The sequence below is a fragment of the Dactylosporangium sp. NPDC050688 genome, from assembly GCF_040654515.1.
In the GTDB taxonomy this organism is placed as follows: Bacteria; Actinomycetota; Actinomycetes; order Mycobacteriales; family Micromonosporaceae; genus Dactylosporangium.
The window spans coordinates 48,532-103,972 of record NZ_JBFAIC010000009.1 but is presented as its reverse complement, the minus strand read 5'-3'; the positions used below and the strand labels follow the sequence as shown (position 1 = coordinate 103,972).

Below are 55,441 nucleotides of genomic sequence, written 5' to 3'. Positions count from 1 at the left end.
GCCTGGCCTGCGCGTCCAGTCGGCCCCGCGTGCGCGCTCAGCTGGCTCGCCTGGCCAGGCTTGCTCCACCGTCAGCTTGCCTCGCCCGGCCGGCGCGCCCGCCTGGCCCGCGCGTCCAGCGCCGGCCTGGCCCGCGTGTCCAGCCGGCCCGCGTGCGCGCTCAGCTGGCTCACCCGGTCAGGCCTGCTCCACCGGTCAGCTTGCCTCGCCCGGCCGGCGTCGGTCATCCCGCTCCCGTCAGGCGCCTGCACCACCCTCCGCGACTCGACCCCCGGCTACGGGGCGAGGACGTCGTCAGCGTCAGCGATGGTGTACGCGTAGCCCTGCTCGGCCAGGAAGCGTTGCCGGTGGGCGGCATACTCGGTGTCGATCGTGTCGCGGGCCACGACCGTGTAGAAGTGGGCCTGGCGCTTGTCGGCCTTCGGGCGCAGGACCCGGCCGAGGCGTTGCGCCTCCTCCTGGCGGGAGCCGAAGCTGCCCGACACCTGGATGGCCACGGCGGCCTCGGGCAGGTCGATCGAGAAGTTGCCGACGCGGGAGATGACCAGGGTCTTGAGCTCGCCGGCGCGGAACGCGTCGAACAGGCGCTCGCGCTCCTTGTTGGTGGTCGAGCCCTGCACGATCGGCGCGTCGAGGAACTCCCCGAGCTGGTGCAGCTGGTCGATGTAGCCGCCGATGACGAGGATCTGCTCGTCCTTGTGCCGCTCGATCAGGGCCTTGACCACGGGCAGCTTCGTGCGGGCGGTCGAGGCGACCCGGTAACGCTCCTCGGGCTCGGCGACCGCATACGCCATCCGCTCGGTCTCGGTCAGGGTGACGCGGACCTCGACGCACTCGGCGGGCGCGATCCAGCCCTGCGCCTCGATGTCCTTCCACGGCGCGTCGTAGCGCTTCGGGCCGATCAGGGAGAACACGTCGCCCTCCCGGCCGTCCTCGCGGACCAGGGTCGCGGTCAGGCCGAGCCGGCGTCTGGCCTGCAGGTCGGCGGTGAACCGGAAGATCGGGGCGGGCAGCAGGTGGACCTCGTCGTAGACGATGAGGCCCCAGTCGCGGGCGCCGAACAGGTCCAGATGCGGGAACACGCCACCGCGGCGGGTGGTCAGCACCTGATACGTCGCGATCGTGACCGGGCGGATCTCCTTGCGCTCGCCGGAATACTCGCCGATCTCCTCCTCGGTCAGACTGGTCCGGGCGATCAGCTCGCGCTTCCACTGCCGCCCGGCGACCGTGTTGGTGACCAGGATCAGGGTGGTCGCGTTGGCCTCGGCCATCGCGGCCGCGCCGACGAGGGTCTTGCCGGCGCCGCAGGGCAGGACGACGACGCCGGAGCCGCCTGCCCAGAACGAGTCGACCGCCTCGCGCTGATACGACCGCAGGACCCAGCCGTCCTCCGCGAGGTCGATTTGGTGCGCCTCACCGTCCACGTAACCCGCGAGGTCCTCGGCCGGCCAGCCCAGCTTGAGCAGCGCCTGCTTCAGCCGCCCGCGCTCGGACGCGTGCACGATGACGGTGTCGGCGTCGATGTTGGCGCCGAGCATGCCCGCGAGCTTCTTGCTCTTGGCGACCTCGATCAGCACCGCACGGTCCAGCCCGCGCAGGACCAGCCCGTGCACGGGGTCGTTGAGCAGCTGCAGCCGCCCGTAGCGGTCCATCGTCTCGGCGATGTCGACGAGCAGCGCGTGGGGCACCGGATACCGCGAGAACCGCAGCAGCGCGTCGACGACACCCTCGGCGTCGTGCCCGGCGGCGCGTGCGTTCCACAGGCCGAGCGGCGTCAGGCGATAGGTGTGCACGTGCTCCGGCGAGCGTTCCAGCTCGGCGAACGGCGCGATCGCCATCCGGCACGCGAGCGCGTCGGGATGGTCGACCTCGAGCAGCAGGGTCTTGTCGGACTGGACGATCAATGGACCTTCGGGCACGCAGCCAGTGTCGCACGCACCTGTGACAGTTCCCGGAATGTGGGAGGCTTCGGAGTCCCTGCAACCTTTCGGGGGTCGGATCGCGTCTGAGGTAGTGACTGCCGTGCGATGGAGGCGACCAGCTTCGCCTCCATCGCTTGTTGTGTCGCTGCTGGGCCAGCACGGCGGTGGTGGGAGCCGGACGCTCGCGTTCGGACCGGGAGATGACGGTGTGGTCGCGGGGGCCGGCTACCGCTCGACCGGTCGACGCAACGGGGGTGGGCGCGTCGTCCGCTCCACCTCCGTAGACTGGTCGGCGTGGGTCGGCGGTTCGGCGACAGGGCGGCCTTGACGTTCGGCGGGATCGCCGCGGTGGCGGTGGCCGTCGGCTGGTTCCTGCTGTCCTCGCAGGTGGCGCACACCGACGTGCAGACGGCCGTGAGCGAGTCACTCGGTGCGATCCTCGTGCTCATGCTGGTGGTGTCCGTGATCGGATCCATCCGCCGAGGGTGATGAAGAACCGTGACAGTGGGCGATGAGTCGGTACGCTGTGGAAGGTGACCGACCTGGAGGGCGCTCCGGCATCGGCTGTGGACGATGACGCCACGGTCGGCTTCTCGCCGCTGGCCATGGTCGGCGTCGGCGCGGTCGGCGTCCTGGGCCTGGCCTGGTTCCTGGTGTCGTGGCTGGTGCTCGGCAGCCCGCTCACCGACGCGATCGGCGAGACGGTCGGCAGCCTCGCCGCGATCCTGCTCATCGTCTCGATCATCGGCGCCGCCCGAGCCAGCACCCGCTGACGACGCCAACGCCCAACTGACAAAGACCGACAAAGCCAGCACGCCGCTGAGAAACCAGCACCCCGTCGACAAAAGACAGCGCCTAGCCAGGTGTCTCCTCCAGTGCCGCCGCCGTGATGCGGTGCAGCGCGAACGTGTGCAGCATCTCCGTCCGCTCGTCCTCGGCGCGCAGATACCCGCCCCCCATCGACACCGGCCTGACCAGCCGCGACGCCGTCGCCCCGTGCGAGTCGACATAACCGACCCAGACCCGGGTCTTGTCGCGAAGCGCCTGCTGGAGCACCTCGAGCGCTTCGGTGTGCGAGGAGGTGGACGTACCGTTGGCGCGCACCGTCACTGGAGCACGGCGGGCGATTCGGGCGGCCGCGTCGCCCCTGCGGATCTGCTCGATGACGCCGGCGAGGCGTGGGGTGGACAACCGGGCGGCCGCCGCCGGGTCCTCGATGCCGCGGTGCGCCCAGCTGGGACGGGGCGGGCCGCGCCGGGCCTTCGGACGCGTCAGCACGGCGGCGCCGGTGGCGTCCTCCTGCACCGGCGGATACCCGGCCTCGCGCAGCGCCTCCAGCAGCCTCGCGGGCGTGTGGCGGCTGGCGAGGACCGTCGGCGCCAGGCGGCGCAGGGTGAGCCCTTGGAGGCGGCGGTCGGCGAGCACCTCGGCGATCAGGGACTCGTCGTCGCTGCGGACATAGGAGTTGGCCGAGCCGACGCGCATGCCGCCGTGCCGGCGGGCCATGTCGTCGATCAGGTACGTGAGCGTCTGCGGCACCGGGGTGCGCGACCGGCGGGCCAGCAGGGCGTGCAGGTCGGCGGCGGTGTAACCGGCGTCGAGGCTGCGGCGGACCGACTCGGCGGTGATGCGGTGAGCGCTGGCCGACTCCTGCACGGTGAGCAGCTCGAGCTCGCCGGCGAGGGTCGGCTCGGGCGGGCCGGGCACGATGACCGACAGGTCGGCCTGCAGCAGGACGTGGTCGACTGGGGCTGGCAGCATCGTGTCGAGCAGGGCCGCCGAGCCGGTGAGGGCGGCGCCGTCGGGCGCGTTGAGGCCGAGCGGGTCGTCGGTGTCGACGCTGCCTGAGACGATCTCGTCCAGCAGGAGCCGCCCGAAGCCGGTGAGCCCGCCGAACCCGGTCATGCCGATGAGGGCGGCCTCGGCGAGGTTGGCCTCGACGACCGCGGCGGCGCTGCGGGAGACCCGGCGCGGCGTGCGCCACGACAGCAGGTCGACCACGTCGGACGGGGCGATGGTGGCGCCGGGCGGGAGTTCGGCCAGGACCTGCAGCGCGGCGCGGCGCTGGGCCGGCACGCCGGGGCGGGACAGCTCCGGGGCGAGCGCGTTGATCGGGCGGTCGCGGTCGTCGCGCTGGCCGATCAGCGCCGGCGCGCGGGTCATCGTCAGCCAGGTCACGGCGAGGCGGTGCCAGCGGGCGGCGATCCCCAGGGCCCGCCACACGTCATAGGCGATGGTCGGCAGGAAGACGCTTTCGACCCGCTTGTTGTCGATGATCTCCTCGCCGAGCAGGCCCGCGGCGGCGGCGAGCTCGACCAGCAGCGCGGCGGCCGGCTCCTCGACGCCGATGAGCTTGGCGAAGCGGCGCAGGTCGCGCACGCCCATGCCGCCGGAGCGCAGCACCGACGGCGGCTCGGCGTTGACCGCCTCGACCAGCGTCTCCAGGTTGCGCACCAGCTCCAGCACCTGGCCGGCGCCGGCCCGGTCGAGCTGGGCGGCGTCGCGGGTCGGGGTCGGCACCTGCGGCGGGTCGGGGTGCAGCTGGCCGAGCGGGCCGGCGTCGCGGCGCAGGACCAGGGACACCTCGACGGGCAGCTCGACGGCGTCGCGGCTGACGGCGACCAGCAGATGCTGCTCGACCAGCCAGCGGACGGGCGAGTCGGGGTCGGAGCGCAGGCTGGCCGGGGTGACGGTGCCGACCGGCGGCCCGGCGGCGAGCCGGTCGAGCACGGCACGGGCGGCGGGCGGCGCGGCCAGCAGCGTGCGGCGCAGCTTCGCGGGGTCGGCGACCAGTGCCCCGGCGAGCGGGTCGAGCTCTGCGGCGGGCCGGCCCAGCCCGGCGGGATACGGCGAGCAGACCTCGTCGACGGCGCCGACGATGCGCAGCGCGCTCTCGTGCCCGTAGGCGATCCCGTGCTGCACGAGCAGGTCGATGGCGCCCCGCACCCTGGCGGCCTCGACCCCGGACGCGGCGGTGAGCGTCAGCACGGCCTCGGTGGACGTGGTGTGGCCGATGCGCGTATACCGCAGCGCGTCGAGGATCTCGAGGGTGAACGTGTCGAGCCCGTCCAGCGCGCGGGCCACCGCCACGCGGGACTGCGCCCGGTGCGCGAGCGCCGAGAAGTCCGACGGGGGCGGGATGACCAGGTCCGGGCGCAGCCGGATGAGCGCCATCAGCCCGTCGTCGGGCAGGGCGCGGAAATGGTCTGCGAGTGAGGTCGTCATCTCACCTCATACGCTAACCGGCCCGTATGACAAAAGAGGGCGGGGCCGACGGCCCCGCCCTCTTCCGAAGGGGTTGTTACTTCAGTCCGTTGCTCACCGAGGTGATCAGTTCACCGTTGGTGGTGTCACCGGAGAGCTCCCAGAAGAACGCGCCGCCGAGGCTCTGCGTCTTGGCGTAGCTCATCTTGCCGGTGATCGTCGCCGGGGTGTCGTAGCTCCACCAGTTGCTGCCGCACTTGGCGTACGCGGTGCCGCCGACGGTGCCGGTGGCCGGGCAGGTGTTCTTGAGGACCTTGTAGTCCTCGATGCCCGCCTCGTACGTGCCGGGGGCCGCACCGGTCGCGGTGCCGCCGGGCGCGGACTGGGTGACACCGGTCCAGCCGCGGCCGTAGAAGCCGACGCCGAGCAGCAGCTTGCTGGACGGCACGCCCTTGGCCTTGAGCTTGCTGATCGCGGCCTCGGAGCAGAAGCCCGCCTGCGGGATGCCCGAGTAGCAGCTCAGCGGCGAGTGCGGGGCGGTCGGGCCCTGTGCGTTGAAGGCGCCGAAGTAGTCGTACGTCATCGGCATCAGCCAGTCGAGGTTGCCCGCGGCACCGGCGTAGTCCGTCGCGTCGATCTTGCCGCCGTTGCTGCCGTCGGCCGTGATGGCGGCGGTGATCAGCTTGCTGGTGCCGAACTTGGCGCGCAGCGCGGCGATCACGTTCTTGAACGCGTTCGGGCCGCTGGCGTCGCAGCTGAGGCCGCAGGCGTTCGGGTACTCCCAGTCGATGTCGATGCCGTCGAAGACGCCGGCCCACCGCGGGTCGTTGACCAGGTTGTAGCAGGAGTTCGCGAAGGCGGTCGGGTTGGCGGCGGCCTGGGTGAAGCCGGCCGACCAGGTCCAACCACCGAAGGACCAGATCACCTTCAGGTGCGGGTACTTCGCCTTGAGCTTCTTGAGCTGGTTGAAGCTGCCGCGCAGCGGCTGGTCCCAGGTGTCCGCGACGCCGTCGACCGAGTCGGCCGCCGTGTACGCCTTGTCGTAGTCGGCGTAGCTGTCACCGATCGAGCACTGGCCGCCGGTCGTGTTGCCGAACGCGTACAGGATGTGGGTCAGCTTCGCGGCCGAGCCGCTCGTGTCGATGTTCTTCACGTGGTAGTTGCGGCCGTAGACGCCCCACTCGGCGAAGTAGCCGACGACCTTCTTGCCGCTCGGGGGGTTCGAGGTCGGCGGGTTGGAGGTCGGGGGATTCGACGTGGGCGGGTTGGACGTGGGCGGGTTGGAGGTCGGGGGGTTCGACGTGGGCGGGTTCGTGGTGGGGGTACCACCGCTACAGGCCACGCCGTTGATCTTGCAGTTGATCGGGGGCTTGGCGCCGCTACCGTTCATGCCCCAGCTGAAGCTGGCACCGGCGGCGAGCGTCGGGGCCCACGACTTGTTCTTCGCCACGTAATGCTGACCGGTGCGCACGACGTCGGCGTCCCAGAAACTGGTGATCTGACCGCCCGCGGGCAGGTCGAACTCGAGAGTCCACCCGTTGATGGTGCTTGAGGTGCCGTTGGTGACCTTGTACGTGGCGCCCCAGCCGCTGCCCCAGTCCTGGTCGACCGTGAACGTTGCGCTGAGGTTGCCGGCGGCGTTGGCGGAAGTGGTGACAATTGGGACGACGGCCCCGGCCACTGCCAGCGCGGCGGCGACGATGAGGCCGTTGCGGACGGATCGTTTCATCGCGTCTCCTGGATGATCCTTTAGGAAACTTTCCTAAAAGTGTTGGTGACGCTAGTGGCCAGAGTCTCACCTCGTCAATACATGATCGGCGAGTATTTCGATGGCGCACCTATCGTGACCTGGGCATCCTTAAAGGTGTCTCAACAATCGGTTGTCATTGGCTTTGACCTTGACATGACGCTCCTCGACACCAGGCCAGGCATTGCTGCGACGTACCGAGCGCTCACTGTGCGTACCGGTGTGCACGTCGACGCGGAGCTCGCCGTTTCGCGCCTCGGACCGCCGCTTCGCGCGGAGATATCCGAATGGTTCCCGCCCGAGTCGGTTGAGGAGGCTGTCAGGGTTTATCGCCTGCTGTACCCGGAGCACGCGATCACCCCCGCCGTCGCGCTGCCCGGTGCCCTGGCGGCCCTGGCGGCGGTCCGCGCGGCGGGTGGCCGGATCGTGGTGATCACGTCGAAGCTCGGGCGGCTCGCCTCGCTTCATCTCGCACATCTGGACATTCCGGTCGATGAGGTGCACGGCGACGTCTTCGCCGAAGAGAAGGCCTCGGTACTGCGATCCGTTGGCGCGACCGCGTACGTCGGCGACCACGTGGCGGACATGCAGGCCGGCGTGCTGGCCAGGGTGCCCGTCCTCGGTGTCACCACCGGACCGTGCTCCGCCGATGAGCTGCGGGCCGCCGGCGCCTCGGCCGTGAGCGCCGATCTGCACGCGTTCCCGGCGTTTCTCAGGGGCGTGATCTCGGTTGGCCGTCCGGGAAGCGATGACTAGCCTTGAGGCGTTGTGGGTGGGACGGGTCAAAGACACTGGGGAGCAGGACAGCGTGCCGACGGGTCGAGTGAAGTGGTACGACCAGGAGAAGGGTTTCGGGTTCCTCACCAGCGACGACGGTGGCGACGTCTTCGTGCACAAGGCGGCGCTGCCGGCTGGCGCGGGTGAGTTGAAGACCGGCCAGCGGGTCGAGTTCGGGGTGGTCGAGAGCCGCAAGGGCAGCCAGGCGATGCACGTCAAGCTTCTCGACGCGCCGCCATCGGTGACCGAGGCCCGCGCGGTCGCCAGCCGCCGCCAGCCCGACGAGCTGCACGGGCTGATCGAGGACATGATCAGGGTCCTCGAGGCCAAGATCCAGCCTGACCTGCAGCGGGGCCGTTTCCCCGACCGCAAGACCGCCAAGACCGTCGCGGAGGCGGTCCACCTGGTGGCCCGCGAGCTGGAGGTCTAGCCCGCCGGTCCTGTCTTCCTGGGTTGTCAGGCGCCGACGAGGGGTGTGGCTGGGACCAGCCCCTCGGCGGCGGCCCTGGTCAGCAGGGCGTCGACCGCCGCGTGACCGTCCGGGCCGAGTGACGAGGTGAACTCGTTGACGTACAGGGCGATGTGCTGATCGACGACCGGCTGCTCCATCTCCTGGGCGTGCGCCAGCACGTAGTCCCGGCTGCGGGCCGGATCGGCCCACGCCTGCCGTACCGACTCCTTGATCCACGCGGTCGCCTGCTCCGGGTCGACCCGGTCGCGGTGCGCGATGATCGCGCCGAGCGGGATCGGCAGGCCCGTGTCACCCTCCCACCACTCGCCGAGGTCGGCGAGCGCGTGCAACCCGTGCCGCTGGAACGTGAACCGCGCCTCGTGGATGACCAGCCCCGCGTCGAACCGCCCGGCCGCCACCGCCGGCATGATCTCCGCGAACGGCACGATCTCCACGCGCTTCGGCGGCGCACCGGCCGACCAGAGGCGCATCAGCAGGTACGCGGTCGTCCGATCACCCGGCACCGCCACCGTCCTGCCCTCCAGGCTGGTGATCGCCTGGTCCTTGACGAGGACCAGCGGCCCGCACCCGCGCCCGAGCGCCCCGCCGCACGGCAGCAGCGTGTACTTGTCCAGCAACCACGGCAGCGCCGCGTAGCTGACCTTCACCAGGTCGAACTCGCCCCGCTCGGCCGCGGTGTTGGTCACGTCGACATCGGCGTACGTCACGTCGAACGCCGGCGCCCCCGGCACCAGCCCGTGCGCGAGCGCGTGGAACACGAAGGTGTCGTTGGGGCACGGCGAGAAGGCCAGCGAGAGCGTCACGAGTCCGAATCTAACGCCGTCCGTCCCCGCCGCATGACGAGTCACGAAACGCCTGCTGTGACCCTTGCTACAGGCCAGCGCCCACCCCGGCCTCAGGGCTCATCCCAGCTTCAGCGAACGCCCGCCCTCAGCGCGCACCTGGCCTCAGCGGACGCCCCCTCCAACGGACGCCCGGCCCAGCGCCCGTCCAGCCTCAGCGAACGCCCAACCTCAGCGCCCACCCGGCCCCAGCGGACGCCCGGCCTCAGCGGAAGTCCGCCCCAGCGGACACCCGAAGCAGGCAGCCGCCCAGGTCAGCGGCCGCCTAGGGTGGCGAAGGCTTCGCGCAACGTCTCGAGGGCCTGGGGGATGCGCCAGGCGGCCCGGTCGCGGGGGCCGACGGCGTTGGAGACGGTGCGGATCTCGCCGAACGCGGTGCCCGGCCACAGCCGCGCGGCGGTGGCGACGCCGAAGCCCTCCATGGCCTCGGCGACGGCGTCGGGGTGGCGCTTCTGGACCAGTTCCTTGGTCTCGGCGGTGCCGGTGACCGTGGAGACGGTGAGGACGGGACCGCCGACGGCCTCGGGGAGGGCCTGGCGCAGGGTGCGCAGCAGGGCGGGGTCGGCGTCGTGGCGGGCGGTGCCGAAGCCGAGGTCGTCGACGCTCTCGAAGCCGTCGGGGCCGGCGGCGCCGAGGTCGGCGGCGATGCTCTCGGTGGCGACGACGAGCCCGCCGATCTCGACCCGGCCGGCGAAGCCACCCGCGATGCCGGCGGACAGGACCACCCCGAACGGGCGGCCGTCGTTGACGGCGGTCGTGGTGAACTGCGCGGTCACGGCGGCCGCGGCGGCGGGACCGACGCCCGCGGCGACCACGACGACGGGCGCGCCGGCCTCTAGGTCGTCGGGGTGCGGGTCGGCGATGCCGAGCCCGGCGAGGACCGTGGTCCGCTCGATCTCGACGGCGGTCACGATCAGTGCGCGCTCATATCCCAGAAACGGTCTCATCGCTCGTCATCCTCCAGGCGTCGGGTCGAGTCCATGCCCGAAGGGCGGTACAGCGTGTAGCCGGGCGGTGCAAGAGGTGCCGTCTCGTCCACGTCGACGGCGGGCATCTGCCGGGTCTCGCCGACGGCCTGCCCGCCCGCCGGCCCGCCGGACGCGCCGCGCCCGCCGGACCCGGACCCGGACGTGCCGCGCCCGCCGGGCCCGGACGGCCCGCCGGACGTGGCCCGGCCCGCCGACCCGCCGCCGGTGGCGGCCGGACCGGCGGAAGCGGCCGACACGGTGGCCGGACGGCGGCGCAGCCATCCGAACCGGCGCCGCGAGCCGTCATCCCCGGCGCCCTGATCGACCGTCGGCGACTCGCCGGTGCGGGACTGGAACGGCATCCGCCGGGTCGCGCCAGCGCCCCCAGCGCCAGCGCCCCCAGCGGCGGCACCCGTCCCGGCGGCACCGGCAGCGCTCCTGGCACCCGTCTTCGGGCCGGCACTCCCACCCGCCGGCCGCGGCACGGTCGTAGCGTCAGCACTCCCGCGCCCGCCGAAGCCACCGCCCGCGGAGCCGCCGGCAGAGCTGCCCGGCCCGCTCGCGGCGGAGCCGGTCGACGCCCCGGCGGCCGAGGTCGCCGCGACCGGATCGGTCGGCTGCTCGCCCTCGTCGAGCGGCGCGCCGCGCAGGCGCTCCCTTCGCAGGGTGACCGCCGACCAGACCGCGCGCACCGCGCCGAGCGCCATGAACACGGCGGCGACGATCAGCCCCCAGCCGGTGCCGAACGGGATCAGGCCGACGGCGCCGCCGAGCACCCAGGCGACCATGAGCAGCGTCTCGGAGTGGGCGAACGCGCTGGCCCGGACCTGCTCGTCGGCGCGCTCCTGGATCGAGGCGTCGACGGCGAGCTTCGCCAGGCCGCTGGCGATGGCGGTGACCAGGCACAGCAGGGCGACCGCGCCCAGGGAGCCGCGGTCGGCGGCGATGAGCGCCACGAACGCGACCACGACGATGCCGACCGCCTGCAGCAGCGCCGGGCGGTGGATGCGCAGGCGGGTGCCGATCGCGGTGGCCAGGAACGAGCCGACGCCGAGCGCCGCGGCCACCACCACGACCGCCACCTGCTCGGTCAGCCGCCACGGGCCGAGGCCGACGGGGAGCGCCTTCTCCTTGATCGCGAATGCCAGGAACAGGGTCAGGAAGCCATACAGCGCCCGCAGGGTCGCGCTGCCGATGAGGGCGCCGACGACGAGCCGGCCCGACAGAACCTTGGCGCCGCGGTGGCTCGGCCGCTGCAGCACCCGGGGGACCTGCTCGGGCGGGTCGGAGTCGGCGCGCGGCGGCAGCCGCAGCGAGGTGACCATGCCGTAGAAGAAGACGACGACGGACAGCCGCAGCGGCCACTGCGGGCCGAACTGGGCCGCGGCCAGGCCGATCGGCAGCACGATGGCGCCGGCGAACGTGCCGAAGACGGAGGCGCGGGCCCCGGCCTCGGACAGGCCGAGCCCCTTGGGCAGCACGCGGGGCACGGCCGCGCTGCGGGCCACGCCATAGGCGCGGGAGAGCACCAGCATGCCGAACGCGGCCGGATAGAGCGCCCACCCGGTCAGGTGCTCGGAGATGAGGACCGCCAGGAACGCCCGGCCGAGCATCGTCGTGGCGAGCGCATAGCGGCGGCCGTGCCGGAACCGGTCGAGGACCGGCCCCACGATCGGGGCCAGCAGCGCGAACGGCAGCATCGTCACGATCAGGTAGAGCGCGACCCGGTCGCGGGCCTCACCGGCCGGCACCGAGAAGAAGATCGTGCCGGCGAGGCCGAGCGCGACCAGGGTGTCGCCGGCGCAGGACGCCGCGTGCAGGTCGAGCAGGCGCAGCATGCCGGTCTCGCCGCCGGCGCCGCGCTCGCGGACCCGCAGCAGGTTGCGCCCCACGAAGCGGCCGGCGCGGGCACCGCCGACGGTGGCGACCCGCGCTGCTCGCACGGTGGTCACCACGGTCTGCGCGACGCCTCGTATCACCGACATGCCCCCCATCCTGAACCATGGGTGCGACAGTTTCCGGCCATGCCGGGGCCGCCGTGCTCATCGGGCGTGGCGATGAGGAACAATGGAGGGGTGACAGCCTCGACTGCCCCGACCCGCTCCAGCGGCCGCGCGGGGAAGCCTGACCAGGTCTGCGCGGACGCCGTGGAGGTCGCCCGCCTTGGGCTCGACGTGGTCGACCCCGACCACGTCGGTGAGCATCTGGGCGTGGTGGCCGAAGGCGACCGGCTCGTCACCCACTTCTTCGCCTGTGGCCTGCCCGGCTACCGGGGCTGGCGCTGGGCAGTGAGCGTCACCCGGATCCCGCGCAGCAAGCAGGTCACGATCTGCGAGTCGACGCTGCTGCCGGGGCCCGACGCGCTGCGCGCACCCGAGTGGGTGCCGTGGCAGGAGCGCCTGCAGCCCGGTGACCTGGGCGTGGGCGATCTGCTGCCGACGCCGCCGGACGACCCGAGGCTGGCGCCGGGTTACGTACAGTCGGATGATCCGGCAGTCGAGGAGACCAACTGGGAGCTCGGTCTCGGCCGCGTGCGGGTGCTGTCGCGCGAAGGCCGCCTCGACGCCGCGCAGCGCTGGTATGACGGCGACCGGGGCCCGAACGCACCGATCTCCGTCGCCGCGCCGTCGGCCGCCCGGTGCGGCTCGTGCGGGTTCTACCTGCAGTTGGCCGGGGCGTTGCGGCAGTCGTTCGGGGTGTGCGGCAACGAGTACGCGCCCGACGACGCCCAGGTCGTCTCGGTCGACCACGGCTGCGGCGCGCACTCCGAGGTGCTGGTCGAGCAGGTCCAGACGGTCGACGAGCTGCCGACGGTGTTCGACGACAGCGAGGTCGAGTCGGTGTCGGTGAGCCGGGCGCACGGGTCGGTCGACGAGACCGAGCCCGCCGAGCCCTATGGTCACGGCTGAGTCCGGTTACCGGGAGCGGCCGTCGCGGATTCCAGGCGCGACGGTGTGGCGGCGTCGCACCGGCGTGAGCGAGCAGGTCAGGGTCCTGCCCGACGGCTGCATGGACGTGATCCACTACGGCGGCCGGCTGCTCGTCGCCGGTCCGGACACCTTCGCTCAGCTGGGCGTCAGTCCGGTCGGTCGCACGTACACGGCGATCCGTTTCGGCCCGGGCACCGCACCGGGCGTGCTCGGTGTCCCCGCCGACGAGCTGCGGGACCAGCGGGTGCCGCTGTCGGCGCTGTGGCCGCAGGCGCGGGTCAGGCGGCTCACCGAGCAGCTCGACGAGGCCGATGACCCCGCTGCCCTGCTTGAGGCGGCATTCGCCAGGAACGACAAACCGGACGAGCCGTGGGTGCGCGCGGTGGTCGGGCGGGTCAGGGCGGGCTGCTCGATCGCGGAGATCGCCGCCGATGTCGGTCTCAGCGAGCGGCAGCTGCACCGCCGTGGTCTGATCCTGTTCGGGTACGGGCTGAAGACCCTCTCCCGCATCCTCCGCCTCAACGCGGCACTCGAGCTGGCCCGCGGCGGGATGCCGTTCGGCGCGGTGGCGGCCGGCACCGGCTACGCCGACCAGGCCCACCTCTCCCGTGAGGTGAAGGCGCTGGCCGGCGCGCCGTTGCGCGAGGTCATCGGATAGTGCTGTAGAGATCGACCCCGTTGCCGTCGGGGTCGTGCAGGACGGCGTAGCGCATGCCCCAGAAGGCGTCCCAGGGTGCGAGGTGGCCGTCGTACCCCGCGGAGATCATCATGTCGTAGACCTTGTCGACCTCGGCGGGCGTGTCGCACTCGAAGCCGACGGCCGAGCGCCCACCGCCGGCCGGCGGCGACCATTCGGGGTCGAACGAGCGGATGGTGTCCTCGGTGTCCCAGCAGATCCGCATGCCGCTGGGCAGCGTGCACTCGGCGTGCGGCGCGGCGTCCTGCTCGGCCGGGATGTCCAGCCCGAGCAGCCGGTAGAAGGCCAGTGACCTGGGCATGTCGGCCACCACGAGGCCGATGTAGTTGAGTGTGGGTGCCATGCCCGAAGGTTAGGCGCCGCCGGCCGCTCCGGTCTTGAAGGAATCGGACGCCGCCCGCCGCCGCCTGCGGTTGCGGTCGTGCACGACCATCGTCAGCCCGCCCGGGATGCCCCACAGCACGCCCGCCACGGCGATGCCGAACCAGTTGCCGTGGCCCGCCTCGGCCAGCTCGTCGCGGAACGGCAGCATCACGAGCGCCGCGATGATCCACAGACCGATCCCGGCGAGGGCGAAGGGCACCATCGGCGGGTCGAGCGGCTTCGGCTGGCTGGTCACGCCGCACACGGTACTCCCGTGATCACCGACACAAGTCGTTAGCCAAGCTTATTAGATAAGCTAACGATTGTGATGATGGTCCGCACCCCCAAGATCACCGGCGCCCAGCTCGCGGCGGCGCTGCGCGACAGCATCACCAGACTCAACCGCCGCCTGCGTCAGGCCCGGCCCATCGGCGACCTGACCATCACCCAGCTGTCCGCATTGACCAGCCTCGAACTCCACGGCGCGCTCACCCCGCGCGAGCTGGCCGACGCCGAGCGGGTGCAACCCCCCACGTTGACCAAGATCGTGGCGAAGCTGGAGGAGCGCGGCCTGGTCCAGCGCACCCCGCACCCGACCGACGGCCGGCAGGTCATCCTGGCCGCGACCGAGTCCGGCCGGGCCGTGATCGTCGAGCACCGCCGCGCCCGCGACGAGTGGCTGGCCAGGCAGCTCGCCGCGCTCACCCCCGAGGAGCGCGAGACGCTCGGAAAGGCGGCCGAGATCCTCGGCCGAATAGGCCGCAACGCATGACCGTCTTCGGTTCGCTGAAGGTCCGCAACTACCGGTTGTTCACCACCGGACAGCTCGTCAAACTCCTCGGCACCTGGATGATGGTCGTCGCGCAGGACTGGCTCGTGCTGCAGCTGTCCGACAACTCGCCGACCGCGCTGGGCATCGTGACCGCCCTGCAGTTCACGCCCGTGCTGTTGTTGACATTGTACGGCGGGCAGCTCGCCGACCGGTTCGACAAGCGCCGGCTCCTGCTGATCGCCAACTTCGCGTCCGCCCTGGTCGCGGGCCTGCTCGGCGGGCTGGTCGTGGCGGGCGTCGTGACCCTGTGGTGGGTGTTCGTCACGGCGGCGCTCTTCGGCGTGGTCAGCGCGATCGAGACGCCGGTGCGGCAGGCGTTCGTCTCCGAGCTCGTCGGCCCGGAGCTGCTGCCCAACGCGCTGTCGCTGTCCGCCGCCACGTTCAACTCCGCGCGGATCGTCGGGCCGGCGATCGCCGGGCTGATCATCGCGCTGCTGCACGACCGTACCGGCCCGATCTTCCTCATCACCGCTGGGCTGTGCCTGGCGCCGCTGGTGGGACTGTCACGGATGCGCACGTCGGAGCTGTTCCGCGTGGACCGGCCGCCCGTCGCGGCGAGCGATGCCCGTACCATCGACGGACTGCGCTACGTGCAGCGCCGCCCTGATCTCAGTCTGGCGATCCTGCTGGTCCTGGTCGTCGGGCTCTTCGGCTTCAACTTCCAGCTCACCCTCGCCGTGCTGGCGAAGGTCGAGTTCAACGCCGACGCGAAGTACTTCGGCCTGCTCACCACCGCGCTCGCCATCGGTGCGCTGGCCGGCGCGCTCGCCAGCTCCCGGCGCCGGGCGCGCCCGTCGGCCTACGCGGTGCTCGCGGCCGCCGTGCTGTTCGGCGGGTTCGAGACGCTCGTCGGGTTCGCACCCACGTTCGTCACGGCGGTAGCACTGCTCCTGCCCACCGGCTTCTTCATGATCTACTTCGCGCAGGCCGCCAACCAGCGCGTCCAACTCGGCACCGACCCGGAGTTCCGCGGCCGGGTCATGGCCATGTACGTCCTGGTCTTCCTCGGCAGCACGCCGCTGGGCGCGCTGATCATCGGGTGGTGCGCCGAGCGGTACGGGCCGCGCTCCGGCATCTGGGTCGGCGGGCTGGTGTCGGTCCTCGCCACGCTGGTCATGGCCGCCCTGCAGCTGCGCAAGGTCGGCGGGAAGGTGAGCGTCCACCTGCGCCCCAGCCCTCACCTGCACGTGTTCGAGCCGGCCCGCAAGGACACCCCGGCGTTCGAGCTGCGGGTGCCCGCCGTTCGCTGATTTTTTGTCGTACCCATGTGGTTAGGTCGCGGGCATGGAGCGATCGCGATTGCTGGAATGTCTTGCGGCCGATCATGCGCGGCTTCGGGAGGTCGGCGCGTCGGACCTGACCGCCGCGGTGCCGAGCTGTCCCGGCTGGACCGTCGCCGACCTGGTCAGACACGTGGCCGAGGTCTACCTGCACAAGGCCGAGTGCATGCGCCTCAACGCCTTCCCGGACCCGTGGCCACCGGCAGGGCTGGAGTCGGTGGGCCCGATCGAGCTGCTCGACCGCGGCTATGCCGAGCTGACCGGCGAGTTCGCCGCCCGTGATGCCGCCGCCCCGTCACGCACCTGGCACGAGCCCGACCAGACGGTCGGCTTCTGGATCCGGCGGATGGCGCAGGAGACGGTGATCCACCGCATCGACGCCGAGCTGGCCCGCGGGGTGCCGATCGCCCCGATCCCCGAGGACCTGGCGATCGACGGGATCGACGAGGTGCTGAAGCTGTTCGTCGGTTACGGGTCGCACGCCTGGCTGGAGGACTTCACCCCGGTCCTGGCGGGCGCGAAGGGCCGCACGGTGATCGTCGGCGTCGACGGCGGGCCGGGCTGGCTGGTCCGCACGGAGACGACCGGCGTCGAGGTCACCGACGCCAACCCGGCGACCGCCGCCTCGACCCCCGTGGACGCCACGGTCAGCGGCAGCGCCACGGGGGTGCTGCGCTGGCTGTGGGCCCGCGAGTCCCCGGGCGTCTCCGAAGCCGTCGTCGAGGGCGACGAGACCACCCTGACGGAGCTGCGCAACCTGCTGACCGCCTCGACCCAGTAGCCGCGGTCGTGGTGGCCGGGGCAGGTCGGTTCATCTCCATCGGCTGGTTGCGTTGGCTGGGCTTCAAGAGGTCGGTGCGGGAAGCGTGCGTTGGATCGGCTGGCCGACGGGGGCGGCCGATCCAACGGGTGACCGCCTGATCCTCTGGAAGCTTTCGAGCGAGGGCAACACGCCGAGACGGCCGGCCGCGGTTCGGGCAGCGGCAGTCGGGGCTGGCGGCGGCACGGGTGGCACCGGCCGTTCGGCGCCTGTTGGGCGGGTGTCTGTTCGGTGTTCTGGCGGGCGGCGCTTACTGGCGCGCCTGCCGGGCGGTGTCTGTTCGGGGCGTCTGCCGGGTGAGTAGCGGCGGGCGGGCACCTCCCGGGGGCTGGTGTGGTGGGGTTGGCGAGGGGCGATCCGGTGGCAGCGAGGGGTGCCACCGGCTCGACCCGGCGCGGCGGCGTTGCAGCCCGGCCATCAGTCGCGCCCGCTCGGGCATCGGCGCTGCTCGTCTGCGTTCGCTCGGCGACGGGCTGCGGCCAGTCCTGCACCGGTGGCGCGGGGCCGTGTCGCGCCTCGACTGACTTGCGTCGCGTCCGCGGCCGGAGCAGCGCTCGACCGTCGGCACCGGCGTCGGTCGAATCCGGTCCGGTGTGGCGGTGCGCCGCTGTCACCTGCAGCTTTGTTCCGCTCGTTGATCCAGTTCGGCCGGTGCAGCCACGCGCCATCGGATCGTGAGGGGGTGGGCGTCGCAGAGGGGTTGGTTGCGAGTCGGTGCCGAAGTTGGGGTGATCGGTGGCGGTCGCTGCGCGTGCGGGCTTAGCCTCAGGGGGTGGGCGTGCTGCACGGCCTGCTGGTCGTCGGCGCCATAGGGCTGATCGCCGTGGCGCCGTGTCTTGTCTGCCTGCTGCTCATCTCGGCGGACGAGGCGGTCGAGCGGGTCGGGCGGGTGATCAGGCGGATCGGCAGGAAGCTGGTCCGGCGCAAGGCGCCCGAGGCCGGGTGGCGCGACGGGCCGGTGCGGCGCTGGTGGCACCTGAGCTGGGCCGGGCGGGCGCTGCACACGGTGGCCGCCGCGCCGCCGCCGGTGCCTAGCGGGCCGCCGATCGAGCAGCTCGCGGGGGACCTGCGCCGGCTCAACCGGCTGCGGATGGGGGTCGCGACCAGGTCGCCGGTCTGGTTCAACGCGGTGCAACGGGCCTATGACGAAGCGTTGCGGGTCGCGTGCGGGCAGCTCGGGATCGACCAGTACCTTGACGAGGTGAGCGGGGTCGACCTGGAGGTTGAGCGGTTGCGGGTCGAGGGTGAGCTGCAGCGGGCGGGGCTGGCGTTGCGCGACACGAAGACCGGGCTGCGGTGAGGTTGTTCATCGCGGCGTACCTGCCGGCGGCGGTCGAGCGGCACTTCGCGCGGATGGTGGACACGCTCGCGGTGGCCAGGCCGATGCCGGAGGGGCGGTCGCTGCGGCTGGCGCCGGTGGAGCAGTGGCACATGACGCTCGCGTTCCTCGGTGAGGTCGACGACGCGCGCAGGGACGACGCGGTCGAGGTCATGGGCGCGTTGCCGGTGGACAGGCCGGTGGTGCGGATCGCCGGGGGCGGGACGTTCGGGCGGGGGAAGTTCACCACGCTGGTCGCGAACGTCGACGGGGACGTGGCGCCGCTCGGCGACGCGGTGCGGAAGCTGCTCAAGCGGCGCCGGCTGCCGTTCGACCGCAAGCCGTTGCAGCCGCACGTCACGATCGCCCGGCCGGGGGACCGGCTGCCGGCGGCGGACGTGGCCGCCGACCTGGAGGTCCTGCGCGCCTATGCGGGACCGGAGTGGGTCGTCGACGACGTGCGGCTGATGAAGAGTGAGCTCGGGCCGCGGCCGACCTACGAGGTCCTGGCCACGGCCCGAGCCGACGAACGAATCGCCGACCGGCACAACCCCGCCGAACACGAGCGCCGCTGATCGGCTTCGGAGCGGCGGGCCGGCCGGAGCCCCGGAGCTTCTCATGCTCGTTGCCGCTGGCACTGCCAGATGTCGGCGTGCGGCACCCTCACGCGCCGCCGGGCAAGGTTCAGATGGTGATCACCGTCGCGCCGGCCGGACCACCGTGGTGATCCAAGTCGCGCCCTGGCCGTCTGGACGACCACGACACGACTTCGATCAACCAGGCAAGATCAACCAGGCAAGATCACAAGCGGGCCCGGCACTGGATCGGCCACGTGCCGCGACCCGCACCGCAGCCGCAGCGGCAGCAGCGGCAGCAGCGGAAACTACCAGGCCCACGCCTCGGGACCCGGGCCGCCGTTGCCCACCGGCGGGAACAGCTCGTCGAGCCGCTGCAGCGTCGCCTCGTCCAGCGACACCTCCAGCGCGCCGAGCGTCGAGTCGAGCTGCTCGATCGTGCGCGGCCCGATGATCGGGGCAGTCACGCCGTCCTGCGCCAGCAGCCAGCCCAGCGCCAGGTTCGACGGGTCGACTGCGATCGAGGCGGCGAGCTTCTCGTACGCCTCGATCGCGGCCCGGTGCTTCTCCAGGCCCTCCGCGGCGCGGCCCTCGCTGGAGCGGCCGGCCGATCCCGCGGCGGCCTTCGCGATGGCGCCGCTGAGCAGGCCGCCGTGCAGGGGCGACCAGGGGATGACGCCCAGCCCGTACTGGCGGGCGGCGGGCAGCACCTCCAGCTCGACGGTGCGGGCCAGCAGGTTGTAGATGCACTGCTCGGCGACGAGGCCGAGGAAGTGCCGCCGGCTCGCGGACTCCTGCGCCTGCGCGATGTGCCAGCCGGCGAAGTTCGACGAGCCGACGTACAGCACCTTGCCCTGCGCGACGAGGACCTCCATCGCCTGCCAGATCTCCTCCCACGGCGTGCTGCGGGAGATGTGGTGCATCTGGTACAGGTCGATGTGGTCGGTCTGCAGCCGCTTCAGCGAGGCGTCGGCCTCGGCGATGATGTGCCGCGCGGAGAGGCCCTGGCCGTTGGGCCACTCCTGCATCTTGCCGTAGACCTTGGTGGCGAGGACGACCTTCTCGCGCCGGCCGCCGCCCTGGGCGATCCAGCGGCCGATGATCTGCTCGGTGACGCCCTCGCCCAGCTTCCAGCCGTAGACGTTGGCGGTGTCGAAGAAGTTGATGCCGTGGTCCAGGGCCCGGTCCATGATCGCGAAGCTGTCGGGCTCGCTGGTCTGCGGCCCGAAGTTCATGGTGCCGAGGCACAAGCGGCTGACCGACAGGCCGGTCCGCCCGAGGTTGGTGTACTCCATGTACCCCAACCTAGCCAGGATCAGCTGGTCTCGCGGGCCGCCGAGGGTGCTCCGCCGAACAGCACGTCGTCCCAGCTCGGCAGGCGCTTGCGCGGCTTGTCGGCCGCGGTCGGCTGGTCGGGGGCGCCACCGGCGGCCGACGGCGTGTTGCGCCGGGGGCGGAGCACCGCCAGCGACGGCACCGCCGGGATCTCCTTGCTCTGGTCGCTGTCGTCGTCGAACGGCGAACGGCCGATCAGCGCGGCGGCGCCGCGGGCCCGGTTCTCACCCTGCGCGACCGGAGCGGGCGCCGGCGCCGGCTCGTCGCCGGGGGCGGCGCCCAGCGGGCGGTCGAGCGAGGCGAGCAGCGCGTCCCGGCCGGCCCGGATCGGGTCGTTGGTCAGCCCGCCCAGGCCGCGGCCGCCGGGGCGGCGCTCCGGCTGGACGTTGGACGGGCGGATCAGATCGTGCCCGCCGCTGCCGTGCCGCAGCGGGTCGGGGCGCGCGCCGAGGTCGCCGCGGCTGGTCTCGCCGCGGCTGGGCAGGGTGCGGTCCGGCGTCGGCGGCTCCTGGCCGAGCACGTGCGGGGCCCGCTCGGTGCACAGGTACTGCGCCATGTCGTCGTGCGGGGCGACCTGCTGGCGGGCCTTGTCGAGCTCCCACACGGCCTGCGCGGTCGCTTTGCCGCTCGGCCACGTCGCGGTGATCCGCCACGTGCCGTCCTCGCGCCGGTACGCATCCCAGGAGATCTTCTCGGTGTCGATACCGTGCTGGCCGAGGCGCGCGTCGACGACCTCCGCCAGGGACGAGCCCTTCTCGGAGGTCTTCAGCCGGGTACGGCGGGCGTGCTGGGCGAGCATGGCCCGCTCCTGCAGGACCGGGCCGGCGTAGCGCAGGACGCGGTCGACGGGGACGCCGGCGACCCGGGCGACCTCCTCGGCGGACTCGCCGGAGCGGATGCGGGCCTGGATGTCGCGCGGCGCGAGCTGCGACGCGGCGGTCTCCATCGTCGCGGCCGGGTGGCTCTGGTCGGGGCGCAGGGCGCTGTGCACCCGCTCGTCGATCGGGAGCGCGAGCAGTCGGCCGACCTCATCGGCGAGGACGAACGCTTGGCCGTCCTCGGAGAGGGCGACGAATCGCACAGGCCGCATAGCGTGCCTCCGTCCCACCCGCATCGGCGCCGACTTTCCCGGCACCACTCGGTCACAGTACGCGTAACCCTAGCTGGAACGAAGCGTGCCGCGCCGACAGAAAAGCAAACAACGGTGCCCGCCACCTGAGCAAACAGGCGGCGGGCGGCCGATGGCACGGATCAGAGACGCTCGATGACGTAGTCGATGCAGGCCGTCAGCGCCTCGATGTCGGCCGGGTCGACGGTCGGGAACATCGCGATGCGCAGCTGGTTGCGGCCGAGCTTGCGGTACGGGTCGGTGTCCACGATCCCGTTGGCGCGCAGCACCTTGGCCAGGGCGGTCGCGTCCACGGAGTCGGCGAAGTCGATCGTGCCGACCACGTTGGAGCGCACCGTGGTGTCGGTCACGAACGGCGTGGCGACCGGCGAGCGCTCGGCCCAGCCGTACAGGACGGACGCCGACTCGGCGCTGCGCTTGGTGGCGAAGGACAGGCCGCCACCGGCGAGCATCCAGTCGACCTGCTCGGCGGTGAGGAAGATCGTCGACAGCGCCGGGGTGTTGTAGGTCTGCTCCAGCCGCGAGTTGTCGATCGCCGTCTGCAGGTCGAAGAAGTCGGGGATGTACCGGCCGGACTCCTTGATCTCCGCGACGCGGGCGATCGCGGCCGGCGACATGATCGCGATCCACAGCCCGCCGTCGGAGCCGAAGCACTTCTGCGGGGCGAAGTAGTAGACGTCGGTCTGCGACACGTCGACGTCCAGGCCACCGGCGCCGGAGGTGGCGTCGGTCAGCACCAGCGCGCCCTCGTCGGCGCCCTCAACCCGCCGGACCGGCACTGAGACGCCGGTCGAGGTCTCGTTCTGCGGGGAGCAGTACGCGTCGACGCCGGCCTCGGCGCGCAGGAACGCGGCGGTGCCGGGGTCGGCCTTGACGATCGTGGGATCGCCGATGAACGGTGCCTTCTTCGCGGCGCTGCCGAACTTCGCGCCGAACTCGCCGAAGCTGGCGAACTGCGCGCGGTCGCGGATCAGGCCGAAGACCGCGATCTCCCAGAACGCGGTGCTGCCGCCGTTGCCGAGGACGACCTCGTAGCCGTCGGGGAGGCTGAACAGCTCGGCGAAGCCGCGCCGCAGCCGGGCGACCTCGTCGCGGACGGTCTTCTGCCGGTGGCTGGTGCCGAGGTAGGAGGTCGCGACACCGGCGAGGGCCTGCACGGCCTCGGGCCGGACCTTGCTCGGGCCTGAGCCGAAGCGGCCGTCGGCGGGCTTCAGCTCATCGGGAATGCGGATGTCGGCCATGGGTACTCCGGGATGCGGCGGCGGGCGGGCAGGTGCGGGTACCCCGCGAATCCTGCCACTTCCGCCGCCGTCATCCGGGACGATTACTCACGCAGGGCGATGAGCGTCACATCAGGGCGGACCAGCCCTCGACGTCCTGCGGCCTGCGGGGGCCGGGACCCACGTACGTGGCGGACGGCCGGACCAGGCGGCCCAGCTGCTTCTGCTCGAGGATGTGCGCGCTCCACCCGGCGACCCGGGCGCAGGTGAACATCGACGTGAACATGTGCGCCGGGACCTCGGCGAAGTCGAGCACGACGGCGGACCAGAACTCGACGTTGGTGGCCAGGACCCGGTCAGGGCGGCGGGCGTGCAGCTCGGCGAGGGCCGCCTTCTCCAGGGCCTCGGCGATCTCGAAGCGCGGCGCGCCGAGATCCTTGGCGGTGCGGCGCAGCACGCGGGCGCGGGGGTCCTCGGCGCGGTAGACGCGGTGGCCGAAGCCCATGAGGCGCTCGCCGCGGTCCAGGACGCCCTTGACGTAGCTCTCGGCGTCGCCGCTGCGCTCCACGGCCTCGATCATGCCCAGCACGCGGGAGGGCGCGCCGCCGTGCAGCGGGCCGGACAGCGCGCCGATGCCGGAGGAGATGCAGGCCGCAGCGTCGGCGCCGGTGGAGGCGACGACCCGGGCGGTGAACGTGGAGGCGTTCATGCCGTGCTCGGCGGCGGAGATGAAGTAGGCGTCGACGGCCTTGACGTGCCGCGGGTCGGGCTCGCCGCGCCAGCGGCGCATGAACCGCTCGACGATCGTGTCCGCCTTGTCGATCTCCTTCTGCGGCACGGCCGGCAGGCCCAGGCCGCGGGCGGCCTGCGCGACGAACGACAGGGCGGTGACGCTGACCCGGGCGAGGTCTTCGCGGGCCTGCGTGGTCTCGATGTCCAGCAGCTGGCCGAGGCCCCAGTAGGGGGCCAGCATGGCCACGGCGGACTGCACGTCCACCCGGATGTCGCCGGAGTGCACCGGTACGGGGAACGGCTCGGCGGGCGGCAGACCGGGGCCGAACTTGCCGTCGACCAGCAACGCCCAAACGTTGCCGAACGACACCTGGCCGATGAGATCCTCGATGTCGACGCCGCGATAGCGCAGCGCGCCGCCTTCTTTGTCGGGCTCCGCAATCTCGGATTCGAAGGCGATGACGCCCTCGAGTCCCGGCTTGAAATCGGACATCTCGCACTCCTGCTGGTTCGGGGGTGTCTGACTAGGTTTGTTACCCGCCAATGGTCCCTTTGACATCTTTTGACATCTTCGCCCCGCCGGGGTGTCGGTACCGACTGAACGGTGACTCAGATGTGTCCTACGTGACACATCTTCACGCATCTGTAATCGCCGCAGGGAGGATGTGAGCGTGAGCCCCAGCACATCACCGCAAGATTTGTCGCGGATGCGCAACGAGTACACCGGGGAACTGAGCGAGCAAGGGCTCGCCGGGACCTGGCTGGAACAGTTCGCCACCTGGTTCGCCGATGCCGTCGAGGCGGGCCTGCCCGAGCCCAACGCGATGCTGCTGGCGACCGCCGACGGCACCGGCCGGCCGAGCGCGCGCACGGTGCTGCTCAAGGGGTACGACCAGCGCGGATTCACGTTCTTCACCAACTACGAGTCCCGCAAGGGGCAGGACCTCGCGGCCAACCCGCGGGCCTCGCTGGTGTTCCCGTGGTACCCGCTGCACCGCCAGGTGATCGTCAACGGCTCGGTGGAGAAGGTGTCCCGCGAGGAGACCGAGGAGTACTTCGCCGTCCGGCCGCACGGCGCGCAGGTCGGCGCGTGGGCGAGCCCGCAGTCGCGGGTCATCGGCTCCCGCGACGAGCTGCGGGCGCGGGTGGCCGAGATCGAAGCCCGCCCCGGTCCCCTGACGGCGCCGCCGCACTGGGGCGGGTTCCGGGTCAGCCCCGACGAGGTCGAGTTCTGGCAGGGCCGGGAGAGCAGGCTGCACGACCGGCTGCGGTACACCGGCGGCCGCGTCGAACGGCTCGCCCCGTGAGCGGTCCGGAGCGTAGCGGAGGGGCCGCGAACCATGGGCTCAGTTTTGGCTCGCGGCGGCGCCGGAGCGTAGCGGAGGTGGCGGCGTGAGCGGTCCGCAGCGTAGCGGAGGGGCCGGTCACCATGAGCACTGCTGTGGCTCGCCCGGCCGGGGCGGGGCGGAGGGCGGGTGAGCCTGCAGGAGAGCCTGCGCAAGCACGTGATCGACGTCCGGCCGCTGCGGCACGTGGCCTACCGGCGCCTCTTCGTGGGCAACGCGGTGTCCTTCTTCGGCGTCCAGTTCACCGCGGTCGCCGTGCCGGTGCAGGTGTACGACATCACCAGGTCGGCGCTGTGGGTCGGCGTCGCCAGCTTCGTCGGCCTGGTGCCGCTCATCGTGTTCTCGATCTGGGGCGGCGCGATCGCCGACGCGTTCGACCGGCGCAAGGTCCTGCTCACCAGCTCGACGCTGATGTGGCTGACCACGATCGCGCTGCTCGCGCAGGCCGTCCTGCATGTGGACGACCCGTACCTGATGCTCGCCCTGATCGCGGCGCAGTCGGCGGCGTTCGGCGTCAACAGCCCGGTCCGGCAGGCGATCATCCCGGCGCTGATCGGCGACGGCGAGGTCGCCGCGGCCAACACGCTGAGCTTCACCGCCTCCAGCGTCTCGACGATCTTCGGGCCGGTCGGCGCCGGCCTGGTCATCGCCTCGGCCGATTTCTCCGTCGCGTACGCCGTCGACGCGGTGCTCTTCACGATCGTGTTGTGGGCGGCGATGCGGCTGCCGGCGCTGCCGCCCGCGGGGGTGGCCAAGACGACCGGCGGGCTCCGCGACATCCGCGCCGGCCTGCGGTTCCTCGCCGGCTCCAAGCTGATCCTGCTGACCTTCGCCATCGACATCGCCGCGATGGTCCTGGCGATGCCGAAGGCGCTGTTCCCGGTCGTCGCCGACCAGCGCTACGGTCCGGCGTCGCTGGGCTGGCTGTACGCGTCGATCGCCATCGGCTCGACCCTCGCCGGTCTCACGTCCGGGTGGATCGGGCGGGTCCACCGGCGGGGCGTCGCGCTCGTGCTCGCCGTCGTCGGCTGGGGGCTCGCCGTCGCGGCCGCCGGCGCGGTGCCGTGGCTGTGGGCGTGTGTAGCTTTCATGGCCGTGGCCGGGGCGGCCGACATGGTCAGCGGCGTGTACCGCCAGACGGTGCTGCTCAGCGCGCCCGACGAGATGCGGGGCCGGCTGCAGGGCGTGTTCTTCGCCGTGGTGGCCGGAGGTCCACGTCTGGGTGACCTTCGCGCCGGCTCCGTGGCCGACGCGACCAGCGCAACCTTCTCCTGGGTCAGCGGCGGGATCGCCGCCGCCGCGGTGGCCGTCCTGCTCGGCCTGACGTCTCCGGTCCTCCTTCGGTACACCGACCGCTCGGACTGACGATATTGTCGCGGCCATGGACACCGTTGCCGCCGCGCAGCTTTCGCACGCCCCTTCGGGTACACAGTGGACGATCACCTCGGGCGGCCACGAGGCCGTCATCGTCGAGGTCGGCGGTGGCGTGCGCAGCTATACCGTCAACGGGGCCGACGTGATCGCCGGCTTCGCCGAGGACGAGCGCGCGATCGGCTCCGCCGGGCAGGTCCTCGCCCCCTGGCCCAACCGCATCCGCGACGGGCAGTTCGCGTTCGGCGGCGACCACCTGCAGCTGCCCCTCACCGAGCCCGAGCGGCACAACGCCATCCACGGCCTGGTCAACTGGGCCCGCTGGCGGCTCGTCGACGCCGCGCCCGACAGCGTGACCGTCGAGCACGACCTGGTGCCGCAGCCGGGGTACCCCTGGCCGCTGCGCCTGCGCACGACCTGGTCCGTCGGCGAGGACGGGCTGCGCGCCGAGCACGAGGCCACCAACGTCGGCGCCCAGCCGGCCCCGTTCGGGCTGGCGACGCACCCGTACGTGCTGGTGCCGGGCGTGCCGGTGGACGACCTGACGCTCAAGGTGCCCGCCCGCAGCCGGCTGCTGGTCGATGCGCGGCTGCTGCCGATCGGCGCGGCCCGGGTCGCCGGCACCGAGTACGACTTCGTGGAGGGCCGCCGGCTCGGCAGCACGATCCTCGACACGGCGTTCGGCGAGGTGGAGACCGACGCCGACGGCGGCTCGCAGGTCACCGCCACCGCCCCCGACGGCCGCGGCGTCACGGTCTGGGCCGACTCGTCCTTCGGCTGGTGGCAGGTGTACTCCTCCGACACGCTGCCTGCCGATCGGCTGCGCAAGGCCCTGGCCATCGAGCCGATGACGTGCCCGCCCGACGCGTTCCGGTCCGGCCGTGATGTGGTGACCCTGGAGCCGGGAGCGTCCTGGCACGGGGTATGGGGGATCCGTGGAACTGTCTGAGGCGATCCGCCGGCGGCGGATGGTGCGCAACTACGACGCGTCGCGTCCGGTGGACCCGGCGCTCGTCGACAAGCTGCTGGGGTACGCGGTGCACGCCCCCTCGGCGGGGTTCTCGCAGGGCTGGGAGTTCCTGGTCCTGACCACCGAGGAGGAGCGGGCGAGGTTCTGGGCGGCGACCACGCCCCCGGAGTCCGGTCTGACCTCCTGGCTGGAGGGCATGAGCCGGGCGCCGGTGATCGTCGTGCCGCACAGCCACCGCGACGCCTACCTGGACCGCTACGCCGAGCCCGACAAGGGCTGGTCCGACCGGGACGAGGCCCGCTGGCCGGTGCCCTACTGGCACATCGACACCGGGATGGCCAGCCTGCTGGTGCTGCTGGGCGCGGTCGACGAGGGCCTCGGCGCGTGCTTCTTCGGCATCCCGCCGGCGTCCGACGCGGCGTACCGGGAGGCGTTCGGCGTGCCGCCGCAGTACACCCCGATCGGCGCCATCACGATCGGCTACCGGGCCGCGGACGCGAAGTCACCCTCACTCAAACGGGGTCGCCGGGAGTCGCAGACCGTCACCCACCGCGGACGCTGGGGCGCCAACGCCGATTTGTGACAACGCTCGGCGTCGGTTCTGTCGCACCGGGTCGGTACCCTGGCAGCGTCAGGGGGGTGACGTTCATGATCTTCAAGGCGGTCCGCGACGGTCGGCCTTATCCGGAACATGGGCTGACGCTGAAACAGTGGTCCGAGATCCCGCCGCGCCCGGTGCGGCTCGACCAGCTCATCACCACCAAGCGGGAGCTGGCGCTGGACAAGCTGCTCGCGGAGGACTCGACGTTCTACGGCGACCTGTTCCCGCACGTGGTCCAGTGGGAGAACGGGTTGTATCTCGAGGACGGGCTGCACCGCGCCCTGCGCGCGGCGCTGCAGCAGCGCACGTCGATCCACGCGAGGGTGCTGCAGGCGTGACGTGGGCTCCGGCCGGTGGGTGTTCTGGCCACCGACCGGAGCCGGCTCGGCCGGGCGGGCGGCTCGCCACCGGCCGGGAATGCCTGCGTGGTGAGCGCGACCGCGGTGACCGGTTCATCCGTGGCCTCCGGACGCCTTGGGCGGCGGCTGACTTACAGTGTTAGTTGTGACGACCCGGCCGCTGGACCTGCTTGACGTCGACGCGCTGCACTCGGAAGAGGAGCTGGCGATCCGCGCCGTGGTGCGGCGCATCGTCGACGACCACGTGCGGCCCAATGTGGCGCAGTGGTACGAGCGGGGCCAGGTGCCGGTCCGCGACCTCGCCAAGGAGTTCGCCTCCGTCGGGCTGCTCGGCATGCACCTGACGGGGCACGGGTGCGCGGGCGCCAGCGCCGTCGCGTACGGGCTCGCGTGCCTGGAGCTGGAGGCCGGCGACTCCGGCGTGCGCAGCCTCGTCAGCGTCCAGGGCTCGCTCGCCATGTACGCGATCTGGAAGTACGGCTCCGCCGAGCACAAGGACCGCTGGCTGCCTGGCATGGCCGCCGGGGACCTCATCGGCTGCTTCGGCCTGACCGAGCCCGACCACGGCTCCGACCCCGGTTCGATGACCACCCGGGCCCGCCGCGACGGCGACGACTGGATCCTCGACGGCACCAAGATGTGGATCACCAACGCGCCGGTCGCCGACGTGGCGGTCGTTTGGGCGCGCACCGAGGCGGGGATCAACGGGTTCGTCGTGCCGATGGACACGCCCGGCGTGACCGCCCGGGAGGTCAAGCACAAGCTGTCGCTGCGCGCCTCCTGCACCGGCGAGATCGTCCTGGACGGGGCCCGGCTGCCCGCCGCCGCGCTGCTGCCGGCGGCGAAAGGGCTGAAGGCGCCGCTGTCGTGCCTGACCGAGGCGCGGTACGGCATCGTCTGGGGCGCGCTCGGCGCCGCCCGTGACAGCCTGCACACCGCCCTGGACTACGCGGGCGCGCGCGAGCAGTTCGGCCGGCCGATCGCCGGGTTCCAGCTGACCCAGGCGAAGTTCGCCGACGCCGCCGTCGAGCTGCAGAAGGGGTACCTGCTGGCGGTGCACCTCGGCCGGCGCGCCGACGCCGGGGTGCTGCGGCCGGAGCAGGTCAGCGTCGGCAAGCTCAACAACGTCCGGGAGGCCCTCGCCATCGCCCGGCAGTGCCGGACCATCCTCGGCGCCAACGGCATCAGCGCCGAGTATCCGGTCATGCGGCACGCCGCGAACCTGGAGACGGTGCTCACGTACGAGGGCACCTCGGAGATCCATCAGCTGGTCATCGGGCAGAAGCTGACCGGCCTCGCCGCGTTCGGCTGAGATCGATTCGCCGCGCTTTGCGGACCCCTCTACCGTGATAGGCAGGAGATCCTCCCGGAGGAGTCAGCATGGCCCGCAACGACGACACCGTGACCCCCGACGACTCGGACGACGTGCCGACGCAACGGCGCGCATCCGACCCGAGCACTGCCGAATACCCCGAGATCACCTCCGGGCCCGCTGACCCCGCGCCGACCTCCGGCAAGGGCTGGTCGCCGAAGATCGGCGACCGGATCGACCCGCGCGAGCGGCCGGAGCGGGACGCACCGGTGATCGTGAAGACCGGCGGCGGCGCGATGCGCGGCCTGTTCTGGCTCGTCGCCACGATCGGGCTGGTCGTCGCGCTGGTGCTGGGCGCCAAGACGATCGGGCTGTTCCCCGACCTGAAGAACCCGTTCGCGGAGGAGCAGACCGACCGCAGCGGCCCCGCCCTGCTCAAGTCTGTGCAGGACCTCAGCCAGTATGTCGCCGCCGAGGGCAACTTCGAGGTCATCGTCGACGTGCAGAAGGACCGCAAGTACATCCCGGACTTCCTGCTCAACGAGCGGATCCTGTTCGTGGCCGCCGGGTCGGTGGAGGTCTACGTCGACTTCGCCGGGATCGGCCAGGGCGCGGTGAAGGAGTCCGACGACCGGCGCACGGTGGAGATCACGCTGCCGGCGCCGCAGCTGCGCCCGGTGCGGATCAACAACGACCGCAGCTACGTCTACCAGGAGGACCGCGGCCTGTTCAACCGGCTGGCGGACGCGTTCAAGTCCGACCCGAACCGGCTCCAGGAGGTCTACAAGCTCTCCGAGGAGAAGATCGGCGCGGCCGCCAAGGAGGCCGGCCTGGGCAAGCGCGCGGAGGAGAACACCCGCAAGATGCTGCAGCAGTTCCTCGGGGCACTCGGATACACGTCGGTGATCGTAAACTTCCCCGCGTCATAGCGGCTGCGTGCGCCGCAAACGTCCCCGCCGGTAGTCGCGCGGTAACACGCTGAACATTGGTCATTTACCCGATGGACCAACTTGCGTGCCCCTCGTCACAGTACTTGACTCGGGGTAACTGAGTTATCCGCGAACTGCACTTGCTGACCTGGGGCGGAGGTGACGGTGGCTACCGTCGCACTCAAAGATGTGATGAAGGTTTTCGCCGACGGCACGGTGGCCGTCGACCGAGTGAACCTCGACGTGGGACAGGGCGAGTTCATGGTGCTCCTCGGCCCCAGCGGCTGCGGGAAGTCGACCCTGCTGCGCATGGTCGCGGGGCTCGAGGACCCCACCTCGGGCGCGATCATGCTCGACGGTGACCTGGCCAACGATCTCCCGCCACGGGAGCGCGGTGTGGCGATGGTCTTCCAGGACTTCGCCCTGTACCCGCACATGACCGTGGGGGAGAACATCGGCTTCCCGCTGCGGCTGTCCGGTGTGGACCCGGAGCCGCGGGCCGAGCAGGTCGCCGAGGTGGCCAGCGCGCTGGGCATCGGTGACGTGCTGGCCCGCAAGCCCGGGCAGCTGTCCGGTGGCCAGCGCCAGCGGGTCGCGATGGGCCGCGCCATCGTGCGCCGGCCGAAGCTCTTCCTCATGGACGAGCCGCTGTCCAACCTGGACAGCGGCCTGCGGGCGGAGCTGCGCGCCGAGATCTCCGGCCTGGTCCGCGAGCTGGGCGTCACCACCATCTACGTCACGCACGACCAGGCCGAGGCGCTCACCATGGCGGACCGGGTCGCGATCCTGCGCAAGGGCGTCCTGCAGGACGTCGGCACCCCCACGCAGGTGTACGGCCGGCCAGCGACGCTCTACGTCGCCGCGTTCCTCGGCAGCCCCAGGATGAACCTGCTCGAGGCCGAGGTGTACGTGCACCTCGACCGGCACATCGCGCTGCACATGGGCGACCAGGTGCTGCACCTGCCGTGGAACGACCTGCGCTCGCGTCAGGTCGCGCACTTCCACGGCGAGCGGATCGTCATCGGCGTGCGGGCCGAGGCGCTCACCCCCGTGCCGGACACGACCGGCGGCGACGTGCTGCGCGGCCGGATCCGGTACCTGGAGCACCACGGCCACGAGTCGCTCGCGTTCCTCGACATCGGCGCGACCGCGGTGATCGTCGACGAGATCGGCGCGCCGCCGACCGACATCCCGGTCAACGGCGGCGGGTTGCGCCGGTTCGTCGGCAAGCTCACCGGCCGCGGCGGCGCCGACGACCTGGAGCTGGTCGGCTCCGGCAACGGCCGGAGCTCCGGACGCCGCGCGGCCCAGCGCGACAGCGTCCTGAGCGACCCGGGTCGGCACCACCGCCGTCCGGCGGAGCTCGCGGTGCGCCTGGCGCCGTACCCGGCGGTTACGCATGGTCACCCGCTGACCGTCGCCGTGCGTATGGAAGCACTGCACTTTTTCGACGAAAGAGGACAACGTATCGACGTGGGGTGGCGCTGAGTGACGTCGCTGCTCTAGCCTGCGGCGATCTGGCCCTCCAACGTAGGGGAATACGCTGATGGCAGCCCACGGCACGACAGGCACCAGCGGACAACCCGGCAGCGGACTGCTCATCATCGAGCGGATCCTCCGCGACCGGGACTCGATCTGGCGGCAGATCGGCGAGGAGCGCGACCTCGGCAAGCTCACGTTGCAGATGCTTACCAGCTCGGTGCTGGCGCTCGCCTGCTACGGCGCGGTCCTCGGCGCTTCGCACAGCTTTGCCCAGGCGGGTCTGTCGGCGCTGAAGCTGCCCCTGCTGTTCCTGATGACGCTGGCGATCTGCCTGCCGACGCTGTACCTGTTCAACCTGGTGTTCGGCGCCAGGCTGCAGGTCCGGCAGGCGCTCGCCCTCGTCATGGTCACCATCACGGTGACCGCGGTGCTGTCGCTGGCGTTCGCGCCGATCAGCCTGTTCTTCCTGCTCACGGCGTTCAGCTACTCGTTCTACAAGATCCTCAACGTGGCGATCCTGACGATGACCGCCTTCGTCGGGCTCAAGTTCCTCACCAGCGGCATGCACGCGCTGAACGCCCACACGGCGGCCGCCGCGGCGGCGCGGCGCGAGCAGCAGGAGACCGAGGCGAGCGCCCTCGCCGCCCTCGCCGCCCCGTCCGCCGACGCGCCGGTGTCGCCCGCGCCGGCCGGCTCGACCGACGACGTGGCCGACGCGGAGGGCGGCGGTGCGGTTGTCCCGGCCGGGTCGGTGCCGGCCGGGCCCGTGGCGCAGCCGTCCAACGGAGCGGTCGCCACGGCGCCCGCCCCCGCGCCGGTGTTCGCGCCGAAGCAGCAGCCGCTGCTGCTGCCCGACGGCCGGTACGCCTACCCGGTGGCGCCGCCGCTGCCCGGTTACCGCGCCACCACCCCGGTCCCGGCGGCGCAGCTGCCGCCGGGCGAGCGGCCGGCCAGCATGACGCTGCTGCACGTGTGGATCCTGCTCTTCGGCTTCGTCGGCACCCAGCTGGCGTGGACGCTGCGCCCGTTCGTCGGCGAGCCGCACGAGCCGTTCCAGGTGTTCCGGCCGATCGAGGGCAACTTCTACGTCAACATCATCCACACGATCGGCGAGCTTTTCTGAGCCTTGCTACTTGTCGGTAACATCGGCGCATGACCCTTGACGCCAAGGCCTTGGCCGAGAATTTGACCGCCGCAGTACCGTTCGCGCGCACCGTCGGCATCGCGATCGCCGACGTGCGCGCGGACGGCGACGACATCAGCGCCACCGCCACGCTCCCCGACGAGGAGCGGCTGCACAACCACGTCGCCGGCCCGCACGCGGGCGCCATCTACACGCTCGGCGAGGTCGCCTCCGGCGCCGTGGTGATGGCGGCCTTCGGCGAGCACCTCGCGCTGGGCACCCCGCTCGCGGTGCGGGCGGACGTCGCGTACCGCAAGCTCGCCGCCGGGCCCGTCCAGGCCGTCGCGCGGCTCGGCCGTCCCGTGGCCGATGTCCTGGCCGAGCTGACCGCCGGCGGGCGCCCCGAGTTTCCCGTCGCGGTCGAGGTCACGCGCGCCGACGGGGCCGTGACCACCGAGATGACGGTCGTCTGGACCATCCGTCCCCATCGATGACAGGACCGTTAACTACTGGAAGGTTTCTTGACTATTACTGAGCTGTGATGTGACCATTCTCGCCAGGCGCGAAGGGTGGTTGACGCATGGATGCGAGCACGGGGGACGACCTGGTGAGCATGGCGAATGCCGTGCTCCAGCCGGGATTCGTGGGCAAGGAGCCCCCGCCGTGGGTCCGCCGCCGCCTCGCCGAAGGGCTCGGCGGCGTCGTGCTCTTCGCCCGCAACGTCGTCGACCGTGACCAGGTCGCCGAGCTGACCGCCGCGCTGCGCGAAGTGCGTCCCGACGTCATCGTCGCCATCGACGAGGAGGCCGGCGACGTCACCCGCATCGACGCGCACAACGGCAGCCCATGGCCCGGCAACCTGGCCCTCGGCGCCATCGACGACACCGCCCTGACCCGCGAGGTCGCCTGCCACATCGGCCGCGACCTCGCCTCGGTCGGCATCACGTTCGACTACGCGCCCGACGCCGACGTCAACTCCGACCCCAACAACCCGGTCATCGGCTCCCGCGCGTTCGGCGCCGAGCCCGAGCGGGTGGCCCGGCACACCGCCGCGTGGGTCACCGGCCTGCAGGAGGCCGGGGTCGCCGCCTGCGCCAAGCACTTCCCCGGGCACGGCAACACCAGCGTCGACTCGCACCTGGACGTACCGATCATCAAGGCCGGGCGGGCCGAGCTCGACGCGACCGAGCTGGTGCCCTTCCGTGCCGCCATCGCCGCGGGCGTGCAGGCCGTCATGAGCGCCCACCTGCGCGTCCCCGCCCTCGACCCGGAACTGCCGGCCACCCTCAGCCGGCGGATCATGACCAAACTGCTGCGCGACGAGCTCGGCTTCCAGGGCCTGATCGTCACCGACGGCATCGAGATGCGGGCCATCTCCGACCGCTTCGGCCTCGCCCACGCCACCGTCATGGCCCTGGCCGCTGGCGCCGACGCGATCTGCGTCGGCGGTGACCACGCCGACGAGGACACCGCCAACCTCCTGCGCGACGCCGTCGTGGCCGCCGTGCGCTCCGGTGAGCTGCCCGAGTCGCGCCTCGCCGACGCGGCCGCCCGGGTCGCCCGGCTGGCCGCCTGGTCTGCCGCCGCGCCCCGGGTACCGGTGGATCCGCGGGCCGCGGCGCTGGGGCTGTCCGCGGCCCGCCGGGCGCTGCGCATCACGGCGCCGGACGCCACGTTCCCGCTCGCCGCGCCGGCGTACGTGATCGAGTTCCAGCCGGAGCTGAACTTCGCGATCGCGCCGGAGACCCCGTGGGGGCTCCTCGCGCCGCTGGCCGAGCTGGTGCCCGACACGTCCGGCGTGCGGCTGTCCTCCGAGGAGGGACTGGCCGACGCGCTGCGGTCATCCCTCGGCCGGCCGTTGCTGCTGGTGGTACGCGACCCGCACCGGTACCCCTGGATCACCGACGCACTGCGGGCCTCGCTCGCGGCGCGGCCGGACGCGATCGTGGTGGAGATGGGCGTGCCCGCCGCGCCGCGGGGCGACCTGCACATCGCCACCTTCGGCGCGACGGCCGCCTCCGGACGGGCGGTCGCCGAGCTGCTCGCCGGCCGGTGACGCCGCTGTCGCGCAGGGTCACGACTCACCAGATCGCTCGATGCTCCCACTAGAGTGCCGGTATGTCCCGCACCCGTGCTCTGCTGGCCGGCGCCACGGCCGCCACCGCGCTTCTCGTCGCCCTGACCGGCTGCACCTCCAAGTCCAAAGAGGACGAAGCCGGCCAGACGGATCCCAACCTGCCGGCCGCCGAAGGGCTGCTCAAGGAGTCCGCCACCGCGATGGGCGGCATCACGTCGGCGAAGTTCCTCATCACCGCCGACGGCACCATCGCCGGGGTCGCCCTCAAGCGCGCCGAGGGCGTGCTGACCAAGGAGGGCAGCGCGCAGGGCACCGCCCAGGTCGAGCAGGTGGGCGCGACGGTCGAGCTGGCATTCACCATCGTGGGGCAGACCATGTGGCTCAAGGGCCCGACCGGCGACTACCAGCAGCTGCCGCTCGCCCTCGCCGCCTCGGTCTATGACCCGTCGGCGATCCTCGACCCCAACCGCGGCATCGCCAAGGTCCTCGGCACCGCCTCCGGCGGCAAGACCGAGGCCACCGAGGCCGTCGACGGCCAGGAGACCTACCGGGTGGCCGCCAACTCCTCCGCGGAGACCCTGGTCAACGTCGTGCCGGGGGTGACCGGTTCGGTGCCCGGCAAGTTCTGGATCGCCAAGGACAGCAAGAAGCTGCTGAAGGCCGCGTGGACCCTGCCCGCCGTCGGCGAGGCCAAGGGCGGCACGGTCACCGTGACGTTCAAGGAGTTCGACGCCCCGGTCACCATCACCGCGCCGAAGTAGCGCGATGACATCGACGCAGCCCACGACCGTGTCGCCGGCGGCCGGAGGCGCTCCGCAACGGCGGCTCGCCATCGGCGTCGGCGGCGTCGCGGTGCTGCTCGCCGCGCTGGACGCCTACGTGGTCGTCGGGGTCCTGACCGACATCATGGACTCGCTGCACATCGCCGACACCAGGCTGGAGCGGGTCACCCCGGTCGTGACCGGGTTCCTGCTCGGCTACGTCGCCGGCATGCCGCTGCTCGGCTCGCTGTCGGACCGTTACGGCCGCCGCGCGCTGCTGGTCGCGAGCCTGCTCGGCTTCGGCGTGGGCTCCGCGCTGACCGCCGCCTCCGGCGACTCGCTCTGGCTGCTCACCGGCGGCCGCACCCTGCAGGGCATCGCCGGCGGTGCGCTGCTGCCGGTCACCGTCGCCCTGGTCGGCGACCTGTGGCCGGACCGCGGCCGCCACCTCGTGCTGGGCAACATCGGCGCGGCGCAGGAGCTCGGCAGCGTCCTCGGCCCCCTGTACGGGGTCGCCATCGCCGGCCTGCTCGGCACGTGGCGCGGCATCTTCTGGGTCAACCTGCCGCTCGTCGCCGTGGCGATCGTCCTCGTCTGGCGCTCGGTGCCCGGCGGCCCGCCCGCCACCGCCGCGCCGCGCCGGACCGACGTCGTCGGCGGGCTGCTGCTCGCGGTCGCCCTCGGCGCCGTCGTCGTCGCGCTCTACAACCCCGACCCAGAGCGGTCCGTCCTGCCCGCGTGGGGCTGGCCGGTCCTCGCCGGCGCCGCCGCCGTGACGGTGCTGTTCGTGCTGTGGGAGCGCCGGGCGCGGACCCGCCTGCTGGACCTGACCGGCGTGGCGAAGGGCCCGTTCCTCGCCGCGCTCGCCGCCAGCTGGTGCGCCGGGGTCGCGCTGATGGTGACGCTGGTCGACGTCGAGCTGGTCGCCCAGACCCTGTTCGGCCGGTCCGGCGTCGAGGCCACCCTGGTCCTGACCCGGTTCCTGGTCGCCCTGCCGGTCGGCGCGGTCCTCGGCGGCCTGCTCCTGCGCTCCCGCCGGCTGAGCGAGCGGGTGGTCAGCGCCGGCGGCCTGCTGCTCGCGGCACTGGCCTACCTGCTCATCGCCGCCTGGCCCGCCGACGTGCTCGCCGTCCGCTACGCGGGCATCCTGCCCCGCCTCGACACCGACCTGGCCCTCGCCGGCCTCGGCCTCGGCCTGGTCATCGCCCCGCTGTCCGCGGCGGCGCTGCGCGCAACCCCGCCGTCCCAGCACGGCGTGGCCTCCTCCGCCGTGGTGGTGGCCCGCACCATGGGCATGCTGATCGGCGTCGCCGCCCTGACCGCGTGGGGGCTGCACCGGTTCCACGAGCTGACCGCGACGCTGGACTTCCCGCTGGTCTTCGGCAAGCCTGCCGACGAGCAGAAGCGCCTGCTGTCGGCGTACGCGGACGCACTGCAGTCCGCCCTGCGCACCGAGTACCGCGAAATCTTCCTGATCACAGCCGCCGTCTGCGTGGCGGGCGCCGTGGCGTCGGCGTTCCTCGGCCGCCCGGCTCCAGCTTCCGACCAGCCCTGACCCGCCGCCGCCGGGATCGACCCCTGCCGCGGGCTCAGCGAGGCTGGACCTGCACGGCGACGACCCCGGCGCGTGGCACGGCGGCGGCGCGGTTCCTGCGCCGCCGCGAACTCGCCGCCGGGCGCAGGGGTGGTGATCCGTCGCGGCCACGCGACCGTCTGGTCACCACTGGCCCGGTCGCCACCGGACCGGTCGCTGACTGGTCGATCTCTACCGGTCTGGCCTGCATTCGGTCCGATCGCCGCCTGGCCCGGTCACCGCTGGCCCGGCCTGCTTCGGGTTGATGCGGTGCCGGCGTGACCGTGGTGTGGTGGGGATCGGGGTGCGAAAGAAACCCGGCCAACGTCACTGGCCACAGCACTGGCTTCGGCGCGGCTGGCGCTGCGGGCTGGTCGGACCGCCGTGGTGATCCAAGTCGTGTCCTGGTTGTCTGGGTGACCACGCCGCGGCTTCGATCAAGCAGGCAAGATCCCCGGCGGGCTGGTGGTCGCGACCTGTGACGGGATTGGCCGCGTGCCGCGACCCGTGCTGCGGCACGCGACGCTGGGCAAGGGTCAGATGGTGGTCGCCGGACTGCCGGACGTGACCCCATCGTGGTGATCCAAGTCGCGTCCCGGTCGTCTGGGCGACCACGCCGCGGCTTCGATCAAGCAGGCAAGATCACAAGGTGGGCCGGCGGCGACGGGACCGGCCCGCCGCGACCTGCGCCGGGGCACGCGACGGCGGGCAGGGGTCAGATGTGGCCGCCGGTCCGGGCCAGGGCGCAGATGGCGATCAGCCGCAGCGTCGGCCACTCGGCCTTTGACCAGTCGAGCTCCGATGTGGGTGGCAGCTGCCATCGGGCCTCGATGAGGGTGTCGCGGACGCCGGTGGCGTAGCTGGCCAGGCAGACCGCGTTCGGGCCGTGTTCCGGGTCGCCGAGGGCGTCGCGGACGGCGGCGGCGTGCTGGTCGACCGCGGCCTGGAGGCCGGCGGACGCGGCGGCGGCCGCCAGGCCGGCCTCGCCGAGCCAGGTCATCAACCCGTTGAGCGTTGAGCGGGCGGCCGTATGACGGGTGGCTTCGGCGAGGTCCTTGAACATGCCTCCGAGTTCGACCGGTCGCCCGGCCGGTTGACCGGTGAACCCGGAGCGCACCCGGGTCGAACTCAGTTGTACCGGGGCGCCCGGGACTCGTCGGGCATCAGGACCCACAGCACGATGTAGGCCACGAACTGCGGGCCCGGCAGCAGGCACGAGAGCACGAAGATGAGCCGCATGACGTTGGGCGACATGCCGAACCGGCGGGCGAGGCCGGAGCAGACGCCGGCGATCCAACGGTTGTCCCGGGGCCTGACCAGACTGGACATTGCTGCTCCTTCGATCGGTGTGTAGCTCAACGGTATGGATGCCCGGGGCCGGCGCCCTCCAACCTTTGACGGAACTTCGAAACGCGGTCCACTAGGGACCCACCCGCACGGGTAGCCGGTCGGTTGCCGACCGTTGCGGGGCGGTTGACCTGCTCACGAGGGGTGTGAGGGACCCGATACCAACTGCGTCAACGCTCACCGACGGAAGGTTCTCCCATCGTGTCCCGGTTCCCTCGCCGTGCCACCGTCCTCGCCGCCGTGTTGCTCGCGGCGCCCCTCGGCTTCACGATCACCGCGACCGCGGCGACGGCAGCCCCCGCCGCCGCCCAGGTCGCCAGCGCCGCCGGTGACGCGGTCGCGCATGCCGACGTCGCCACGGCGGTGTCGAAGAAGAAGAAAAAGAAAAAGAAGAAGACGACCGCCAAGAAGCCGGCCACCACACCGGCGAAGAAGCCGGAGACCACGCCGACGACCAAGACGCCGACGACCACGCCGACCACCGCCCCGGTCACCAAGCCCGTGGAGAGCAGCTCGTTCGAGACCGAGGTCGTGACGCTGACCAACAACTACCGCACCGCGAACGGCTGCGGCGCGCTGCGCATCGACTCCCGGCTCGTCGCCGCCGCCCGGGCGCACAGCACGGACATGGTGACGAACAACTTCTTCAGCCACACCGGGTCCAACGGCAGCACGTTCGTGCAGCGTGAGGCCGCCGCCGGGTACACCACCGGGGCCTCCGCGGAGAACATCGCCTGGGGCTACCGCTCGCCGCAGGAGGTCGTCAACGGCTGGATCAACAGTGCCGGGCACCGCGCCAACATCCTCAACTGCGCCAGCGTCGCGGTCGGCGTCGGCGTCGCGTACAAGGCCGACGGGACCCCGTACTGGACCCAGGACTTCGGTCGCGTCTGAAAACCCTGTAGAAACTCTCTGTGACCTTACGTACAGCCGTGCTGTCGGCGAGCGCCGTGCTGGCGCTCGCCGGCTGCGGTGACGACCCGTCCAGCCAGGCGCAGTCGGCGGAGACGAAGCGTAACGGCGGCCTCTACGACGCCGTCGACGTGTGCGGACTCGCCACCGACGACCAGCTCAAGGCCGCGCTCGGGGAGGCGCCGGGCGCCAAGGAGCGCCGCGACACCGACTCGCTCAAGGCGTGCGCCGTCGACGGTGCCTCCGGCGACTTCTACCTGTTCCTGGTGCTGGTCCGCCCGTCGATGGGCGCCCCGCAGCAGGTTGCCTACGACAAGAACGCGGCGAAGGACGCCAAGTCGATCGACGCCACGACGTTCTCGTCGGTCGGCGACGGCGAGGCGCACGTCGAGACCGCCAGCGGCGAGCTCGTCGTACGGGTGTCGCTGGTGTACTACCAGGACGGCGGCGGCATCACCGACGGGCCGGCCGTCGTCGACCGGCTGCACACGCTTCTCGGGGCCATCACCCGGAAAATGTAGGCGGTTCACCCTGGGCCCATAGCGTCGCGGGCCATGAGGAACCTCAGACGAGCCGGCGACGCCGCCGGTGCGCTGCGGCTCAACGAGTTCGACGTGGCGTCGCGCTCGTACACGGGCAGGCGCTGGACCTACTGGGCGGCAGCGCCGGCACGTTCACGTTCCAGACCATCGAGGACGTCGTGATCCTCGACGACCGCACGCTCGGCGTGGTCAACGACAACAACTTCCCGTTCTCCAGCGGGCGTACCCCCGGCAAGGCCGACGACAACGAGTTCATCACCATCCGGCTGGCCGCCCCGTTGCACGCGGACAAGCGGTTCCTGAAGTAGCCGCTCAGGAGGGGACCAGCGAGCAGACCGCCAGCAGGCGGAGCATCGCCCAGGTCGGGCGGGACCAGTCGTCGAGGGTCTCGCCCGCGTCCCGGGCCGCGTCCCGGATCGCCGCAGCGTAACCGGCGAGGGCCACCGGGTCGAGCAGCGTGCCGCCGAGGGACTCGCGGATCGCGGCGGCGTGCTGATCGACGCGCGCCAGCAGGTCGGGCCGGGTGGACACGGCCACCCGGCCGGGCCGCCCGACGGCCGAGGCGAGCTCGGCCAGTCCCGCCCGGGCGATCCATGCGCGCCGGCCGGACGTCAACTCATCGAAGGGTGCGCTCACGTCCGCGACCATAAGCCCAGCATGCAACCGGTCGCAGCCCCGACGCGCCGGGTTTGGGCCGATCGCCAAGTTCGATCCGCCGACCCGTTGGGTAAATGGACCCGCATGGCCGATCGCGACGAGACCCCCGATGAGCGTTTCGACCGGAACTGGAATGAATTGCTCCAAGAGTTGCGCGTCGCGCAGACCGGCGTGCAGATCCTGTTCGCCTTCCTGCTGACGATCCCGTTCAACCAGCGCTTCGAGCACCTCACCGACGTGCAGCGTGCAACGTACATCGTGACGCTGGTGCTGACCGCCCTCGCGACGCTGTGCCTCATCGCCCCGGTGAGCCATCACCGGGTCCTGTTCCGGCGCGGCCGCAAGAAGGAGCTCGTCGACGCCAGCAGCGTCCTGGCCATGGTCGGCCTGGTGTTCCTCTGGCTGTCGGTGGTCGGCGCGGTGTTCCTGGTGTTCGAGGTCGTGGTCTCCATGTCGTGGGCGGTCGCCGTCGCCGCGGCGCTCGGGATCTCCTTCATCGTCGTCTGGTACGTGTTCCCGTCGATGAAGCGCTGAACCTCCGGAGCCGGCGAGAGCACTGAACCTTCGGAGCCCGGGGAGAACACCGAACCTCCGGAGCCGGCGAGAGCCGGCGAGATGGTCAGCAAACGCAGGTATTGACACTCCTTGTGTCCTGGGCCACAGTGGGAGCGCTCCCAATTCCCTTCCGCCACAAGGGGTGTCTGTGTGAAGCGCAAACTCTCGCTTGCCTTAGTGGCGGCGGTGCTGGTCGTGCCGATGACCGCCTCCGCCGCATTCGCCGAACCGGCCGAGCAGATCGTCAACGGGACCTTCGACAGCAGCACCGACCCGTGGTGGTGGACCGGCAACGCGCCGGCCTCCGTCGTGGAGGGCCGGCTGTGCGCGGCGATCCCCGCTGGCACCACCAACCCGTGGGACGCCATCATCGGGCAGAACGCGATCAAGCTGCAGGCCGGCGAGTCCTACAAGCTGGCGTTCACCGCCAGCGCCACCACGCCGGTGACCGTGCGGGCGAACGTCCAGCTCGCCGCGCCGCCGTACACCCAGGAGCTCTCGGCGGCGCCGGCCCTCACCGCCGCGCCGCAGGCCTTCAGCTACACCTTCACCGCGGCCGCGGACACCGACGCGGGTCAGGTCGCGTTCCAGGTCGGTGGCAGCCCGGTGGCCTGGACACTGTGCCTCGACGACATCTCACTGCAAGGGGGTGCACCGCCGCCCGTGTACGTCCCGGACACCGGCCCGCGGGTGCGGGTCAACCAGGTTGGCTACCTCACCAACGGCCCGAAGGCCGCGACCGTCGTCACCGAGGCGACCACCGCCCTGCCGTGGCAGCTGCGCAACGCCGCCGGCACCGTGGTCGCCTCCGGCACGACCAGCCCCGCCGGCGTCGACGCCACGTCTGGGCAGAACGTGCACAGGGCCGATTTCAGCTCATACCAGGTGACCGGCACCGGCTACACGCTCACCGCCGACGGCGAGACCAGCGTGCCCTTCGACATCGGGGTCAACGCCGCCTACGAGAAGCTGCGCGCCGACTCGCTGTCCTGGTACTACACCCAGCGCAGCGGCATCGAGATCCTCGACAGCATCGCCCCCGGCTACGGCCGCGCCGCCGGCCACCTGGGCGTCGCGCCCAACCAGGGCGACACCGACGTGCCGTGCCAGCCGGGCGTGTGCGACTACCGCCTCGACGTGCGGGGCGGCTGGTACGACGCCGGCGACCACGGCAAGTACGTCGTCAACGGCGGCATCTCCGTGTACCAGCTGCTGAGCACCTTCGAGCGGACCAAGGTCGCCGCCGGCGCCCGCGCGGACAAGCTCGGCGACGGGTCGCTGCGCATCCCCGAGCACGGCAACCAGGTGCCGGACGTCCTCGACGAGGCCCGCTGGGAGCTGGAGTTCATGCTGCGCATGCAGGTCCCGGCCGGCAAGCCGCTCGCCGGCATGGTCCACCACAAGGTGCACGACGCGGCCTGGACCGGCCTGCCGCTCGACCCGGCCGCCGACCCGCAGCCGCGCGAGCTGCACGCCCCGTCGACGGCCGCGACGCTGAACCTCGCCGCGACCGCCGCGCAGGGTGCCCGCCTGTTCCAGCCGTACGACAAGGCGTTCGCCGCGAAGCTGCTCGCCGCGGCCCGCACGGCCTACGCGGCGGCGGTGGCCAACCCGACCCGCTACGCGCTGGTCACGGACGGCACCGGCGGCGGCGCGTACGACGACGACAACGTCACTGACGAGTTCTACTGGGCCGCGGCGGAGCTGTTCATCAGCACCGGCGAGAAGGCCTACCAGGACGCGGTCGTCGCGTCGCCGTGGCACACCGCCGACGTGTTCCGCCCGGAGGGCTTCGACTGGAAGTTCACCGCGACGGCCGGCCGGCTCGACCTGGCCACCGTGCCCAACGCGCTGCCCGACCGGGCGCGGGTGCGGCAGTCCGTGGTCGACGGCGCCCGGGGTTACCTGGCGACGCTGCGCGGCAACGCGTACAACATCGCCTACGACCCGGCCAACGGGAAGTTCGACTGGGGCTCCAACGGCCTCATCATGAACAACCTGGTGGTCGTGGCCACGGCGTACGACATCAGCGGCGACACCGCGTTCCGCGACGGGGTCGTGACGGGCATCGACTACATCCTCGGCCGCAACGCGCTCAACCAGTCCTACGTGACCGGCTATGGCGAGCGGGCGTCGCACAACCAGCACTCCCGGATGTACGCCCACCAGCTGAACCCGGCCCTGCCGAACCCGCCGGTGGGCTCGCTGTCCGGCGGCCCGAACTCCTCGATCCAGGACCCGGTCGCGTCGAAGATCCTGCCGGGCTGCAAGCCGCAGTTCTGCTACCTGGACGACATCGAGTCGTGGTCGACGAACGAGATCACCATCAACTGGAACTCGACGCTGTCCTGGGTGGCCTCGTTCCTGGCCGACCAGGGTGAGGGCGGTGCGGCGCCGAAGTCGCCGTGCACCGTCTCATACACCAGGCTCCTGGACCTCGGCGGCGTCTACATCGCGTCGGTGACGGTCCGCAACACGTCCCGCACGACGCTGTCGAACTGGACGCTCGGCTTCGCCTACACCGGTACGCAGAAGGTCGAGCTCGCGGTCAACGGCACCGCGACGCAGACCGGCGCCTCGGTGAAGGTCAAGCCGTGGCAGACCCGGTTGAAGCCGGGCGAGTCGACGACGATCCTGCTGCTCGGCAAGGTGCAGTGGGGGCCGAACGCGGCCCCGGCAGTCTTCACCTGCGGTTGATAGGGCGGCCGCATCGGATGGGGTGAGGAAAGGACGAGGGGCACCGACCGCGACCCGGCCGGTGCCCCTCGGCGTGTGCGGGTCAGCTCAGCCAGATGATCAGGCCGACGACGACCGCGATCAGCACGACGACCGGGACCGCGATCTTGATGAGGTTGGTGGTGCCGGCTGTCTGCAGCAGGTCGACGGGCTCGGCCTCCGGCCCCTCGATGAGCCGGACGGCCTGCTCGGCGGGGGCGGTGGTGACGCCGTTGGCGTCCGGGACGTTGCCGGGCGGCAGGATCGCCACGGCCTCGGCCACCTGCTCGTCGGTGACCGCCTCCACCGGCGCCGCCGCCGCGGCGGGCGAAGCGGCGGCCACGGCCGAAGCGGCGGCCGGCGAGGCGGCGGCAGGCGAAGCGGCGGCAGGCGAAGCAGCGGCGGCAGGCGAGGCGTCGGCAGGTGCGGCGGCGGGCGAAGCGTCGGTCGCGGCGGCGGAGGAGTCCGCAGCGGCGGCCGGTGCGGGTTCCGAGGCGGCCAGCTGCGCCTCCAGGTTCGTCACGAACTGACCGAGCAGCCGGGTGCTGATGTCGCCGATCGTGCTGCGCCCCATCTGCGCCAGGGGGCCGGCGATTGTCAGGTCGGTCTCGACGGTGACCTTCGTGGCGTCGCCCTCGGCCGCCAGGACCGCCGTCACCAGCGCCGACGCGCGCCCCTTGCCGGTCGCGTCGCGGCCGCGGGCGTCGATGACCGCCCGGTGCGCGGCGGCGTCGCGCTCCTTGAAGGTCGCCACGCCCGAGAACTGGGCGGTCATCGGGCCGACCTTCACCTTGACCTTGCCGTGGTACTCGTCGCCCTGCACCGAGGTGAGCTGGGCACCGGGCATGCACGGGGCGATCTGCTCCAGGTCGGTGAGGACCGTCCAGGTCTCTTCGAGGGGGCGGTGGACGACGAACTCATTGGTGAGCAGCATGACGGTCACGTCCTTCAAGTGCGGCAAGGAGGGGGTGGAGAGCGGTGAGGGAATGGGCGCTGACCACCGCGTCGCAGAACGGCCACGCGGCGGCCATGCCACCGACCAGCGGCCGGTAGCGGGGGCTGGCAGTGCGCGGGTTGACCCACACGATGCGGTGGGCGAGGCGGGACAGCCGGGCCATCTCGGTGCCGACCTGCGCCGGGTCGCCGGTCTCCCAGCCGTCGGAGACGATGAGGACGACCGCGCCGCGGGCCATCCCGCGCCGGCCGTAGCCGTCGTTGAAGGCCTTCAGCGCGGCGCCGATGCGGGTGCCGCCGGACCAGTCGGGGGCGGCCTGACCGGCGCGGGCCAGGGCGACGGCGGGACGGGTACGGGTGAGGACCTTCGTGAGCCGGGTCAGCCTGGTGGCGAAGGTGAACACCTCGGCGCGCGAGGTGCCGGCGGCGCAGTACAGCAGCTGCAGCATGGCCCTGGCGAAGGGCTCCATGGATCCGGAGATGTCGCACAGCGCGACCAGCCGCCGGGGGCGCTCCCGCGGCTCGCGGCGCACCAGCCGCAGCGGGTCGCCGCCGGTGCGCCTGGCCCGGCGCAGCGTGGCCCGCAGGTCGGTGCCGCTGCCGGAGACCGTCGAGCGCATCCGGCGGGTCCGGCGCAGCGGCGTGGCCAGGGTGAGCCGGCGCATCAGGTCCGCGAGCAGCGCCAGCTCCTCCGGGGTCAGCGTGGCGAAGTCCCGCGACGCGAGGCGCTCCGCCGCGCTGCCGACGGTGGCGACCGGGATCTCGATCTCCCGGGTGGATGACGACGCCTGGTCGGAGGAGCCGGACGGGCCTGCCGACGGGGTGCTGCCCGAGGTCGTGGTGGTGGACGTGCCAGTGGCGTTCGGGTCGCCGCGGAAGTCGGCCGGGTCGTCGGCGTAGCCGCGGAAGACCGCGTCGAAGACCCGGTCGAGGATCTCGAACTGCTCCGGGTGGCAGGTCAGCGTGGCCCGCGCGCAGCGGTGCAGCTCGGCGGTCGTGGTCGGGGCCAGCAGCGTGACGGCGCGGGCGAAGCGTTCGCTGCGGTCCGGCCCGACGGGCAGGCCCGCGTCGTGCAGCGCCGCGCCGAACGCCGCGACGAGCCCGGCTAAGTCACCCCTCGACAAGGTCGGCCAGCCCCGTGCGGCGGGCCAGTTCCTCGTCCTCGCGGTACTTCAGCACCGCGCCGAGGGTGGCGCCCGCGGACTTCTCCTCCAGCGGCAGGCCGAGCAGCCGCAGCGCGTTGGCCCAGCTGATCGCCTCGGCGACGCCGGGCGGCTTGGTCAGGTCAAGGCCGCGCAGCCGGGACACGGCGCCGGCGATCTGGGCGGCCAGCAGCTCGTCGGCGCCCGGCACCCGCTGCCGGATGATCGCCGCGACCCGGTGCGGATCCGGGTACCCGATCCAGTGGTACAGGCACCGCCGCAGCAGCGCGTCGTGCAGGTCGCGGGTCCGGTTGCTGGTCAGCACGACGACGGGCGGCACGGTCGCGGTGCGGGTGCCGAGCTCCGGGATGGTCACCGAGCCCTCGGCGAGCAGCTCGAACAGGAACGCCTCGAACTCGTCGTCGGCCCGGTCGACCTCGTCGATGAGCAGCACCGCCGGGCGCGGGCCGGGGTGCTCGATCGCGGCGAGCAGCGGCCGGCGCAGCAGGTACTCGGGGGCGAACAGGTCCGCCTCCCGGGGCACCTCGCCGCGGGCCTCGGCGAGCCGGATCCCCAGCAGTTGCCGGGGGTAGTTCCACTCGTACAGGGCCTCGGCGGCGCTGAGCCCCTCGTAGCACTGCAGCCGGATGAGCGGCGTGTCCAGTGCGGCGGCGAGGGCGCCGGCGGCGGCGGTCTTGCCGACCCCGGGCTCGCCCTCCAGCAGGATCGGCTGGCCGAGCCGCACCGCCAGGAACAGCGCCGTGGCGAGGCCCTGGTCGGCGAGGTAGCCCTGCCCGGCGAGCCCGTCGGTCAGCTCGTCGATCGACGCCGTCACAGGTACCGGGCCGGGTTGTCGATGAACGCCCGCCGGCAGCCGGAGCCGCAGAAGTAGTACATGGTGCCCTCGTGCTCGTACTGCAGCGCGTCGGGGGAGATCGCCACGTCCATCGCGCAGACGACGTCCTTGGCGACCGCGACCCGCGACACCGGCTGTGCCGGCACCGGGGCCACCGGCTGCAGCAGCGGCAGGTCGATGCGCCCCGGCGGCGGGGCGGTCTGCCGGGGACGCTTGGAGATCACCTCGGCGAGGATGGACAGCGCGATCTCCGGCGCGGTACGGGCGCCGATGTCCAGCCCGGCCGGCGCGTGGATGCGCGCCTTCTCCAGGGCGGTGAGCGGCAGCTCGTCGAGCACCGCCGCGGCCCGCTTCCGGCTGGCGACCAGCGCGACGTACGGCACGCCGGCCTTCACCGCCGCGGTGAGCACCTCGACCTCGTCCCGCCCGTGCGAGGCGACCACGACCGCGGAGGCGTCCAGCGGCAGCTGCTGCGCCGGCCCGCGGACCCCTTCCCAGCCGACCGCCTGCGCGACGTCGACCATCGCGCGGGCGACGGGGGCCTCGCCGTGCACGTACACCAGCGGCGCCGGAATCATCGTCTCCAGGAAGATCTCCAGGGTGCCGCCCGACAGGCAGGGATTGGCGACGGTGAGCAGACCCTCCCGTTCGGTGCTTTCCCCGGAGGGGCTGATGCGCAGCAGCGTCGACTCGCCCGTCTCCAGCAGCCGCAGCCCCTGGAGACGGACGGTCGACTCGGCGCAGGTGCCGCCGACGAACCCCTCCATCGTGCCGTCCGGCAGCACGAGGGCGCGGTCGCCGGCCTTGGCGCTGGTCGGCCGCTCGGCACGCACCACCGTCGCGAGGACGAACGGGGTGCGGTCCGCGCGCAGCCGGTCGGCACGATGAAGGACGTTCGTCATGCCGTCACCTCCGCTTCGCTCCGGCGCCGGCCTGACGTGAGGCTGTGCCCATGATGAGCAGCCCTCCGCTTCGCTTCGGGCCACTCATGAGATGGCCAGGTCCGTTCGGATCGGGCGGCCCTGAGCGGCGCGCCACACGTTGGACGGGGTGAGCGGCATGTCGGCGTGCCGGACCCCGAAGGGCTTCAGCGCGTCGAGGACGGCGTTGACCACCGCGGCCGGCGAGCCGACCGTCGCGGACTCGCCGACGCCCTTGGCGCCGATCGGGTGGTGCGGCGACGGGGTGACCGTCTCGCCGAGCTCCCACGACGGGCACTCCAGCGACGTTGGCAGCAGGTAGTCCATGAGCGAGGCGCCGAGGTGGTTGCCGTCCTCGTCGAACGCCATGAGCTGCATGAGCGCCATGCCGATGCCGTCGGCGAGGCCGCCGTGCACCTGGCCCTCGACGATCATCGGGTTGATCCGCACGCCGCAGTCGTCGACCGCGATGAACCGGCGCACCTTGACCTGGCCGGTGGCCGGGTCGACGTCGACGACGCAGATGTACGCGCCGAACGGGTAGGTCAGGTTCGGCGGGTTGTAGACCGTCGTCGCGTCCAGGTGGCCCTCGACGCCCTCGGGCAGCTCGAGGCTGGAGTGCGCGGCCATGGCGATCTCCTGGATCGTCTTGGCCTGGTCGGGGTCGCCCTTGACGAAGAACTTGCCCTTCTCCCACTCCAGGTCGTCCGGGGACACCTCGAGCATCGCCGACGCCACGATCCTCGCCCGGTCGCGGACCTTGCGGGCTACGATCGCGGTCGCCGCGCCCGACACCGGGGTGGAGCGGGAGCCGTACGTGCCGAGCCCGAACGGCGTGTTGTCGGTGTCGCCGTGTACGACGTCGATGTCGTCGGGGGAGATGCCGAGCTCCTCCGCGACGATCTGCGCGAACGTCGTCTCGTGCCCCTGGCCCTGGGTCTGCACCGACAGGCGCAGCACCGCCTTGCCGGTCGGGTGGACCCGCAGCTCGGCGCCGTCGGCCATGCCCAGGCCGAGGATGTCCATGTGCTTGCGCGGCCCGGCCCCGACACCCTCGGTGAAGAAGCTGATGCCGATGCCCATGTACTCGCCGCGTTGCAGCTTCTCGGCCTGCTCGACGCGCAGCTTCTCGTACCCGACCATGTCCATGGCCAGGCGCAGCGCCTTCGGGTAGTCGCCCGAGTCGTACTCCCAGCCGGTCGGCGTGGTGTACGGGAACTGCTCCGGCTTGAGCAGGTTCTTCATCCGCAGCTCGGCCGGGTCCATCTTCAGCTCGAACGCCAGCACGTCGATCATGCGCTCGACCAGGTACGCGGCCTCGGTGATGCGGAACGAGCAGGCGTACGCGACGCCGCCGGGCGCCTTGTTGGTGTAGACGCCCTTGACGTTGCAGGACGCCGCCTCCAGGTCGTAGGACCCGGTGAAGATGTGGAAGAAGCCGGCCGGGAACTTGGTCGGCTGGGCGGTGCCGTTGAACGCGCCGTGGTCGGCGAGCACGTCGACCCGCAGCGCCCGGATCTTGCCGTCCTTCGTCGCCGCGATCTCGCCGCGCATGTGGTAGTCACGGGCGAACGCGGTGGCGGTCAGGTGCTCGTTGCGGTCCTCCATCCACTTCACCGGCTTGCCGGTGACGATGGAGCCGACGATCGCCAGGACGTAGCCGGGGTAGATGCCGACCTTGCCGCCGAAGCCGCCGCCGATGTCGGGGGAGATGACCCGGATCTTGTGCTCCGGCAGGCCCGCGACGAGCGCGTAGACCGTCCGGTGCGCGTGCGGCGCCTGGGTGGTCGAGTAGATCGTCAGCTTGCCGCTGACCTTGTCGAAGTCGGCGACCGCGCCGCAGGTCTCCAGCGGGGACGGGTGCACCCGGGGGTACAGGATGTCCTCCGCGATGACGACCTCGGACTCGGAGAAGATCCGGTCGGTCTTCTCCTTGTCACCGGCGGACCAGTCGAAGATGTGGTTGTCGGTCTTGCCCTCTTTGTCGTCCCGGATGACCGGGGCGCCGGGGGCGAGCGCCTGCTTGGCGTCGGCGACGACGGGCAGCGGCTCGTACTCGACCTCGATGAGCTCCAGGGCGTCGCGCGCGATGTAGTGGCTCTCCGCGACGACGAACGCGACCTCCTGGTTCTGGAAGCGGACCTTGTCGGTCGCGAGCACGGCCTGCGTGTCGTAGGACAGCGTCGGCATCCACGCCAGCTTCAGCGTCTCCAGGACCGCCCCGGTGATGACGGCCTTGACGCCGGGCAGCGCCTCCGCCGCGCTCGTGTCGATCGAGACGATCTTCGCGTGGGCGTACGGGCTGCGCAGGAACGACCCGTGCAGCATGCCCGGCAGGTTGACGTCGTCGACGTAGTTGCCCTGACCGCGGACGAACCGCGCGTCCTCCTTGCGGTGCATGCGGCCGAAGCCCATGGGCGTCTCAGTCACGGTCATGCCTTCGCCTCCGCCGCTTCGTGCTCGGCCGCCCAGCGCACCGAGCGCACGATGTTCTCGTAGCCCGTGCACCGGCAGAGCTGACCGGAGATCGCCTCGCGGATCTCCTGCTCGGACGGGTCGGGGTTCTTGTCCAGCAGGCAGCGGGCGGTGATCATCATGCCCGGCGTGCAGAAGCCGCACTGCAGGCCGTGGCACTGCACGAAGCCCTGCTGGACCGGGTCGAGACCGTCGGCGCGCTCGAGCCCCTCGACCGTGCCGACCTGCTTGCCGTCGGCCATCACGGCCAGCACGGTGCAGGACTTCACCGGCACGCCGTCGAGGGTCACGGTGCACACGCCGCAGTTGGACGTGTCGCAGCCCCAGTGCGTCCCGGTGAGGCCGAGCTCGTTGCGCAGGAAGTGGACCAGGAGCAGCCGGGGCTCCACGTCGCGGGTGTGGCTCTCGCCGTTCACCGTCACGGTGATCTGCATGATCAGGCCTCTCCGCTCGCGTTCAGCCCACGCCCACGGGCGGCCGCGGCGCGCAGCGCGCGCACGGTCAGCTCCCCGGCGAGGTGCCGCTTGTAGTCGACCGGTCCGCGCTGGTCGGCGACCGGGTTGCTGTGCTCGGCGGCGATGCGCCCCGCCTCGGCGAAGCTCTCCTCGGTGGCGGGCCGCCCGACGAGGTACGCCTCGGCCTGCGCCGCCCGGAAGTGCTCGGCGCCGACGGCCGCCAGGCCGATGCCGACGCTGGTGATGGTGCCCGCGGGGTCGATCCAGATCGCGGCGCCGGCCGCGGCCACCGCCCAGTCACCGATGCGGCGCTCGACCTTGGTGTACGCGGAGCCGCCACCCGGGCGGATCGGCACCCGCACCTCGGTGAGCAGCTCGCCCGGCTCGACGACCGTCTCGTACGGGCCGACGTGGAACTCGGTCAGCGGCACGGTGCGCGACCCCCGCGCACCCTGGATCACCACCGAGGCGTCGACGGCGGCGAACGCGGCGGAGAGGTCCTCGGCCGGGTCCGCCTGGCAGAGCGAGCCGCCGACGGTGCCACGGTTGCGCACGATCGGGTCGGCGATCACCCGCTCCGCGTCGCGGAAGATGCGGTAGTGCTCCTCGACCAGGGCCGACTCGAGCAGTTCCGCGTGCCGCGTGAGCGCGCCGATGCGCAGCTCACCGCCCTCGACCCTGATGTAGGACAGCTCGCTGACGTCGTTGATGTCGATCAGGGCGGTCGGCCTGGCCAGGCGCAGCTTCATCATCGGGATCAGGCTGTGACCGCCGGCGATGACGCGGGCGTCCTCGCCCCACTGGGCCAGCAGGTCCAGCGTCTGGCTCACCGTCGTCGCCTTTGCATATTCGAATGCGGCGGGTACTTGCATCGCGCCTCCGCGTGAGGATTCGTTCGGTCTCCAACGGGAAGATGTTCGTCCTAAAGGCGACATTGGACAACACCTGTTGACAAAAATTCTTTCCCCAAAGTGTCACTACGGTGGGGATCATGGGTCGTCAGAAGCGTATCGCCGGCATCGTCGAGCAGACCGACGGCGGGGTTGCCGAGCTGCGCTCCGACGACGGCCGGCCGGGCCGGTGGACGCTGCTCATCGACGGATATCCGCAATCTGCGGTGGATATCGCCGACCCCCGCCGGCTGGATTTCGAGTACATGCGCCGGCTGGCATCAATCGTCGACGGCGTCGCCCAGCCGGGCGTCCCGCTGTCGGTGCTGCACCTTGGCGGCGGCGCGCTGACGATGGCCCGCTACGTCGCCGCGACCCGGCCCGGCTCCTCGCAGCGCGTGGTCGAGCTCGACGCGGCGCTCATCGCGCTCGTGCGCCGGGTGCTGCCGCTGCCGCGCAACGCCGACATCCGGGTCCGGGCGATGGACGCCCGCGCCGCCGTCGAGTCGATGTCCGGCGCCCGCTTCGACCTCGTCATCGCCGACGTGTACCGGGGTGCCCGCGTACCTGCCCACCTGGCGTCGCTGGAGTTCCTGACCGCCGCGGCCGGCCTGCTGCGCCCCGGCGGCGTCTACGCGGCGAACCTCGCCGACGGGGCCGGCCTGGCCTTCGCCCGCGGGCAGGTCGCGACGCTGCGCAAGCTGTACGCAGACGTGTGCCTGCTCGCCGAGCCCGCCGTGCTGCGCGGCCGCCGGTTCGGCAACGTCATCCTCGCCGCGTCGGCGGTGCCGCTGCCGGTCTCCGGGTTCGCCCGGGCCGGAGCCGCGGACCCGTTCCCGGCCCGGCTGGTGCACGGCGGCGACCTGGACCGGCTGGTCGCCGGTGCCCGGGTCGTCACGGACGCGACCGCCACCGAGTCCCCGGCCCCGCCGCCCGACCTGTTCTGAAACCCGGTCACGGCTTGCTACCGCCCAGTTGTCGGGAAGGAGCTTAGGGATCGTTCAGGGTGCGCTTAGAGTCGCGGGATGCTCGAATTTGCAACCGTTTCCGCGCCGCGCCGCCCGGCGGCGGAGCGTGCGGCCCTGATGGGCGACCCCGGCTTCGGTCGCGTCTTCACCGACCACATGGTCACGATCCGCTACGCCGACGGCAAGGGCTGGTATGACGCGCGGCTCGAGCCGTTCGGCCCGCTGAGCCTGTCGCCGGCGACCGCCGCCCTGCACTACGGGCAGGAGATCTTCGAGGGGCTCAAGGCCTACGCCCAGCCCGGCGGCGGCATCGCCCTGTTCCGGCCGGACGCCAACGCCCGCCGGCTCAACGCGACCGCCGACCGCCTGGCCATGCCGCGGCTGCCCGAGGAGCTGTTCCTGCGCTGCCTGGAGGTCCTCGTCGGCGCCGACCGGGACTGGGTGCCGACCCGCGAGGGGCAGAGCCTCTACCTGCGTCCGTTCATGATCGCGACCGACCCGTTCCTCGGCGTGCGGCCGTCGCTGGAGTACCTGTTCGCCGTCATCGCCTCCCCGGCCGGCTCCTACTTCGCCGGCGGCGCCAAGCCCGTCACGATGTGGGTGTCGCAGGAGTACTCGCGGGCCGCGCCCGGCGGCACCGGCGCGGTGAAGACCGCGGCCAACTACGCCGCCAGCCTGCGGGCCCAGGCGCAGGCCCAGGAGGCGGGCTGTGACCAGGTCGTCTTCCTCGACGCGGTGCACCGGCGCTACATCGAGGAGGCCGGCAGCAACAACCTCTTCTTCGTCTATGACGGCGAGCTGGTCACCCCGCCGCTCAACGGCTCGATCCTGCCCGGCGTCACCCGCGACTCGGTGCTGCGCCTCGGCGCCCACCTCGGGCTCACCGTCACCGAGCGGCCCTACAGCCTCGACGAGTGGCACGACGACGCCCGCTCCGGCCGGCTCAAGGAGACCTTCGCCACCGGCACCGGCGTGGTCATCAGCTCCATCGGCACCGCCCGCACCGCCGACGGCGAGTTCAGCATCGCCGGGGCGGTCGAGGGGCCGGTCACCGCCCGGATCCGCGACCAGCTCGTCGGCATCCAGCGCGGCACCGAGGAGGACCCCTTCGGCTGGCGGGTGCCCGTTCAGTAGACGGACAGGTGCACGTGGTTGGTGTGGTCGCTGGACGGGTCGCCGTTGCCGCCGCTGTAGTAGTGCCAGCCGGCGGCCGGCGTCCACACCTGGCGGAACCAGATGACGTAGAGCACGCCGAGGGCGCTCGCATTGCGCACGAAGAACGCCGCCAGGTTGCCGCCGTAGGTCTTGTCCCCGCCGGTCGCCACCCCGCCGAAGCCGTTGGCCTGGGCGGCGAAGTCGCACGCCCGGCCCTTCGGATGCTCGTACGGTCCGGAGGGCCGGAAGCACGAGTAGTAGCGCGTGAAGCCGGCCTTGTGCGCCTCCTTCACCGCGTGCAGCATGCGGGGCGTGACACAGCCCTTGGTGGTCGGGTCGTCGATGATGCAGTTCTCTTTCGGCCACGAACCGTTGGCGTTGCGCGGCGCCGGGGTCGCCAGGGGTGAGTTGGCGTTGACGTAGCCGTTGGCCCGCCCGCCCATCCTCACCAGCGCCGTCTCGGCGTCCTTCTTCTTCTTGGCCATGATGTCGGCCTGCGCCTGCTGCTGCGCGACCTCCGCGTCGACGGCCTTCTTCGCCTCGCCGAGCTCCTTCTGCAGCCTCGTCAGCTGCCCGATCTGCCGGTCGTTGTAGCGGGCGACGGTGTTGACCAGCATCGTGCGCTCGATGAACGACTCGGTCGAGTCGCTCTGGATCAACGCCGCCGCGGTGCGCACCCCGCCGGTGCGGTAGGCGGCCCCGGCGATGACATTGACCTCGGCGAGGATCGCGTCCAGCTGGAGCTGCATCGAGGCGACCTTCGTGTTCAGCTCGGCCTGGCGCTGCTTGGAGACCTCCAGGATGCCCTGCGCGTCCAGAAACTCGCCGTTGGCCTTGTCCAGCAGCTCACCGAGGGTCATGTTGGCGCTGCCCTCGTCGGGCGCGGCCGTCGGGTCGCCGGGCGCCGCGCCGGCCGGCACCGCCCAGGCGCCGAGCACGACGAGTGCCGCGAGGAACGAGGCGATGAAGCGCTTGCGCAACGGAGTCCCTTCCCGGGGGCGAGCCAGCCGTCAGATTACCGACTGTCACCCGGATGTACAGGACCGAGAATGCGTCCGATCAGTTACTCACCGTAGCCACGCGGCGGGTCGTGAAGAGCGCCACCCAGCCGAACGCGAGGCCCAGACCGATCGTCACGACCGTCAGGTCACCCGTTGGGAGTAGCCCGGACAGCCGGGTCGCGAGCACACCCAGCCCGACGTAGAGCCCGCCCCACAGCGCCGAGCCGAGCGCGGCGGAGCGCAGGAACCGCAGGTACGGCATCCGCAGCCCACCGGCCGCGAGCGGCACCAGCGTGTTGAGCAACGGCAGGAACGGCGCCGTCACCAGGATGCGGCTGCCGCCGGTGCGCACCACGTGGTCGGCCTTCGCCCAGCGCGCCTCGCCGATCCACCGGCCGAACCGGCCCTCGCGCAGCCGCTGCCCGAACGCCCAGCCGGCCAGGAAACTCAGTGACCAACCGGCCAGGCAACCTGCGACGATCCAACCGAGGCTGCTGAACGGGTCCGCCACGCCGGCCGTGGTGAGGATGGCGACGTCAGCCGGGATCAGGATGCCGAGCAGCGGGATGGAGTCGAGCAGCATGACGAGCCCCAGCGCCAGCCCCAGCAGGGCGGCGGGCAGGCTGTGCAGCGGTTCGAGCCACTCGGTCATGCCGTCACCTCCGCTGCGCTCCGGCGCCGTCCTGACCTTGAGACTGCGCCGATGATGACCAGCTCCTCGCTCCGCTGCGGGCCGGTCATGCCGTCACCTCCGCTGCGCTCCGGCGCCGTCCTGACCTTGAGACTGCGCCGATGATGACCAGCTCCTCGCTCCGCTGCGGGCCGGTCAT

General features: G+C 72.0%; 55 protein-coding genes and 1 pseudogene. 32 read left to right on the top strand and 24 right to left on the bottom strand.

What is annotated here, in order from left to right:
• Window positions 1–275: 275 nt before the first annotated feature.
• A complete protein-coding gene (locus tag AB0H83_RS11585) occupies window positions 276–1,919 on the bottom strand; it encodes a DNA repair helicase XPB (protein ID WP_360090781.1) in 1,644 nt (547 codons plus the stop codon).
• A 297-nt stretch (window positions 1,920–2,216) separates the two neighbouring features.
• Between AB0H83_RS11585 and AB0H83_RS11580 the strand changes: the two genes are divergently transcribed.
• Window positions 2,217–2,411 carry a hypothetical protein gene (locus AB0H83_RS11580; RefSeq protein WP_360090778.1) on the top strand — a complete coding sequence of 65 codons (195 nt, stop codon included), beginning with the start codon at window positions 2,217–2,219 and terminating at the stop codon, window positions 2,409–2,411.
• A gap of 44 nt (window positions 2,412–2,455) precedes the next feature.
• The gene (locus AB0H83_RS11575) at window positions 2,456–2,695 is read left to right on the top strand and encodes a hypothetical protein (RefSeq protein ID WP_360090775.1); all 240 of its coding nucleotides are present in this window, start codon (window positions 2,456–2,458) and stop codon (window positions 2,693–2,695) included.
• An 82-nt stretch (window positions 2,696–2,777) separates the two neighbouring features.
• Here AB0H83_RS11575 and AB0H83_RS11570 read toward each other — a convergent pair whose 3' ends face one another.
• Both AB0H83_RS11570 and AB0H83_RS11565 read right to left on the bottom strand, forming a co-directional pair.
• Window positions 2,778–5,147 carry a helicase-associated domain-containing protein gene (locus tag AB0H83_RS11570; protein WP_360090772.1) on the bottom strand — a complete coding sequence of 790 codons (2,370 nt, stop codon included), beginning with the start codon at window positions 5,145–5,147 and terminating at the stop codon, window positions 2,778–2,780.
• 76 nt (window positions 5,148–5,223) lie between these two features.
• Window positions 5,224–6,855, bottom strand: coding sequence for a glycosyl hydrolase family 18 protein (locus AB0H83_RS11565; protein WP_360090769.1), 1,632 nt, complete (start codon window positions 6,853–6,855; stop codon window positions 5,224–5,226).
• Window positions 6,856–6,936: 81 nt separating this feature from the next.
• Between AB0H83_RS11565 and AB0H83_RS11560 the strand changes: the two genes are divergently transcribed.
• Window positions 6,937–7,629, top strand: coding sequence for a haloacid dehalogenase-like hydrolase (locus tag AB0H83_RS11560; protein ID WP_360090766.1), 693 nt, complete (start codon window positions 6,937–6,939; stop codon window positions 7,627–7,629).
• Window positions 7,630–7,681: 52 nt separating this feature from the next.
• The gene (locus AB0H83_RS11555; RefSeq protein ID WP_033364916.1) at window positions 7,682–8,080 is read left to right on the top strand and encodes a cold-shock protein; all 399 of its coding nucleotides are present in this window, start codon (window positions 7,682–7,684) and stop codon (window positions 8,078–8,080) included.
• Window positions 8,081–8,106: 26 nt separating this feature from the next.
• Here the strand turns inward: AB0H83_RS11555 and AB0H83_RS11550 are convergent, their stop codons facing one another.
• From AB0H83_RS11550 to AB0H83_RS11540, 3 genes and pseudogenes are all read right to left on the bottom strand, one after another.
• Window positions 8,107–8,925 carry a 1,4-dihydroxy-6-naphthoate synthase gene (locus AB0H83_RS11550; protein WP_360090762.1) on the bottom strand — a complete coding sequence of 273 codons (819 nt, stop codon included), beginning with the start codon at window positions 8,923–8,925 and terminating at the stop codon, window positions 8,107–8,109.
• Between the two features lie 293 nt (window positions 8,926–9,218).
• A complete protein-coding gene (locus AB0H83_RS11545) occupies window positions 9,219–9,911 on the bottom strand; it encodes a futalosine hydrolase (protein WP_360090759.1) in 693 nt (230 codons plus the stop codon).
• 626 nt (window positions 9,912–10,537) lie between these two features.
• Window positions 10,538–11,926: pseudogene (locus AB0H83_RS11540) on the bottom strand (MFS transporter); the annotation flags it as partial.
• 63 nt (window positions 11,927–11,989) lie between these two features.
• On the opposite strand from AB0H83_RS11540, the gene AB0H83_RS11535 reads away from it, so the two are divergent.
• Both AB0H83_RS11535 and AB0H83_RS11530 read left to right on the top strand, forming a co-directional pair.
• A complete protein-coding gene (locus AB0H83_RS11535) occupies window positions 11,990–12,841 on the top strand; it encodes a DUF3027 domain-containing protein (protein WP_360090756.1) in 852 nt (283 codons plus the stop codon).
• A 64-nt stretch (window positions 12,842–12,905) separates the two neighbouring features.
• The gene (locus AB0H83_RS11530) at window positions 12,906–13,520 is read left to right on the top strand and encodes a helix-turn-helix domain-containing protein (RefSeq protein WP_360090753.1); all 615 of its coding nucleotides are present in this window, start codon (window positions 12,906–12,908) and stop codon (window positions 13,518–13,520) included.
• Here AB0H83_RS11530 and AB0H83_RS11525 read toward each other — a convergent pair.
• Both AB0H83_RS11525 and AB0H83_RS11520 read right to left on the bottom strand, forming a co-directional pair.
• Window positions 13,510–13,902: a VOC family protein gene (locus AB0H83_RS11525; RefSeq protein WP_360090750.1), complete on the bottom strand. Its 393-nt coding sequence runs from the start codon at window positions 13,900–13,902 to the stop codon at window positions 13,510–13,512. The genes AB0H83_RS11530 and AB0H83_RS11525 overlap by 11 nt on opposite strands.
• A 9-nt stretch (window positions 13,903–13,911) precedes the next feature.
• Window positions 13,912–14,145: a DUF2530 domain-containing protein gene (locus AB0H83_RS11520; RefSeq protein ID WP_360091054.1), complete on the bottom strand. Its 234-nt coding sequence runs from the start codon at window positions 14,143–14,145 to the stop codon at window positions 13,912–13,914.
• A 108-nt stretch (window positions 14,146–14,253) separates the two neighbouring features.
• Here AB0H83_RS11520 and AB0H83_RS11515 point away from each other — a divergent pair, with 108 nt between their 5' ends.
• The 5 genes from AB0H83_RS11515 to thpR all read left to right on the top strand — a co-directional run bounded on the left by AB0H83_RS11515 (window position 14,254) and on the right by thpR (window position 18,747).
• Window positions 14,254–14,694 (top strand): MarR family transcriptional regulator, encoded by a 441-nt coding sequence (locus AB0H83_RS11515; RefSeq protein ID WP_360090748.1) that lies wholly within the window; start codon window positions 14,254–14,256, stop codon window positions 14,692–14,694.
• Complete coding sequence (locus AB0H83_RS11510; RefSeq protein WP_360090745.1) at window positions 14,691–16,004, top strand: MFS transporter; 1,314 nt, start codon at window positions 14,691–14,693, stop codon at window positions 16,002–16,004. Before AB0H83_RS11515 ends, AB0H83_RS11510 begins: the two co-directional genes overlap by 4 nt.
• Before the next feature lie 34 nt (window positions 16,005–16,038).
• Window positions 16,039–16,815: a maleylpyruvate isomerase family mycothiol-dependent enzyme gene (locus AB0H83_RS11505; RefSeq protein WP_360090742.1), complete on the top strand. Its 777-nt coding sequence runs from the start codon at window positions 16,039–16,041 to the stop codon at window positions 16,813–16,815.
• 811 nt (window positions 16,816–17,626) lie between these two features.
• Complete coding sequence (locus AB0H83_RS11500; RefSeq protein WP_360090739.1) at window positions 17,627–18,154, top strand: hypothetical protein; 528 nt, start codon at window positions 17,627–17,629, stop codon at window positions 18,152–18,154.
• Complete coding sequence (gene thpR / locus AB0H83_RS11495) at window positions 18,151–18,747, top strand: RNA 2',3'-cyclic phosphodiesterase (RefSeq protein WP_360090736.1); 597 nt, start codon at window positions 18,151–18,153, stop codon at window positions 18,745–18,747. Before AB0H83_RS11500 ends, thpR begins: the two co-directional genes overlap by 4 nt.
• 308 nt (window positions 18,748–19,055) lie before the next feature.
• Here thpR and AB0H83_RS11490 read toward each other — a convergent pair whose 3' ends face one another.
• From AB0H83_RS11490 to AB0H83_RS11475, 4 genes are all read right to left on the bottom strand, one after another.
• Window positions 19,056–20,042, bottom strand: a complete 987-nt coding sequence (locus AB0H83_RS11490; protein ID WP_360090733.1) for an aldo/keto reductase — start codon at window positions 20,040–20,042, stop codon at window positions 19,056–19,058.
• Window positions 20,043–20,062: 20 nt separating this feature from the next.
• Window positions 20,063–21,172 (bottom strand): septation protein SepH, encoded by a 1,110-nt coding sequence (sepH, locus tag AB0H83_RS11485; protein WP_360090730.1) that lies wholly within the window; start codon window positions 21,170–21,172, stop codon window positions 20,063–20,065.
• A 161-nt stretch (window positions 21,173–21,333) separates the two neighbouring features.
• Window positions 21,334–22,452, bottom strand: a complete 1,119-nt coding sequence (serC, locus tag AB0H83_RS11480) for a phosphoserine transaminase (RefSeq protein WP_360090727.1) — start codon at window positions 22,450–22,452, stop codon at window positions 21,334–21,336.
• Window positions 22,453–22,558: 106 nt separating this feature from the next.
• The gene (locus AB0H83_RS11475) at window positions 22,559–23,656 is read right to left on the bottom strand and encodes a citrate synthase 2 (protein ID WP_360090724.1); all 1,098 of its coding nucleotides are present in this window, start codon (window positions 23,654–23,656) and stop codon (window positions 22,559–22,561) included.
• Between the two features lie 178 nt (window positions 23,657–23,834).
• Between AB0H83_RS11475 and pdxH the strand changes: the two genes are divergently transcribed.
• The 13 genes from pdxH to AB0H83_RS11410 all read left to right on the top strand — a co-directional run bounded on the left by pdxH (window position 23,835) and on the right by AB0H83_RS11410 (window position 37,049).
• Window positions 23,835–24,470, top strand: a complete 636-nt coding sequence (pdxH, locus tag AB0H83_RS11470) for a pyridoxamine 5'-phosphate oxidase (RefSeq protein ID WP_360090721.1) — start codon at window positions 23,835–23,837, stop codon at window positions 24,468–24,470.
• 168 nt (window positions 24,471–24,638) lie between these two features.
• Window positions 24,639–25,874 carry an MFS transporter gene (locus tag AB0H83_RS11465; protein ID WP_360090718.1) on the top strand — a complete coding sequence of 412 codons (1,236 nt, stop codon included), beginning with the start codon at window positions 24,639–24,641 and terminating at the stop codon, window positions 25,872–25,874.
• A 16-nt stretch (window positions 25,875–25,890) separates the two neighbouring features.
• Complete coding sequence (locus tag AB0H83_RS11460; protein ID WP_360090715.1) at window positions 25,891–26,829, top strand: aldose 1-epimerase family protein; 939 nt, start codon at window positions 25,891–25,893, stop codon at window positions 26,827–26,829.
• Window positions 26,816–27,433: a nitroreductase family protein gene (locus AB0H83_RS11455; RefSeq protein ID WP_360090712.1), complete on the top strand. Its 618-nt coding sequence runs from the start codon at window positions 26,816–26,818 to the stop codon at window positions 27,431–27,433. The genes AB0H83_RS11460 and AB0H83_RS11455 overlap by 14 nt, the downstream gene beginning before the upstream one ends.
• A 65-nt stretch (window positions 27,434–27,498) precedes the next feature.
• A complete protein-coding gene (locus AB0H83_RS11450; RefSeq protein ID WP_033364898.1) occupies window positions 27,499–27,789 on the top strand; it encodes a type II toxin-antitoxin system VapB family antitoxin in 291 nt (96 codons plus the stop codon).
• Window positions 27,790–27,955: 166 nt separating this feature from the next.
• Entirely contained in the window at window positions 27,956–29,122 is a 1,167-nt protein-coding gene (locus tag AB0H83_RS11445) for an acyl-CoA dehydrogenase family protein (protein ID WP_360090709.1), read from the top strand.
• A gap of 68 nt (window positions 29,123–29,190) precedes the next feature.
• Window positions 29,191–30,051, top strand: coding sequence for a DUF4230 domain-containing protein (locus AB0H83_RS11440; RefSeq protein ID WP_360090706.1), 861 nt, complete (start codon window positions 29,191–29,193; stop codon window positions 30,049–30,051).
• A 165-nt stretch (window positions 30,052–30,216) separates the two neighbouring features.
• Entirely contained in the window at window positions 30,217–31,539 is a 1,323-nt protein-coding gene (locus tag AB0H83_RS11435) for an ABC transporter ATP-binding protein (protein WP_360090703.1), read from the top strand.
• A 58-nt stretch (window positions 31,540–31,597) separates the two neighbouring features.
• Window positions 31,598–32,656, top strand: a complete 1,059-nt coding sequence (locus AB0H83_RS11430; RefSeq protein ID WP_360090700.1) for a hypothetical protein — start codon at window positions 31,598–31,600, stop codon at window positions 32,654–32,656.
• Between the two features lie 29 nt (window positions 32,657–32,685).
• Window positions 32,686–33,150, top strand: coding sequence for a DUF4442 domain-containing protein (locus tag AB0H83_RS11425; RefSeq protein ID WP_360090697.1), 465 nt, complete (start codon window positions 32,686–32,688; stop codon window positions 33,148–33,150).
• 86 nt (window positions 33,151–33,236) lie between these two features.
• Window positions 33,237–34,712 carry a glycoside hydrolase family 3 N-terminal domain-containing protein gene (locus tag AB0H83_RS11420; RefSeq protein ID WP_360090694.1) on the top strand — a complete coding sequence of 492 codons (1,476 nt, stop codon included), beginning with the start codon at window positions 33,237–33,239 and terminating at the stop codon, window positions 34,710–34,712.
• 62 nt (window positions 34,713–34,774) lie between these two features.
• A complete protein-coding gene (locus AB0H83_RS11415) occupies window positions 34,775–35,494 on the top strand; it encodes an LppX_LprAFG lipoprotein (RefSeq protein ID WP_360090691.1) in 720 nt (239 codons plus the stop codon).
• Window positions 35,495–35,498: 4 nt separating this feature from the next.
• On the top strand, window positions 35,499–37,049 hold the full coding sequence (locus AB0H83_RS11410; RefSeq protein WP_360090688.1) for an MFS transporter: 1,551 nt from the start codon (window positions 35,499–35,501) through the stop codon (window positions 37,047–37,049).
• A gap of 733 nt (window positions 37,050–37,782) precedes the next feature.
• On the opposite strand, the gene AB0H83_RS11405 is transcribed toward AB0H83_RS11410, so the two are convergent.
• Together AB0H83_RS11405 and AB0H83_RS11400 are read right to left on the bottom strand one after the other, a co-directional pair.
• Window positions 37,783–38,130: a DUF6401 family natural product biosynthesis protein gene (locus AB0H83_RS11405; RefSeq protein ID WP_360090685.1), complete on the bottom strand. Its 348-nt coding sequence runs from the start codon at window positions 38,128–38,130 to the stop codon at window positions 37,783–37,785.
• Between the two features lie 65 nt (window positions 38,131–38,195).
• Entirely contained in the window at window positions 38,196–38,396 is a 201-nt protein-coding gene (locus AB0H83_RS11400; protein ID WP_033364893.1) for a PspC domain-containing protein, read from the bottom strand.
• 219 nt (window positions 38,397–38,615) lie between these two features.
• Between AB0H83_RS11400 and AB0H83_RS11395 the strand changes: the two genes are divergently transcribed.
• The 4 genes from AB0H83_RS11395 to AB0H83_RS11380 are packed head-to-tail and all read left to right on the top strand — an operon-like array spanning window position 38,616 to window position 40,176.
• Entirely contained in the window at window positions 38,616–39,308 is a 693-nt protein-coding gene (locus AB0H83_RS11395; RefSeq protein ID WP_360090682.1) for a CAP domain-containing protein, read from the top strand.
• 20 nt (window positions 39,309–39,328) lie between these two features.
• Window positions 39,329–39,847 carry a hypothetical protein gene (locus AB0H83_RS11390; RefSeq protein ID WP_360090679.1) on the top strand — a complete coding sequence of 173 codons (519 nt, stop codon included), beginning with the start codon at window positions 39,329–39,331 and terminating at the stop codon, window positions 39,845–39,847.
• Between the two features lie 33 nt (window positions 39,848–39,880).
• Window positions 39,881–40,030 carry a hypothetical protein gene (locus AB0H83_RS11385; RefSeq protein ID WP_360090676.1) on the top strand — a complete coding sequence of 50 codons (150 nt, stop codon included), beginning with the start codon at window positions 39,881–39,883 and terminating at the stop codon, window positions 40,028–40,030.
• A complete protein-coding gene (locus AB0H83_RS11380) occupies window positions 40,027–40,176 on the top strand; it encodes a hypothetical protein (RefSeq protein ID WP_360090673.1) in 150 nt (49 codons plus the stop codon). Before AB0H83_RS11385 ends, AB0H83_RS11380 begins: the two co-directional genes overlap by 4 nt.
• A gap of 4 nt (window positions 40,177–40,180) precedes the next feature.
• Here AB0H83_RS11380 and AB0H83_RS11375 read toward each other — a convergent pair whose 3' ends face one another.
• Complete coding sequence (locus tag AB0H83_RS11375) at window positions 40,181–40,504, bottom strand: DUF6401 family natural product biosynthesis protein (protein WP_360090670.1); 324 nt, start codon at window positions 40,502–40,504, stop codon at window positions 40,181–40,183.
• A 105-nt stretch (window positions 40,505–40,609) separates the two neighbouring features.
• Here AB0H83_RS11375 and AB0H83_RS11370 point away from each other — a divergent pair, with 105 nt between their 5' ends.
• The gene (locus AB0H83_RS11370) at window positions 40,610–41,059 is read left to right on the top strand and encodes a DUF6328 family protein (RefSeq protein WP_360090667.1); all 450 of its coding nucleotides are present in this window, start codon (window positions 40,610–40,612) and stop codon (window positions 41,057–41,059) included.
• 222 nt (window positions 41,060–41,281) lie between these two features.
• Window positions 41,282–43,777, top strand: a complete 2,496-nt coding sequence (locus tag AB0H83_RS11365) for a glycoside hydrolase family 9 protein (protein ID WP_360091051.1) — start codon at window positions 41,282–41,284, stop codon at window positions 43,775–43,777.
• 82 nt (window positions 43,778–43,859) lie between these two features.
• Here AB0H83_RS11365 and AB0H83_RS11360 read toward each other — a convergent pair whose 3' ends face one another.
• The 7 genes from AB0H83_RS11360 to AB0H83_RS11330 all read right to left on the bottom strand — a co-directional run bounded on the left by AB0H83_RS11360 (window position 43,860) and on the right by AB0H83_RS11330 (window position 51,469).
• Window positions 43,860–44,729 (bottom strand): SRPBCC family protein, encoded by an 870-nt coding sequence (locus tag AB0H83_RS11360; protein ID WP_360090664.1) that lies wholly within the window; start codon window positions 44,727–44,729, stop codon window positions 43,860–43,862.
• Complete coding sequence (locus tag AB0H83_RS11355; RefSeq protein WP_360090661.1) at window positions 44,713–45,873, bottom strand: VWA domain-containing protein; 1,161 nt, start codon at window positions 45,871–45,873, stop codon at window positions 44,713–44,715. The genes AB0H83_RS11360 and AB0H83_RS11355 overlap by 17 nt, the downstream gene beginning before the upstream one ends.
• Window positions 45,860–46,726: a MoxR family ATPase gene (locus AB0H83_RS11350; protein WP_360090658.1), complete on the bottom strand. Its 867-nt coding sequence runs from the start codon at window positions 46,724–46,726 to the stop codon at window positions 45,860–45,862. The genes AB0H83_RS11355 and AB0H83_RS11350 overlap by 14 nt, the downstream gene beginning before the upstream one ends.
• Window positions 46,723–47,649, bottom strand: a complete 927-nt coding sequence (locus AB0H83_RS11345) for an XdhC family protein (RefSeq protein WP_360090655.1) — start codon at window positions 47,647–47,649, stop codon at window positions 46,723–46,725. The genes AB0H83_RS11350 and AB0H83_RS11345 overlap by 4 nt, the downstream gene beginning before the upstream one ends.
• Window positions 47,650–47,733: 84 nt before the next feature.
• A complete protein-coding gene (locus tag AB0H83_RS11340; protein WP_360090652.1) occupies window positions 47,734–50,103 on the bottom strand; it encodes an aerobic carbon-monoxide dehydrogenase large subunit in 2,370 nt (789 codons plus the stop codon).
• Complete coding sequence (locus tag AB0H83_RS11335) at window positions 50,100–50,576, bottom strand: (2Fe-2S)-binding protein (RefSeq protein WP_033364884.1); 477 nt, start codon at window positions 50,574–50,576, stop codon at window positions 50,100–50,102. Before AB0H83_RS11335 ends, AB0H83_RS11340 begins: the two co-directional genes overlap by 4 nt.
• Before the next feature lie 2 nt (window positions 50,577–50,578).
• Window positions 50,579–51,469 carry a xanthine dehydrogenase family protein subunit M gene (locus AB0H83_RS11330; protein WP_360090648.1) on the bottom strand — a complete coding sequence of 297 codons (891 nt, stop codon included), beginning with the start codon at window positions 51,467–51,469 and terminating at the stop codon, window positions 50,579–50,581.
• 119 nt (window positions 51,470–51,588) lie between these two features.
• On the opposite strand from AB0H83_RS11330, the gene AB0H83_RS11325 reads away from it, so the two are divergent.
• Window positions 51,589–52,434 carry a fused MFS/spermidine synthase gene (locus AB0H83_RS11325; RefSeq protein ID WP_360090645.1) on the top strand — a complete coding sequence of 282 codons (846 nt, stop codon included), beginning with the start codon at window positions 51,589–51,591 and terminating at the stop codon, window positions 52,432–52,434.
• A 78-nt stretch (window positions 52,435–52,512) separates the two neighbouring features.
• Window positions 52,513–53,589 (top strand): branched-chain amino acid aminotransferase, encoded by a 1,077-nt coding sequence (locus tag AB0H83_RS11320; RefSeq protein WP_360090642.1) that lies wholly within the window; start codon window positions 52,513–52,515, stop codon window positions 53,587–53,589.
• On the opposite strand, the gene AB0H83_RS11315 is transcribed toward AB0H83_RS11320, so the two are convergent.
• On the bottom strand, window positions 53,583–54,590 hold the full coding sequence (locus AB0H83_RS11315) for a hypothetical protein (RefSeq protein ID WP_360090639.1): 1,008 nt from the start codon (window positions 54,588–54,590) through the stop codon (window positions 53,583–53,585). The genes AB0H83_RS11320 and AB0H83_RS11315 overlap by 7 nt on opposite strands.
• A gap of 79 nt (window positions 54,591–54,669) precedes the next feature.
• Window positions 54,670–55,263: a VTT domain-containing protein gene (locus AB0H83_RS11310; RefSeq protein WP_360090636.1), complete on the bottom strand. Its 594-nt coding sequence runs from the start codon at window positions 55,261–55,263 to the stop codon at window positions 54,670–54,672.
• Window positions 55,264–55,441: the final 178 nt, after the last annotated feature.

What these genes read in the sequence shown, in the direction of transcription:
- AB0H83_RS11570 (WP_360090772.1), bottom strand. Translation starts at nt 5,147, where the DNA reads ATGACGACCTCACTCGCAGACCATTTCCGCGCCCTGCCCGACGACGGG.
- AB0H83_RS11565 (WP_360090769.1), bottom strand. Translation starts at nt 6,855, where the DNA reads ATGAAACGATCCGTCCGCAACGGCCTCATCGTCGCCGCCGCGCTGGCA.
- AB0H83_RS11560 (WP_360090766.1), top strand. Translation starts at nt 6,937, where the DNA reads ATGATCGGCGAGTATTTCGATGGCGCACCTATCGTGACCTGGGCATCC.
- AB0H83_RS11545 (WP_360090759.1), bottom strand. Translation starts at nt 9,911, where the DNA reads ATGAGACCGTTTCTGGGATATGAGCGCGCACTGATCGTGACCGCCGTC.
- AB0H83_RS11535 (WP_360090756.1), top strand. Translation starts at nt 11,990, where the DNA reads ATGAGGAACAATGGAGGGGTGACAGCCTCGACTGCCCCGACCCGCTCC.
- AB0H83_RS11525 (WP_360090750.1), bottom strand. Translation starts at nt 13,902, where the DNA reads ATGGCACCCACACTCAACTACATCGGCCTCGTGGTGGCCGACATGCCC.
- AB0H83_RS11520 (WP_360091054.1), bottom strand. Translation starts at nt 14,145, where the DNA reads ATGGTGCCCTTCGCCCTCGCCGGGATCGGTCTGTGGATCATCGCGGCG.
- AB0H83_RS11515 (WP_360090748.1), top strand. Translation starts at nt 14,254, where the DNA reads ATGGTCCGCACCCCCAAGATCACCGGCGCCCAGCTCGCGGCGGCGCTG.
- AB0H83_RS11510 (WP_360090745.1), top strand. Translation starts at nt 14,691, where the DNA reads ATGACCGTCTTCGGTTCGCTGAAGGTCCGCAACTACCGGTTGTTCACC.
- AB0H83_RS11505 (WP_360090742.1), top strand. Translation starts at nt 16,039, where the DNA reads ATGGAGCGATCGCGATTGCTGGAATGTCTTGCGGCCGATCATGCGCGG.
- AB0H83_RS11490 (WP_360090733.1), bottom strand. Translation starts at nt 20,042, where the DNA reads ATGGAGTACACCAACCTCGGGCGGACCGGCCTGTCGGTCAGCCGCTTG.
- sepH (WP_360090730.1), bottom strand. Translation starts at nt 21,172, where the DNA reads ATGCGGCCTGTGCGATTCGTCGCCCTCTCCGAGGACGGCCAAGCGTTC.
- serC (WP_360090727.1), bottom strand. Translation starts at nt 22,452, where the DNA reads ATGGCCGACATCCGCATTCCCGATGAGCTGAAGCCCGCCGACGGCCGC.
- AB0H83_RS11475 (WP_360090724.1), bottom strand. Translation starts at nt 23,656, where the DNA reads ATGTCCGATTTCAAGCCGGGACTCGAGGGCGTCATCGCCTTCGAATCC.
- AB0H83_RS11460 (WP_360090715.1), top strand. Translation starts at nt 25,891, where the DNA reads ATGGACACCGTTGCCGCCGCGCAGCTTTCGCACGCCCCTTCGGGTACA.
- AB0H83_RS11450 (WP_033364898.1), top strand. Translation starts at nt 27,499, where the DNA reads ATGATCTTCAAGGCGGTCCGCGACGGTCGGCCTTATCCGGAACATGGG.
- AB0H83_RS11440 (WP_360090706.1), top strand. Translation starts at nt 29,191, where the DNA reads ATGGCCCGCAACGACGACACCGTGACCCCCGACGACTCGGACGACGTG.
- AB0H83_RS11430 (WP_360090700.1), top strand. Translation starts at nt 31,598, where the DNA reads ATGGCAGCCCACGGCACGACAGGCACCAGCGGACAACCCGGCAGCGGA.
- AB0H83_RS11425 (WP_360090697.1), top strand. Translation starts at nt 32,686, where the DNA reads ATGACCCTTGACGCCAAGGCCTTGGCCGAGAATTTGACCGCCGCAGTA.
- AB0H83_RS11420 (WP_360090694.1), top strand. Translation starts at nt 33,237, where the DNA reads ATGGATGCGAGCACGGGGGACGACCTGGTGAGCATGGCGAATGCCGTG.
- AB0H83_RS11415 (WP_360090691.1), top strand. Translation starts at nt 34,775, where the DNA reads ATGTCCCGCACCCGTGCTCTGCTGGCCGGCGCCACGGCCGCCACCGCG.
- AB0H83_RS11410 (WP_360090688.1), top strand. Translation starts at nt 35,499, where the DNA reads ATGACATCGACGCAGCCCACGACCGTGTCGCCGGCGGCCGGAGGCGCT.
- AB0H83_RS11405 (WP_360090685.1), bottom strand. Translation starts at nt 38,130, where the DNA reads ATGTTCAAGGACCTCGCCGAAGCCACCCGTCATACGGCCGCCCGCTCA.
- AB0H83_RS11400 (WP_033364893.1), bottom strand. Translation starts at nt 38,396, where the DNA reads ATGTCCAGTCTGGTCAGGCCCCGGGACAACCGTTGGATCGCCGGCGTC.
- AB0H83_RS11385 (WP_360090676.1), top strand. Translation starts at nt 39,881, where the DNA reads ATGAGGAACCTCAGACGAGCCGGCGACGCCGCCGGTGCGCTGCGGCTC.
- AB0H83_RS11370 (WP_360090667.1), top strand. Translation starts at nt 40,610, where the DNA reads ATGGCCGATCGCGACGAGACCCCCGATGAGCGTTTCGACCGGAACTGG.
- AB0H83_RS11365 (WP_360091051.1), top strand. Translation starts at nt 41,282, where the DNA reads ATGACCGCCTCCGCCGCATTCGCCGAACCGGCCGAGCAGATCGTCAAC.
- AB0H83_RS11360 (WP_360090664.1), bottom strand. Translation starts at nt 44,729, where the DNA reads ATGCTGCTCACCAATGAGTTCGTCGTCCACCGCCCCCTCGAAGAGACC.
- AB0H83_RS11345 (WP_360090655.1), bottom strand. Translation starts at nt 47,649, where the DNA reads ATGACGAACGTCCTTCATCGTGCCGACCGGCTGCGCGCGGACCGCACC.
- AB0H83_RS11340 (WP_360090652.1), bottom strand. Translation starts at nt 50,103, where the DNA reads ATGACCGTGACTGAGACGCCCATGGGCTTCGGCCGCATGCACCGCAAG.
- AB0H83_RS11335 (WP_033364884.1), bottom strand. Translation starts at nt 50,576, where the DNA reads ATGCAGATCACCGTGACGGTGAACGGCGAGAGCCACACCCGCGACGTG.
- AB0H83_RS11330 (WP_360090648.1), bottom strand. Translation starts at nt 51,469, where the DNA reads ATGCAAGTACCCGCCGCATTCGAATATGCAAAGGCGACGACGGTGAGC.
- AB0H83_RS11325 (WP_360090645.1), top strand. Translation starts at nt 51,589, where the DNA reads ATGGGTCGTCAGAAGCGTATCGCCGGCATCGTCGAGCAGACCGACGGC.
- AB0H83_RS11320 (WP_360090642.1), top strand. Translation starts at nt 52,513, where the DNA reads ATGCTCGAATTTGCAACCGTTTCCGCGCCGCGCCGCCCGGCGGCGGAG.
- AB0H83_RS11310 (WP_360090636.1), bottom strand. Translation starts at nt 55,263, where the DNA reads ATGACCGAGTGGCTCGAACCGCTGCACAGCCTGCCCGCCGCCCTGCTG.